Annotated in this window: 63 protein-coding genes and 1 other annotated feature (2 of these 64 running past the window's edge); of the genes, 20 read left to right on the top strand and 43 right to left on the bottom strand. The window is 33.0% G+C overall.

Going from position 1 to position 57671, the window contains the following annotated elements; genetic code table 11:
• A protein-coding gene (gene metG / locus CAR_RS00905) for a methionine--tRNA ligase (RefSeq protein WP_013709867.1) crosses the window boundary here: on the bottom strand, positions 1-384 show its 5' end (the start). 1641 nt of this gene lie to the left of the window's left edge; the window shows 384 of its 2025 coding nt (coding positions 1-384); its start codon is at positions 382-384; the stop codon falls past the left edge of the window.
• 231 nt (positions 385-615) lie between these two features.
• The gene (locus CAR_RS00900) at positions 616-1455 is read right to left on the bottom strand and encodes a Cof-type HAD-IIB family hydrolase (protein ID WP_013709866.1); all 840 of its coding nucleotides are present in this window, start codon (positions 1453-1455) and stop codon (positions 616-618) included.
• Between the two features lie 235 nt (positions 1456-1690).
• Between CAR_RS00900 and CAR_RS00895 the strand changes: the two genes are divergently transcribed.
• Positions 1691-2545 carry a DUF72 domain-containing protein gene (locus CAR_RS00895; RefSeq protein WP_013709865.1) on the top strand — a complete coding sequence of 285 codons (855 nt, stop codon included), beginning with the start codon at positions 1691-1693 and terminating at the stop codon, positions 2543-2545.
• Between the two features lie 66 nt (positions 2546-2611).
• Here CAR_RS00895 and CAR_RS00890 read toward each other — a convergent pair whose 3' ends face one another.
• From CAR_RS00890 to CAR_RS00820, 14 genes are all read right to left on the bottom strand, one after another.
• Positions 2612-3271 (bottom strand): amino acid ABC transporter permease, encoded by a 660-nt coding sequence (locus CAR_RS00890; RefSeq protein ID WP_013709864.1) that lies wholly within the window; start codon positions 3269-3271, stop codon positions 2612-2614.
• Entirely contained in the window at positions 3268-3978 is a 711-nt protein-coding gene (locus tag CAR_RS00885) for an amino acid ABC transporter permease (protein ID WP_013709863.1), read from the bottom strand. Before CAR_RS00885 ends, CAR_RS00890 begins: the two co-directional genes overlap by 4 nt.
• Positions 3978-4802, bottom strand: a complete 825-nt coding sequence (locus CAR_RS00880; protein ID WP_013709862.1) for a transporter substrate-binding domain-containing protein — start codon at positions 4800-4802, stop codon at positions 3978-3980. Before CAR_RS00880 ends, CAR_RS00885 begins: the two co-directional genes overlap by 1 nt.
• Positions 4803-4834: 32 nt before the next feature.
• The gene (locus tag CAR_RS00875; RefSeq protein ID WP_041556052.1) at positions 4835-5557 is read right to left on the bottom strand and encodes an amino acid ABC transporter ATP-binding protein; all 723 of its coding nucleotides are present in this window, start codon (positions 5555-5557) and stop codon (positions 4835-4837) included.
• Between the two features lie 294 nt (positions 5558-5851).
• On the bottom strand, positions 5852-6850 hold the full coding sequence (locus CAR_RS00870) for an LLM class flavin-dependent oxidoreductase (protein ID WP_013709860.1): 999 nt from the start codon (positions 6848-6850) through the stop codon (positions 5852-5854).
• A gap of 272 nt (positions 6851-7122) precedes the next feature.
• Entirely contained in the window at positions 7123-7557 is a 435-nt protein-coding gene (locus CAR_RS00865) for a hypothetical protein (RefSeq protein WP_013709859.1), read from the bottom strand.
• Between the two features lie 94 nt (positions 7558-7651).
• Entirely contained in the window at positions 7652-8650 is a 999-nt protein-coding gene (locus CAR_RS00860) for a CdaR family transcriptional regulator (protein ID WP_013709858.1), read from the bottom strand.
• A 134-nt stretch (positions 8651-8784) separates the two neighbouring features.
• On the bottom strand, positions 8785-9936 hold the full coding sequence (locus CAR_RS00855) for a glycerate kinase family protein (protein ID WP_013709857.1): 1152 nt from the start codon (positions 9934-9936) through the stop codon (positions 8785-8787).
• A gap of 23 nt (positions 9937-9959) precedes the next feature.
• Positions 9960-11252, bottom strand: coding sequence for a GntP family permease (locus tag CAR_RS00850; protein ID WP_013709856.1), 1293 nt, complete (start codon positions 11250-11252; stop codon positions 9960-9962).
• A gap of 707 nt (positions 11253-11959) precedes the next feature.
• Positions 11960-12439, bottom strand: coding sequence for a GNAT family N-acetyltransferase (locus tag CAR_RS00840; RefSeq protein ID WP_013709854.1), 480 nt, complete (start codon positions 12437-12439; stop codon positions 11960-11962).
• 81 nt (positions 12440-12520) lie between these two features.
• Positions 12521-12715: a hypothetical protein gene (locus tag CAR_RS00835; RefSeq protein ID WP_013709853.1), complete on the bottom strand. Its 195-nt coding sequence runs from the start codon at positions 12713-12715 to the stop codon at positions 12521-12523.
• Between the two features lie 28 nt (positions 12716-12743).
• Positions 12744-13256 (bottom strand): hypothetical protein, encoded by a 513-nt coding sequence (locus CAR_RS00830; RefSeq protein ID WP_013709852.1) that lies wholly within the window; start codon positions 13254-13256, stop codon positions 12744-12746.
• An 18-nt stretch (positions 13257-13274) separates the two neighbouring features.
• Complete coding sequence (locus CAR_RS00825) at positions 13275-13475, bottom strand: hypothetical protein (RefSeq protein ID WP_013709851.1); 201 nt, start codon at positions 13473-13475, stop codon at positions 13275-13277.
• A 106-nt stretch (positions 13476-13581) separates the two neighbouring features.
• Positions 13582-14046, bottom strand: coding sequence for a hypothetical protein (locus CAR_RS00820; protein WP_148229376.1), 465 nt, complete (start codon positions 14044-14046; stop codon positions 13582-13584).
• A 442-nt stretch (positions 14047-14488) separates the two neighbouring features.
• Here CAR_RS00820 and CAR_RS00815 point away from each other — a divergent pair, with 442 nt between their 5' ends.
• Positions 14489-15574, top strand: coding sequence for an AI-2E family transporter (locus CAR_RS00815; protein WP_041556051.1), 1086 nt, complete (start codon positions 14489-14491; stop codon positions 15572-15574).
• Between the two features lie 270 nt (positions 15575-15844).
• Here CAR_RS00815 and fghA read toward each other — a convergent pair whose 3' ends face one another.
• The 4 genes from fghA to CAR_RS00795 form a co-directional block, all read right to left on the bottom strand.
• Positions 15845-16678: an S-formylglutathione hydrolase gene (gene fghA, locus CAR_RS00810; protein WP_013709848.1), complete on the bottom strand. Its 834-nt coding sequence runs from the start codon at positions 16676-16678 to the stop codon at positions 15845-15847.
• Between the two features lie 4 nt (positions 16679-16682).
• Positions 16683-17798 (bottom strand): S-(hydroxymethyl)glutathione dehydrogenase/class III alcohol dehydrogenase, encoded by a 1116-nt coding sequence (locus CAR_RS00805; RefSeq protein ID WP_013709847.1) that lies wholly within the window; start codon positions 17796-17798, stop codon positions 16683-16685.
• A 267-nt stretch (positions 17799-18065) separates the two neighbouring features.
• Positions 18066-18344 (bottom strand): DUF1905 domain-containing protein, encoded by a 279-nt coding sequence (locus tag CAR_RS00800; protein ID WP_041556050.1) that lies wholly within the window; start codon positions 18342-18344, stop codon positions 18066-18068.
• A gap of 89 nt (positions 18345-18433) precedes the next feature.
• Complete coding sequence (locus CAR_RS00795) at positions 18434-18793, bottom strand: winged helix-turn-helix transcriptional regulator (RefSeq protein WP_013709845.1); 360 nt, start codon at positions 18791-18793, stop codon at positions 18434-18436.
• A 240-nt stretch (positions 18794-19033) separates the two neighbouring features.
• Here CAR_RS00795 and CAR_RS00790 point away from each other — a divergent pair, with 240 nt between their 5' ends.
• Complete coding sequence (locus CAR_RS00790; protein WP_013709844.1) at positions 19034-19756, top strand: NADPH-dependent F420 reductase; 723 nt, start codon at positions 19034-19036, stop codon at positions 19754-19756.
• A 353-nt stretch (positions 19757-20109) separates the two neighbouring features.
• Here CAR_RS00790 and CAR_RS00785 read toward each other — a convergent pair whose 3' ends face one another.
• Positions 20110-20469: a DUF1801 domain-containing protein gene (locus tag CAR_RS00785; RefSeq protein WP_013709843.1), complete on the bottom strand. Its 360-nt coding sequence runs from the start codon at positions 20467-20469 to the stop codon at positions 20110-20112.
• A 197-nt stretch (positions 20470-20666) separates the two neighbouring features.
• Complete coding sequence (locus tag CAR_RS00780) at positions 20667-21209, bottom strand: putative immunity protein (RefSeq protein ID WP_148229434.1); 543 nt, start codon at positions 21207-21209, stop codon at positions 20667-20669.
• Between the two features lie 326 nt (positions 21210-21535).
• Here CAR_RS00780 and CAR_RS00775 point away from each other — a divergent pair, with 326 nt between their 5' ends.
• Entirely contained in the window at positions 21536-23143 is a 1608-nt protein-coding gene (locus CAR_RS00775; RefSeq protein ID WP_013709841.1) for a Mur ligase family protein, read from the top strand.
• A 56-nt stretch (positions 23144-23199) separates the two neighbouring features.
• Here the strand turns inward: CAR_RS00775 and CAR_RS00770 are convergent, their stop codons facing one another.
• Together CAR_RS00770 and CAR_RS00765 are read right to left on the bottom strand one after the other, a co-directional pair.
• On the bottom strand, positions 23200-23433 hold the full coding sequence (locus CAR_RS00770) for a hypothetical protein (protein ID WP_041556049.1): 234 nt from the start codon (positions 23431-23433) through the stop codon (positions 23200-23202).
• Between the two features lie 222 nt (positions 23434-23655).
• Positions 23656-23868 carry a hypothetical protein gene (locus CAR_RS00765; protein WP_013709840.1) on the bottom strand — a complete coding sequence of 71 codons (213 nt, stop codon included), beginning with the start codon at positions 23866-23868 and terminating at the stop codon, positions 23656-23658.
• A 217-nt stretch (positions 23869-24085) separates the two neighbouring features.
• On the opposite strand from CAR_RS00765, the gene CAR_RS00760 reads away from it, so the two are divergent.
• Positions 24086-24412 (top strand): hypothetical protein, encoded by a 327-nt coding sequence (locus CAR_RS00760; protein WP_041556048.1) that lies wholly within the window; start codon positions 24086-24088, stop codon positions 24410-24412.
• A gap of 125 nt (positions 24413-24537) precedes the next feature.
• On the opposite strand, the gene CAR_RS00755 is transcribed toward CAR_RS00760, so the two are convergent.
• Entirely contained in the window at positions 24538-25971 is a 1434-nt protein-coding gene (locus CAR_RS00755; RefSeq protein ID WP_013709838.1) for a SulP family inorganic anion transporter, read from the bottom strand.
• Between the two features lie 193 nt (positions 25972-26164).
• Here CAR_RS00755 and CAR_RS00750 point away from each other — a divergent pair, with 193 nt between their 5' ends.
• The 6 genes from CAR_RS00750 (at position 26165) to CAR_RS00725 (ending at position 30504) form a co-directional block, all read left to right on the top strand.
• Positions 26165-26455 (top strand): helix-turn-helix domain-containing protein, encoded by a 291-nt coding sequence (locus tag CAR_RS00750; RefSeq protein ID WP_013709837.1) that lies wholly within the window; start codon positions 26165-26167, stop codon positions 26453-26455.
• Between the two features lie 303 nt (positions 26456-26758).
• A complete protein-coding gene (locus CAR_RS00745; protein ID WP_013709836.1) occupies positions 26759-27181 on the top strand; it encodes a hypothetical protein in 423 nt (140 codons plus the stop codon).
• A gap of 27 nt (positions 27182-27208) precedes the next feature.
• Positions 27209-28150, top strand: a complete 942-nt coding sequence (locus CAR_RS00740) for a peptide ABC transporter permease (protein ID WP_148229375.1) — start codon at positions 27209-27211, stop codon at positions 28148-28150.
• 88 nt (positions 28151-28238) lie between these two features.
• The gene (locus tag CAR_RS00735) at positions 28239-28997 is read left to right on the top strand and encodes an ABC transporter permease subunit (protein ID WP_013709834.1); all 759 of its coding nucleotides are present in this window, start codon (positions 28239-28241) and stop codon (positions 28995-28997) included.
• A 153-nt stretch (positions 28998-29150) separates the two neighbouring features.
• The gene (locus CAR_RS00730; RefSeq protein ID WP_013709833.1) at positions 29151-29840 is read left to right on the top strand and encodes a M23 family metallopeptidase; all 690 of its coding nucleotides are present in this window, start codon (positions 29151-29153) and stop codon (positions 29838-29840) included.
• Positions 29841-29922: 82 nt separating this feature from the next.
• Complete coding sequence (locus tag CAR_RS00725; RefSeq protein WP_041556046.1) at positions 29923-30504, top strand: DUF2441 domain-containing protein; 582 nt, start codon at positions 29923-29925, stop codon at positions 30502-30504.
• Between the two features lie 782 nt (positions 30505-31286).
• On the opposite strand, the gene CAR_RS00710 is transcribed toward CAR_RS00725, so the two are convergent.
• A complete protein-coding gene (locus CAR_RS00710; RefSeq protein WP_013709831.1) occupies positions 31287-31751 on the bottom strand; it encodes a hypothetical protein in 465 nt (154 codons plus the stop codon).
• Positions 31752-31909: 158 nt separating this feature from the next.
• Here CAR_RS00710 and CAR_RS13120 point away from each other — a divergent pair, with 158 nt between their 5' ends.
• Entirely contained in the window at positions 31910-32083 is a 174-nt protein-coding gene (locus CAR_RS13120; RefSeq protein WP_013709830.1) for a DUF6366 family protein, read from the top strand.
• Between the two features lie 173 nt (positions 32084-32256).
• On the opposite strand, the gene CAR_RS00705 is transcribed toward CAR_RS13120, so the two are convergent.
• The 4 genes from CAR_RS00705 to CAR_RS00690 form a co-directional block, all read right to left on the bottom strand.
• The gene (locus tag CAR_RS00705; RefSeq protein ID WP_013709829.1) at positions 32257-32895 is read right to left on the bottom strand and encodes a nitroreductase family protein; all 639 of its coding nucleotides are present in this window, start codon (positions 32893-32895) and stop codon (positions 32257-32259) included.
• A 15-nt stretch (positions 32896-32910) separates the two neighbouring features.
• The gene (locus CAR_RS00700) at positions 32911-33318 is read right to left on the bottom strand and encodes a MarR family winged helix-turn-helix transcriptional regulator (RefSeq protein ID WP_041556044.1); all 408 of its coding nucleotides are present in this window, start codon (positions 33316-33318) and stop codon (positions 32911-32913) included.
• Positions 33319-33510: 192 nt separating this feature from the next.
• Complete coding sequence (locus tag CAR_RS00695) at positions 33511-34818, bottom strand: glycosyltransferase (RefSeq protein ID WP_013709827.1); 1308 nt, start codon at positions 34816-34818, stop codon at positions 33511-33513.
• A gap of 1 nt (position 34819) precedes the next feature.
• Positions 34820-35323 (bottom strand): hypothetical protein, encoded by a 504-nt coding sequence (locus CAR_RS00690; RefSeq protein WP_013709826.1) that lies wholly within the window; start codon positions 35321-35323, stop codon positions 34820-34822.
• 489 nt (positions 35324-35812) lie between these two features.
• Here CAR_RS00690 and CAR_RS00685 point away from each other — a divergent pair, with 489 nt between their 5' ends.
• Entirely contained in the window at positions 35813-36070 is a 258-nt protein-coding gene (locus CAR_RS00685) for a hypothetical protein (protein ID WP_013709825.1), read from the top strand.
• Positions 36071-36327: 257 nt separating this feature from the next.
• Here CAR_RS00685 and CAR_RS00680 read toward each other — a convergent pair whose 3' ends face one another.
• Together CAR_RS00680 and CAR_RS00675 are read right to left on the bottom strand one after the other, a co-directional pair.
• Positions 36328-37737, bottom strand: coding sequence for a glycoside hydrolase family 1 protein (locus tag CAR_RS00680; protein ID WP_013709824.1), 1410 nt, complete (start codon positions 37735-37737; stop codon positions 36328-36330).
• Between the two features lie 15 nt (positions 37738-37752).
• Entirely contained in the window at positions 37753-39618 is a 1866-nt protein-coding gene (locus CAR_RS00675) for a beta-glucoside-specific PTS transporter subunit IIABC (protein WP_041556043.1), read from the bottom strand.
• Between the two features lie 412 nt (positions 39619-40030).
• Between CAR_RS00675 and map the strand changes: the two genes are divergently transcribed.
• Both map and CAR_RS00665 read left to right on the top strand, forming a co-directional pair.
• On the top strand, positions 40031-40786 hold the full coding sequence (gene map / locus CAR_RS00670; RefSeq protein WP_013709822.1) for a type I methionyl aminopeptidase: 756 nt from the start codon (positions 40031-40033) through the stop codon (positions 40784-40786).
• Positions 40787-41004: 218 nt separating this feature from the next.
• Complete coding sequence (locus tag CAR_RS00665) at positions 41005-41379, top strand: hypothetical protein (protein ID WP_013709821.1); 375 nt, start codon at positions 41005-41007, stop codon at positions 41377-41379.
• Between the two features lie 157 nt (positions 41380-41536).
• On the opposite strand, the gene CAR_RS00660 is transcribed toward CAR_RS00665, so the two are convergent.
• Positions 41537-41749 carry a hypothetical protein gene (locus CAR_RS00660; protein WP_013709820.1) on the bottom strand — a complete coding sequence of 71 codons (213 nt, stop codon included), beginning with the start codon at positions 41747-41749 and terminating at the stop codon, positions 41537-41539.
• A 172-nt stretch (positions 41750-41921) separates the two neighbouring features.
• Here CAR_RS00660 and CAR_RS00655 point away from each other — a divergent pair, with 172 nt between their 5' ends.
• Positions 41922-42455: a nucleotidyltransferase family protein gene (locus CAR_RS00655; RefSeq protein WP_013709819.1), complete on the top strand. Its 534-nt coding sequence runs from the start codon at positions 41922-41924 to the stop codon at positions 42453-42455.
• Between the two features lie 123 nt (positions 42456-42578).
• On the opposite strand, the gene CAR_RS00650 is transcribed toward CAR_RS00655, so the two are convergent.
• Genes CAR_RS00650 through CAR_RS00640 form a run of 3 tightly spaced genes read right to left on the bottom strand, consistent with a single transcriptional unit; the run spans position 42579 to position 44928 of the window.
• Positions 42579-43046, bottom strand: a complete 468-nt coding sequence (locus CAR_RS00650; RefSeq protein WP_041556042.1) for a GNAT family N-acetyltransferase — start codon at positions 43044-43046, stop codon at positions 42579-42581.
• Between the two features lie 47 nt (positions 43047-43093).
• Positions 43094-44344, bottom strand: a complete 1251-nt coding sequence (locus CAR_RS00645; protein WP_013709817.1) for an MFS transporter — start codon at positions 44342-44344, stop codon at positions 43094-43096.
• Between the two features lie 26 nt (positions 44345-44370).
• A complete protein-coding gene (locus tag CAR_RS00640; protein WP_041556041.1) occupies positions 44371-44928 on the bottom strand; it encodes an ArsR family transcriptional regulator in 558 nt (185 codons plus the stop codon).
• 228 nt (positions 44929-45156) lie between these two features.
• Positions 45157-45372: a binding site (T-box leader), on the top strand.
• Between the two features lie 68 nt (positions 45373-45440).
• Here CAR_RS00640 and tyrS point away from each other — a divergent pair.
• Positions 45441-46706, top strand: a complete 1266-nt coding sequence (gene tyrS, locus CAR_RS00635) for a tyrosine--tRNA ligase (RefSeq protein WP_013709815.1) — start codon at positions 45441-45443, stop codon at positions 46704-46706.
• Between the two features lie 147 nt (positions 46707-46853).
• Entirely contained in the window at positions 46854-48002 is a 1149-nt protein-coding gene (locus CAR_RS00630; RefSeq protein WP_013709814.1) for a zinc-dependent alcohol dehydrogenase, read from the top strand.
• Positions 48003-48366: 364 nt separating this feature from the next.
• Here the strand turns inward: CAR_RS00630 and CAR_RS00625 are convergent, their stop codons facing one another.
• The 4 genes from CAR_RS00625 to CAR_RS00610 form a co-directional block, all read right to left on the bottom strand.
• Positions 48367-49014: an SDR family oxidoreductase gene (locus CAR_RS00625; RefSeq protein WP_013709813.1), complete on the bottom strand. Its 648-nt coding sequence runs from the start codon at positions 49012-49014 to the stop codon at positions 48367-48369.
• Positions 49015-49129: 115 nt separating this feature from the next.
• On the bottom strand, positions 49130-50104 hold the full coding sequence (gene guaC / locus CAR_RS00620) for a GMP reductase (RefSeq protein WP_013709812.1): 975 nt from the start codon (positions 50102-50104) through the stop codon (positions 49130-49132).
• A 265-nt stretch (positions 50105-50369) separates the two neighbouring features.
• Entirely contained in the window at positions 50370-50627 is a 258-nt protein-coding gene (gene yidD, locus CAR_RS00615) for a membrane protein insertion efficiency factor YidD (protein WP_013709811.1), read from the bottom strand.
• A gap of 65 nt (positions 50628-50692) precedes the next feature.
• On the bottom strand, positions 50693-53041 hold the full coding sequence (locus tag CAR_RS00610) for a helix-turn-helix domain-containing protein (protein ID WP_013709810.1): 2349 nt from the start codon (positions 53039-53041) through the stop codon (positions 50693-50695).
• Between the two features lie 477 nt (positions 53042-53518).
• Here CAR_RS00610 and abc-f point away from each other — a divergent pair, with 477 nt between their 5' ends.
• A complete protein-coding gene (gene abc-f, locus CAR_RS00605; RefSeq protein ID WP_041556040.1) occupies positions 53519-55138 on the top strand; it encodes a ribosomal protection-like ABC-F family protein in 1620 nt (539 codons plus the stop codon).
• A gap of 163 nt (positions 55139-55301) precedes the next feature.
• On the opposite strand, the gene CAR_RS00600 is transcribed toward abc-f, so the two are convergent.
• Genes CAR_RS00600 through CAR_RS00590 form a run of 3 tightly spaced genes read right to left on the bottom strand, consistent with a single transcriptional unit; the run spans position 55302 to position 57270 of the window.
• On the bottom strand, positions 55302-55484 hold the full coding sequence (locus CAR_RS00600) for a hypothetical protein (RefSeq protein WP_013709808.1): 183 nt from the start codon (positions 55482-55484) through the stop codon (positions 55302-55304).
• Positions 55485-55509: 25 nt separating this feature from the next.
• Positions 55510-56202, bottom strand: a complete 693-nt coding sequence (locus CAR_RS00595) for an NAD(P)H-dependent oxidoreductase (protein WP_013709807.1) — start codon at positions 56200-56202, stop codon at positions 55510-55512.
• Positions 56203-56232: 30 nt separating this feature from the next.
• Positions 56233-57270 (bottom strand): DUF7309 domain-containing protein, encoded by a 1038-nt coding sequence (locus tag CAR_RS00590; RefSeq protein WP_013709806.1) that lies wholly within the window; start codon positions 57268-57270, stop codon positions 56233-56235.
• Positions 57271-57521: 251 nt separating this feature from the next.
• Here CAR_RS00590 and dhaK point away from each other — a divergent pair, with 251 nt between their 5' ends.
• A protein-coding gene (gene dhaK / locus CAR_RS00585) for a dihydroxyacetone kinase subunit DhaK (RefSeq protein WP_013709805.1) crosses the window boundary here: on the top strand, positions 57522-57671 show its beginning. Its footprint extends 840 nt past the window's final position; only the first 150 of its 990 coding nucleotides appear in the window; it begins with the start codon at positions 57522-57524; its stop codon lies beyond the right edge, outside the window.

Genomic DNA, 57671 nt, shown 5'->3' with positions numbered 1-57671 from the left:
GTACCAACCTTCATATTCATCAAGATAAATATCTCCTTGCGCTAAAAAGCGTTCAAAAATATCTGCGACAACTTTTTCATGTGCAGGATCAGTTGTGCGGATAAATTTATCATTGCTGATTTCTAATAATTCCCATAATTTTTGCATGCCTTCAGCCATTTGATCAACATATTTTTGAGGCGTAATATTTAATTCTTGTGCTTTATTTTCAATTTTTTGGCCATGCTCATCGCTACCGGTCAAATAGAAAACATCAAAGTCTTGCATTCTTTTGTACCGTGCCATAACATCACACGCAATTGTTGAATAGGCATTTCCAATATGCAATTTTCCACTTGGATAGTAAATAGGTGTTGTAATGTAAAATGTTTTTTTCTCAGTCACTTTAGGTGCCTCCTTAGTAGGTTTAACTACTCCATTCTAACCATCTATCAAATACTCTTTTAGAAAAGAAGGTACGTTTAGATAACAAATGAGTAGGGTGCTTTTTTATTTAACTTGTTTTTTCTCAAAAGCTTTCTGAAATAGTATACCACAGAAAACTACTGAAAATAGGAAATTACGAATGATTTCTTTATATCTTAACTAAAGTTTCCCATGATATTTCAAGACTTTTTACGGCACTAAATTCAATTTTTGCAAACCTTTCAAAATGCCATGATTTTCTGGAGATGATGTAATATCATCTGCAATTTCTTTTAATTCCGTTCGTCCATTTTCCATGGCTATTCCCATACCAACCGCTTGCAACATTTCAATATCATTCAATCCATCTCCAAATGCGACTGTCTCACTTATATCGATACCTATATGCTCGATCAATTTTCGAATGCCCACTGCTTTAGACATTCCTTTCGAGATCACATCTACTGAATAGGGATTCCAACGTGTAAAATGACAATCCGGAAAAGCTTCTTGGTAAAAGGTATCGTATTCTTCTGTTGTATGAATAATGCATTGATAAATAATACGGTCTTCATAGTAATGTGGTAAAACCGGCTTCACTCTTTTAGAAGAGCCAATATAACGCATGAGCAGTTGCATCACTTTTTTAGGTGGCGCTATCGGAACCTGCTGAATCATTTTTTTCAACAGTCCTTTTTGTCCAAAAGTAACCATGGAAGTCCCTAGTATTTCATCGCTCCCACAAAACGCTATACGTTGCTTATTTGTTTCCGCAGCCAGCGCAAGTCGTTTAACAGAATCCACCGACAATGGATTTTGATGAATGACCTCTCCCTCATGCACAACGTATTGTCCGTTCAATGTAATGTGTGTCTGAATATCTAATGACGCTAAAATTTCATCAATTCTAAACGGTGCTCTTCCAGTAGCAATAACCGGTATAATACCCTTGCTTTTAAGATTTTGAATGGCTTTTCTAGCAGAATCTGGAATTCTTTTTTTATCTGTCAATAACGTTCCGTCAATATCAAAAAATATAAGCTTATACATCTTAAGTGCTCCTCTGATTATTTATATTTAAGTACTGTCATTTTTATTTTGTAGTAATAGTAGTGAAACAAATTGTTTCGCGTGAAACATTCGTATAGTTATTTAATTTATTTCTCTTAAACTTCTTCCTATCCGTTAAGTGACAAATTTTATAAAAAGTTTTTACTTTCCTTAATAATAACGGTTGCGGTACAATAAGGCTAATGATTTATTACTCAAGAAAGAAGGAACCACAATGATTTCTATCGGTTTAACGGGTTGGTCCGATCATGACTTACTGACCATCCGCAAATCTAAACGTTTGGAAGATTATAGTTCGCATTTCCCTTTTGTAGAATTGGATACTAGCTTTTATGCTATTCCTCCTGCTAAAAACATTTTCTCATGGATAGAAAAAACACCAGCTACTTTTCAATTTATCCCCAAAGCTTTTCAAGCGATGACTTTACACAAAGATTGGCTAAAATTTTTCCCGACTGAACAGCAAATGTTTGAGCATTACATTGCGATTTTTGAACCTATGATCACAGCGAATCGAATTAAAACTTTTCTATTTCAGTTTCCACCTTATTTTGATTGTACAAAAGAACACGTTCAGTATTTAAGAAAAGTCCGCCAATACATGGGTGAACTGCCAATAGCGATTGAATTTCGTCATTCTAGTTGGTACAGTGACACCAATAAAGAAAATACATTAGCTTTTCTAATTGAAGAAAATTTCATTCATACTGTTGTCGATCAACCTCAGACCCCTGGAAATAGTGTTCCTTTAGTTGTCAAAGGGACCAACGACGAACTCACCCTATTTCGTTTACATGGACAAAACTATGAAGGTTGGTTAGATGCCAGTGGACCCAATTGGCGAAAAAAGCGGACGCTTTACGATTATAGTTCTTCTGAATTAGATGAGTTTGTAACCATTATTCGCCAATTAGAAACAGAATCAAAAGAAGTTGCCGTTATTTTTAACAATAACTCTGGTGGGCACTCCGCGAAAAATGCAAAACAATTGCAAAAAAAATTACAGCTCACTTTTGACCATCTTGCTCCGCAGCAAACTGAATTGAATTTATTTGAGGAAGATTTTTAATATTTTCCTAACAAAAAAACGGACTCTTAAAGAGTCCGTTTTTTTCTATTTTCTAAAATATATTAACTATATATTTTCAGAATTTTTTTTATGCCAATTCCTTACTAAAACCGACAGTGCGAAGCAAATAATAAAATAAACGACCGCCAGGAAACCGTAAATCAAAAATACTTCGGAAGTTTTCGTTACTTTCCCTAAAATAACTTGACCGCTTCGTGTAAATTCCATTATTCCTAGCCCAGCAAGAAATGACGTATCTTTAATGGTTGTAATTACTTGTGACAATAAAGAAGGAATAATTTTTTTAAAGGTTTGCGGCAAAATAATATACACTAGTGTTTGAAAGAATGAGAACCCTTGAGAATGAGCAGCTTCAAATTGTCCTTTCGGTATCGAGTTTAATCCGCCACGCACAATTTCTGCTACTACTGCAGCTGTATAAAGAAACAGTGCTATGGAGGCTTTCACTAATATCGTACTGCCTGGGATCAGAAAAGCACAACCTAGCATCCAGAGTAGCAATGGTGTATTACGGAATAACTCGATATAAAATCCAGCTATTTTACCAAAAAATTTCTTCTCATAGTTTCTGATCAACCCTAAGAGTGTTCCAAAAACGATGGAAAGGATCACCACGCACAAAGAGATTAACAAAGTAGTCTTTAATCCATCTAATAAGAACAACACGTTAGGCCGTGTAAAAACGGTTTGTATGGAGTTTATCATTCCATCACCTCCGGAATATCCACAACTAAGGAATCATTCTTTTTTAATTTCTCTTCATATTTCCTTGAGAATGTAGCCAGTGGGAAACAGAGGATGAAGTAAAGCAATCCAGCAACCACATAAGATGGTCCATAATTCAAGCTAAATGAAGCATAAGAGTCCGCTGCATACATTAAGTCTGCTCCCGCGATAATAGCCAATACAGAAGTGTTTTTTATCAAATTGACAGCTTGATTGGTCAATGGAGGCAAAATACCTTTAACCATTTGTGGCAATATGATGTAGCGCATGGTTTGTGTATAACTAAATCCTTGTGCATACGCAGCTTCTTGTTGACCTTTAGTAACAGATAAAATACCCGCACGTACCACTTCACCAATGTAAGCTCCATGATACAATCCAACTCCTACTACCCCAATCGTAAACTCGCTTAAGACCAATCCTGCCATTGCTAATCCGTTGTACATAAAGAAGATTTGAATGACAAGAGGGATATTTTGAAAAATTTCGACATATACTCGTGCGATCGAACGCAGAATCAAATTGTGGGCAGTTGATAAAATTCCAATAATGATTCCGATTACCAACGACAAAACTAATGCTAAGATGGCCACTTGGAGTGTTCTTAAAAATCCAGAACTAAAATTATCAAAATTTTGAAAAAGATCCTCCCATCTCCAAAGAGCGAATGGATTTGTACTTTTCATTATTCACTCAATCCCCACTCCGAAACCAATCCATTAAGAGTATCATCTTCTCCCCAAGTAGTGATCAACCCATTTACATGCTCTGCTAACTCCGTATTTGTTTTCTTTGTGGCGATTCCATAATCTTGCGTTGCGAAACGGTCTGGCAAAATTTCAGTTGAATCATCTAAATAGCCAGCCAAAATGGATCTGTCTACACTAAATGCATCTACACGACCTGAATCCAATGCTGCTTTAATTTCTGGATAAGTAGCATATTCTGAAAATTCGACTGCAATATCATATTGTTCAGCTTCTGATGCAATGGCTTCTGATGTTGTAGAACTTTGTGCTACACCTACGTTGGCTCCATCCATATCTTTTAGTCCTTCATAGTTTTTGTCTTTTTTCACTAATAAACCAACTGCATCTTCATAATACGCATCTGAGAAATTATACGTTTCTTTGCGTTCTTCAGTAACTGTAAAAGTAGCAATAACCATATCAACTTCGCCATTATCCAGTAATGGTCCCCGTGTTTTGGCTGTAACAGGTGTTAATTCAATAGCATCCGGATCGCCTAAAATATCTTCAGCAATTTTTTTAGCGATATCAATTTCAAATCCTTCTATTTCTCCTGTATCTGTATTCTTCAACCCAAAGTTTGGAACATCTTCTTTTACCCCTACTTTTAAAACGCCGGCTTCTTTGATTGATTCAATTGTTAATTGATCCGATCCTTTTGGTGTGTCTGCTTCTGTTGTTGAACTATCATCTGACGAACAAGCACCTAAAAATAATACACTAGACAAAATGACTGTTGCTAATAAGTTTCTTTTTTTCATTTGTTTTTCCTCCTAAGTATATCTTTATTTTTTTATCTTAAAATTTTGCTTAAAAATTCTTTTGTTCTTTCATGAGTAGGATTTTCAAAGAAATGTTCTGGTGGCCCTACTTCTAAAATGGTTCCATTATCCATAAAAATAACACGATCAGCTACTTGTTTAGCAAAACCCATTTCGTGAGTCACAACGACCATTGTAATATTCATGCTTGATAATTTGATCATCACATCCAATACTTCTTGAACCGTCTCTGGATCTAAAGCAGATGTAGGTTCATCAAATAGAATGATTTTCTTTTCAGAACAGAGAGATCTAGCAATAGCAACTCTTTGCTGTTGACCTCCTGAAAGTGTTGAAGGGTATGCTGTCGCTTTTTCTCGCAACCCTACGATATCTAGATACCGATAAGCCAGTTCTTCTGCTTCTTTTTTTGATTTATTCTGTAATTTTATAGGTCCAATTGTCAGATTTCCTAACACCGTCATATGCGGATAAAGGTTGAACTGTTGAAAGACCATTGCAGAAGAATTTCGTACCATCTCTAATTTGTTTTTTTCTGTTATTTGATTGCCCTCTATATAGACTTCTCCTGTCGTAGGTTCCTCAAGAAAATTCATACATCTAACTGTGGTACTTTTTCCAGAACCAGAAGGCCCTATGATAACGACTTTTTCCCCTTCAGCCACCTCTAAATTAATATCTTTTAGTACATGGTGGTCGCCGAAATATTTATTTACATTCTGTAGCTTAATCAACTCTGTCTCATCTCCTTTACAAAAACATTGATGGTAATCAGTAACTTTTAAGCAGGCGAAGTCTTTCTTGCTGCTTAAATCAATAGTATAAATACACATTTATGAGAAATCAATTAACACATACCTTTTCAATGTAATGTTTCCTCACATGGATTTAATATAAAAAGACCAAAAAGCCTTTACTTACTCAATTTAACCAACATTAAAAATTTATCATCTTTCTCATTGTTTTATTAAAAAAACAAAAAAACTTCCAACCAAGGAATCTTCATTGGTTGGAAGTGGAGTGCTTTATTATTTATTTAGTAATTCTTTGGCTAATAAACGATACACATTTAATCGTTTTTCTTGTGAATGAGGAATACTACAGATCATCGCTTCATCAAAACCATATTTCGCTTGATCTTCTAATAATTTTGCAGCGATTTCTTTTGGCGTACCTACCAAATGCAAAGCACGTCCTTGTTTTATCGTTAATTGATCAATTTCAGTTAAGGGATAATGTTGCGCTTCTTCAGGTGTCAGCAATTGACCCATCTGGCCTCTCCCCATTAATAGACGTGCAATATCTTGTGGCTTAGCTTCATATTCTGCTTCTTCTCTAGTTTCAGCTGTCGTAACAAGGTACGCTACATTGATGTACGGTTTTTCCATAAATGCAGAAGGTTGAAAATTAACTTTGTATTCATCCAAGATATCCTTTGTCATTCCACCCATAAAGAATTGAGCAAAAGAATACCCCACTCCCATTTGGGCAGCTTTTCGAGCACTGCTGCCACTTGAACCCAGTAGCCAAGCTTCAGGCAGCTGAATGTGTGAAGGAGTAGCAATCGTTCGAGTATATACTCGTTCTTCAGGCACTTCATCATTGATTAATTTCAATGCGGTATCAAATTTTTCATACATATTGTCCAACATTGGCTGACGCCCTTCTGACAAAGCATAAATAGAGTTGTTGTCGCCACCCGGAGCACGTCCTACTCCAAAATCAATTCGCCCTGGCGAAAAAGCACTTAACGTCTTAAAGACTTCCGCTAATTTCAAAGGTGAATAGTGCATCATCATGACTCCACCCGTACCAATCCGAATATTTTTTGTTTTTGCCGCTAAATGAGCTGCAGTGATTTCAGGTGCTGAACTTGCAAAACCATTTGTTCCATGGTGCTCTGCCATCCACATACGTGTGTACCCTAATTCATCCGCTAAAATAGCTAGTTCTTCAGCTTTTATTAATGCATCTGCAGCTGTATTTCCACTTGTAATAGGTGCTTGATCTAAGACACTTAATCTCACTATTTCTCCACTCCTTCATTATCCCAACACTTTTGTTATTGCTTTTAACTAGTATCTGTCTAATCTTTTATTAGACAGAGTAAAAATTAGTTTTGTTCTCATGTTCATCATTATAAAGAAACACTGATATGATTTCTATACACACGGGTTAACTACTATAGAAATCAGTTTGTTAAACAACGAATCAAAAGATAAGAATACCATATAAGATTAGTAACAACCTCAATCTTATATGGTATTCTTATATGCTCCTTATCAGGAAAACTTAGTTTTTATTCAAAATCTTCGCTTAATATTTCTACACGATCTTCAAAAGATACTTCTTGATGAATTTCGTGCAGCATCCACACATAACCAAAGCTATCTAAAAACATTGCATTTGAAATACCCATTTCTTCCATTTTGGTAATCGGTTGAATGATTGTTGCACCTGCAGCAACTGCTTTATCAAATACTACTTGAATACTAGGTACCACTACATTAAACCAAAATGATTGATTACTATCTTCTTTTGGTGCGAACAATTGGTATTCAGGATTTTCATCGAGCATATGGAAACGAGTACCGTAAATTGTGAAAACTGCTTCGTTGTTTCCTACTTTAAAATCTGTCGCCTCAACTATTACAACCTCAAAAATAGAGCTGTATTGCTCCAAAGCAACTTTACTATCTTTTACAACAAAATCTATTTCAACACCTGTGATCATTTATGCACCCTCCTAGTACTATTTTTTACTCACTTATAGTATACCATCTATGCAACTTAGTAGAGTTATACAAGGACTACTACAACTCTATTTTTTACTTGTTTGTAGAGTAATAAGCAAAATGATAAAACAACTCCCATAATTCATACCAAACACGAGGGTTTTTTCCAGTTAGTTCTTCAATTTTTTGAATTCTATAATTCAATGTGTTTCTATGGATATGAAGTTCTAGCGAAGTGTCATTGATACTTTTATTATTCCGCGCAAAACTGATTAATGTTTCTGCGTATTCTGGTGCCACTTCCTTTATCTTCTTTAAAGGTTCCTGATTAGGAGGAAGAGAAAATGAGAATAAATTAGCTAAATAGCAGCTATCTGTTTTATTTATTCCTTCTTTCTTTGTATTTAAAAAAGATAGCAATGCATATGTCTGTTTGATGTCTTGAAGAATTTGACCAATGTTTTTTTCACTAGAGCTGACGATAATAAATTCATTAGTAGCTGTTTCTAGTGAATCAACAGTCTCCATAAAAATAATAGAACCTTCAGACCATTCAAATAGTTCTTTCTTAGACGCAATTGCTCTCAGTATTTCCTTCCTTTCAGCAAAAACACCATAATAAGACTGCCCCAGTTCTAAATCGTATTTTTCATTTGCTTCTTTTTTTAACGATTCTGTATATATACCCTCTGACTGGATAATTTGTTTCAAGAGGTTATTCTTTGCCACTCTATTCTTTTCTTTTTGTTTATAAATATTTAATTCTTCAATAAGGAGTAGCGAGACCGTTTTAACAATTTTTGTGAACGGACGAACCTCATTAGGATCACCTGTAATTCCAACTACTCCAATAATAGTGTCTTCATATATTATTGGCTCGTTTGTCCCTTTTTTCTCTAAATGCGTATCTTGATAAACCTCTATGATCTTCTTTTCTTTGATTGCTCGTTCAGCTGCTCTATGAGAAGTTCCAATACGATTACTGTCGCCACTTGCAATAATAATACCTAAATCATTCATAATATTGATATTGTAAGGAATATCTTCCATAAGTTTACTGACGATTAGACTAGCCTGACTATTCGTTAACACGTTACTTCTGCCACCTTTTCTATACAAAAAACAGTTTAGAATTATAATCCTAAACTGTTTTTTCTTATCTTCTAAGTTAAAGTATCTTCTTATAAACTTAAAATATCAAGTTTATCGCCTAAAATAGATGCGGCTTATTTCTGTTCACTGGTTAAAGATAAGATTCGAGCAATATTTTCACATGTTCGTTCTAGATTTGATTCGCCATTTTTCAAAGCTTCATCAATCGATTCGGCCTTTGAGAGAATCCCAAAAATAGCCGTCATCCCCTCATCATATAGCACATCAACATCTTTCCCAATATAACCAGCACAAGCAAAGACGGGTTTTTGATAGTGTTTGGCAACTTTTGCGACCCCATATGGTGCTTTTCCAAATTTAGTTTGAAAATCCATTCCACCTTCGCCTGTAAAGATAAAATCAGCTTTAGCAATTTGTTCTTCTAATTGATTGATCTCAATGACAATATCAATTCCAGGTCTTAGTGTTGCATTTGTAAAGGCTAATAAACCAGCGCCTAGCCCACCTGCTGCTCCAGCCCCGGGTAGATGTTCAATATTCATTTGAACATCTTTTTGAATGATGTGCGCGTAGTGTTTTAAATTAGAGTCTAATTGTTCCACCATTTCTGGTGTAGCTCCCTTTTGAGGACCAAATACATTAGCCGCCCCATGCTCTCCAGTCAATGGATTTGTAACATCGCTGGCAACTTCAATTTCGATTTCTTTTATTCGAGGATCTAATTCATCAGTATCGATTGATACTAATTGATTTAAAGCACCTCCTCCTTGAGGAATCGATTGTCCGTTTCCGTCTAAAAACTTCACACCCAATGCTTCGGCCATCCCAGCCCCGCCATCATTCGTTACGCTACCGCCAATTCCTATAATGATTTTTTCTACACCGTGATCCAGAGCCGCTTTGATCAATTCTCCAGTACCATATGTAGATGTAATCAATGGATTTCGACGCTCTTTTGACAATAATTCAATCCCGTTTGCTTTTGCCATTTCAATCACTGCTGTTTTATTGTCACCTAAAATCCCAAAATATGCCGTTACTTTTTCTTCAGGAATCGGACCAGATACTTCAACATTGATTCGTCTTCCTTTTGTTGCATCCACTAATGAATCGACAGTTCCCTCGCCTCCATCAGCCATTGGAACAAGACTGATTTCTGCATCCTTAAACACTTTTTTTATCCCTCTGGCCATTGCTTCACAGGCTTCTTTTGCGCTCATACTTTCCTTAAACGAATCTGGTGCAACAACAAATCTTTTCACCATTATATTTGCCTCTTTTCCCTTAATTAGTTAAGAATAAATCCATACAAAATAGTTGCAACTACAGTCATTGCCCCACCTACACACATCTCGTAAGGGATAACCTTCAATCTTTCTTTTATCGTCATGTTCATACTATTTGCACTAATATGGAAATAATTCCCTTGAGGAACACTATCAATAACGGTTGATCCTGTGTGAACCATTACAGATGCTGCTAAAGAAGAAGTTCCTGTATCTAGAATGGCTTGTCCAAATGATCCAGTAGCCAATATAACAGCAGTAGACGTTGATCCTACAGCTAATCCCATCAAGATACCTGAGATTGGAGCTAAGAATGTTCCAGAAATACCTATTGTATCAATTAATTTTACAACTTGAACAGATAAATCAGAAGCAGATATCAATCCTGCAATTGCACCGGCTCCAATCAAAATAAGTACCGTATCTGTTACCCGTTTAATTCCTGAAGAAGCGTATTCGCTAATTTTATTAGCATGTCCCATTGCGAGTGTTCCTACGATTGAAGCAAAAGGAAGAATATATAATGCATCAATTTTTAAATTTGTGAGGACTTCTATTTTTAATAGGGTCCCAATTGGGTTGATCAATAAAAGAATAATTGAAAGCATCGGCGCAATCAACGCTTTTCCCAATGGCATTAATTCCTTTACTTCTTTTTCAAGAATATCCCTCTCTCTTACCATTTCACCTTTATTTTTAATTAAATTCGCTACAATAACAGCGGTTGCAAGTCCGAATAAAGCAGGGATAAAACCAGCCAACATCACACTGCTCAAATTCAAACCAAAACCATCTGCTGCTGCAATCGTATTTGGATTAGGAGATATAATATTTCCTGCTTTTCCTCCACCTGATAAGGCTGTTAATAATGCAATTTTACTAATCCCAGTTTGTTTTCCAACGGATAATGCAATTGGAGCAACAATTAGGACTGCCACTGGAATAAATACCCCTACAGCCGTTATGATCATTGTCGAAAGAGCCAATGATAAAATGGCTTTCTTATCTCCAAGTTTCGTTACAATCGCATTCGCAATGGATTCTGCTGCTCCAGATTCCATCATTACACCTGCAAGCATTCCTGCAGCAAGAACGCGGATAGCGGTTCCAATAACGCTTTGTGTTCCACTGATTAAAATATCAATGGTATTCACCAAGGAAGCACCACCTACTAAACAACCAACAATGGCTCCAAAAAATAAAGAATACACCGGATTGAATTTTTTCAATATAAGTACAATTGCAACGATCAATCCAATAATTGCTGCAAACCACGGAATCGTAATATCTAACATCTTTAAACATCTCCTAACTTCATATGTGTGCGCTTACATTATATTTTTCATTACCAGAAAAAGCTATTGTCAGTTTAACAAACCTGATTGTGCAAACGCACAACACTTGTTGTCAAAATACCTTTAAGATAGGCCATACGCCTTATCTAGGAATAATAAAAAAGCTAGCTATCAGGCTAAAATATACCCATAACTTGCTTATCATTTCCTAGAAATGTTTTTTTAAATTTAATATTGTTACTAACACTTGCAAGCATACTTTAACAACCTTGTTTTTAAAGTATTACAATTAATACTAAAAATAAACAGTATCTGATAGTCATTAACTAGTTCTTTCGGTATGATTAGAGAGCAGCTATTGTTGAGTATGTATACTATCAAAGGAGTGATTTCAAATAATCTATTTACTCATTATTGTAGTGCTAATTTTATTACTATTAAACTATATTCAAGCAAAAGAAATCAGGAAATTGAAGGCTCTATTCACATATGATCAAGATAAAATGGTAGAAGATTCAAAAGAGTATTTAATGACTATGAATGAAATACAAACGATTAAAAAAATCAGAACTCAGTACTATCCTATCGACTTAGTTCAAGCAAAAAAAATAGTCGACAAAGCGAATTCAATTATTAAATCATGATTCCAGAGAAAATGTGAAGTTTTATTACATGTTAAAAGAATACTACAAATAACTACAAAAGAATCAAACAATAATCTTTTTGAAAACTGAAATATCCATCCCTTCTTTTATCGCTTTATGCTCAGGCATTAATTGATATCCTTGATTTAAGTAGAAACCAATCAGCTTCTTTTCTTGAGTAATTGTATCAAGATGCCATTCTTTTACTTTAGAAAATTTATTTTCGATAGTAGTCATAGCAATTTTTCCATATCCGTTATTTTCGTACTCAGGAAGAATCGCTATTGGAGAAATTCGTGCTTGGTTGTTCTTTTCATTAAAAAGTATTCTTATAAATCCAATTTTCTTATTTTCATCCATGATAAAAAAGTAGTAGCTGCTTCTCATATTAAATCTAAAAAGAATAGTTTCTATAGTTTCGTTGTATGGAGAGGTATCCAAATCATGATATTTCATAAATAATTTTTTAAAGGCAGATTTTTGAATTTTTAGTATTTCGTCAAGTTCATTTGTACTAGCTAGTTCAAGTGTTATTTTATTCATAGTTCTAACCTCCACATCTCACTATATAACGAATAATTTATAGTTTAATAGTACAACATTAATTCATATCAGAAATTAATTTTATTTGCGATTATTTTTCAAGGCTATCGTTAACGCACGAATTGAAAATAGGACCGCCACTACACCATATAAAGGGTTTTTTAATGTGACAGATAGGGTACTAAATAAGCAACTTGATGTCATAAATAGAATCCAATTGCTACTTTCCACTTTTTTTATTTTATTATCTCGTGTTGTAATTTTTCTTATTTTCATTAGTATTCACCTCATAATATTAAGGACCTTAATTCACTATTACAGGTGTAAATGCAAGGCTATATAAAGAGGATGGATAAATATAGTAGAGAAACTTTTTGCCACCATCAGTTTCTGACTGTATATATACGGCGATCTTTGTAACTTGCCTACCTTCTGTTACTTTTAGTCTAAAGTGATCTGTTTTATTTGGAGCGTTTACAAAAATGCTACCCAATGGATCAATACTACCAAATAGATGTTGTGCACTTCTTTTAGTGACCTGAGCTCCATTTTCTTCACTCCAACGGAAACCGTCTCCTATTGAGAATTTAGTTCCTTGACTTGGTTGATTACTTGCATAACCTGAAGTATATATCACTGTTTTGCTAACTTTTACATATTCATATATTGGATGTTGCGGAACAGTTATTACCTTTACTTGATCATTAAAAGGGCTAGTCACACTAGTCTCTTCAGTATAAATTAGATCAATCATCGTAAAAGCCAAAATAAATCCCATTAAAATAAAAAGGAACCAATAAAAAAGCTTTTTTTTCATAGACCTTATCTCCTTAGTTTATTCATTCATGTTTAAAAGTTGAGAAACAACTTCAGCACTACCGGGTAAAAACATAAAGAGTGAAACTAAAACAAATAAACTACCAAAAACAAAAAATATCATTACAAGTTTAACTTCACGTGAAACACCTTTCTTTAACCCACCTGCTATAAGCAAAGCAATACCTATAAATAGTAATAGAAAATACCAAAAACCCATTCTATCTCCTTCTTCCTTTAATCATTAACCATCGTTAAACCCACTTAAAAGGCTTTATTTTTAATATGATCATATTTATTAAATCTATAGTAATCAGCTAATTTCTTTATTCATCAAGAAGCTTAATAGAAAAATTGCTGCATTCAATTATCATGATTGTTTGTGAAAAAAAGATAATTTCATGTCTTAATCGATCATTAGTTATTAAAGTTAATTCATCAAGGGACCATTCATCTAACCCTCGATTGAACAATATTTTTTGGGTTTCAGCTACTTTACTTCTAGAAACATCAAAGTCAAAAGAATATACTGTAACATCATTCCATGATAACTCATATAACGTATTATCCCAGTATTCTATTCTAGCCGAAACGGTTACAATACTTTCTTGGGAATCATTAGATACTTCAGGATTATAATTATTTGATACTATCATTTCACGGATTAAACTATCATGAAATGATGTGTTTAATAAAAAGTTATAAGTAATAGTATCGAGTACTTTATCTAAAAATTTTAAATTATTTCTGTAGCCTTCAATATCGTGTTTTTCTTCAGTAAAGTATTCCATCAAAGTTTCTCCCCTCATAAATGAATAATAAATTGCTCTCATTTATTATCTCTAATTTTTATTGGAAAGTAACGCACCCTTTGGTTTACATTTAGCAACCAGTTGTTTACATATAGTAAAAATCAAACTTAACAATTTCCAACCCATCTAAAGTGAATACAATTATTTTATTTTTTAATCCTAAAAAAACAGATAGTTTGAAATTGTTTTCTAGTTTTTAAATTAGGAAGCTAATTATAGGTTTGGCTTTCATCAACTTACATTAATAGATATGTTATTATGAGACTAGCAGTTATTGCATTCAAATGAAATTTCAAAGTATTTACATTATTACTGATCGGTAACGTTTCTTCCTTGGTTATTTCCAACTCCTTGTAAGATTCAATCTTATCTAAAAACATAAATAGATTATACAGACCTACAAGAAGGAGACTATTTTTTTATGAAGTATTTTAAACATTCAAAATTGTTATTATGGACACTGTGGGTATTAGCAATGGTGTTAATTATTTACTATGCAACTAAGATCAGCTTTGTTTTCCAACCACTATTTGTCCTATTTTCGACACTTTTTATTCCTGTTTTAAGCGCTGGATTCTTATTTTACTTGTTGAATCCTTTAATTAAGGTAATGCAAAAATTAAAAATCAAACGCAGCTATGCTATTATTTTAGTTATGTTTCTATTTCTTGGCGGAGCTACTATTTTTATTATTAAAACTTTCCCCATCTTGATGCACCAGCTATCCGATTTAGTTGCTAATAGTCCTGCTATTCTCTCAGATATTGAGATTCAAACTAAAGACATAGCATTACTCTCTCCATTTAATAATGTTGATTTAGACGAAACTTTAAATCAGCTAAATCTTTCACTTGATGCTTTTTCCAAAACTATCTTATCTAGTTTCACTACCAGTATTAGTTCTATAGTTGGAGCTATCGCTAATTTAACAATTGTATTAATCACGGTACCAATTGTTCTTTTTTATATGTTCCATGATGGTGAAAAATTACAATTGGCTGTGACTCATTTATTTCCCATCAGATATCAAAAACATGTCTTTGAATTACTCCATCAGACTAACCTTGTGATTACTGCTTACATCAGTGGAAAAGGCTTAGCGAGTATCGTTGTTGCTGTTTTAATGTATTTTGGCTTTTTAATAATTGGATTACCTTACACCTTATTATTGGCAATTGTTAATGGATTTACTAACCTTATACCTTATATTGGCCCTTTCATTGGCGCTGTACCAGCAATTATAGTCGCCTTAACGATTTCTCCAACAACTGCTTTATTAGTCGCCTTAATCGTACTAGTCGTTCAACAACTTGATGCTAACTTTCTGACACCGAAATTTGTTGGGAAATCATTAGCTATTCATCCCCTAACAATTATTATCATTTTATTAGTAGCCGGGAAAATGCTTGGAATTATAGGAATTATTTTTGGAGTTCCCGCTTTTGCTGTGATTAAAACAATAGTTGTTTATATTAAAAATACTCGAATTGCTGAAGAAAAACACTAATAATAGAATTCCTCTTAGTATAAAGATTGTAGTTCTTACTTCATTAAATGTAGATATATCACTAGTAATTCTACTAGAACCAATAAAAAATTTATTATTGCACATTTTTTTATATTCAAAAACACCTTGTAGCTGGCATACTCTAATATGCCAGCTACAAGGTGTTTTGTATTTCCCTCTTACATTGAGTTAGTCTGCTAATGTTTAAAGAATTGACTATAGTAACTAAATTCAACAAAATTACCTATTTTATACTCATTAGCCAGTTCTTTATTTTTTTAATTCACTCACATGAAATTGAATATGTTCTTCTATAAAAGTCGCTATTGTAAAGTAACTATGATCGTATCCTTTTTCTGACTGATAAAAAACAGGTTTATCTCCTGCTGCTTTCAAAAATTCACTTTCTTGCAATTGCACACCATAAAAATTATCAGATGTACCTTGTGTGATTAAGATAGGAGGAACTTTTTCAGTTTGTTCAATCAAACTTGTAGAATCCCATTCTTGCCATGAAGATTCATCTGAACCTAAATAAGCTGTGAATGCTTTTTTACCCCAAGGTACTTGTGTGGGATTTAAAATTGGTGCAAAGGCTGAAATGGAAGCAAAGCGTCCCGGTTCTTTTAATCCCATCATGATTGCTCCATGTCCGCCCATTGAATGCCCCATAATACTTTCTTTGCCTGAAAAATTCGGGATCAAACTATACACTATTTGAGGCAGTTCTTCAGTTAAATATGTGTGCATTTGATAATTCTCGACCCACGGGTTTTCTGTGGCATTTAGATAAAAACTTGCACCTTTACCCAAGTCCCATCCTTCATCGTCTGGTACTTTTTCTCCCCTTGGAGACGTATCAGGAATGATCACGGCGACTGCCTGATCTGCAGCAGTTTTTTGAAAGCCACTTTTTTGACTAAAATTATCATCTGTACATGTTAATCCTGATAACCACCAAATTAGCGATAATTCCTTTTCTTCAAACAACGGTGGCAAATAAAGGCTAAACACCATTTCACAATTTAATACGTTAGAAAAATGACGGTATTTACGTTGCTCTCCTTCAAAAGAGAGATGCATTTCAAGTTGTTCGACAACCATTTAATCACTCCTCATATGTTAAAATAGTGCGAATTGATTCACCTTTGTGCAATAAATCAAATGCTTCGTTAATATCTTTGAATGCTAAGTGATGTGTAATAAATGAATCCAGATCAATTTCACCATCCATGTAATCTTGAACCATTCCTGGTAATTCCGTGCGTCCTTTTACTCCGCCAAATGCTGATCCGCGCCATACACGACCCGTTACTAATTGGAACGGACGTGTGTGAATTTCTTTCCCAGCACCAGCGACACCAATAATAATACTTTCTCCCCATCCTTTGTGACAGGCTTCAAGTGCTGATTTCATTACTTCTACGTTACCAATACATTCAAAACTATAATCTACACCACCATTTGTCATTTCCACTATGACTTCTTGGATTGGTTGATCATAATCAGCTGGATTAACAAAATCAGTCGCTCCCATTTGTTTAGCTAATTCCCATTTATCAGGATTTAAATCTACAGCAATAATACGTTTCGCATTTGCTTTCTTTAACCCTTGAATAACTGCTAAACCAATTGCTCCTAAACCAAATACTGCTGTTGTAGCACCTTCTTCGACTTTTGCAGTATGTTTAACAGCTCCCAGGCCAGTAGTGACCCCACAACCAAACAAACAAACTTTGTCTAAAGGAGCATCTTCATCAACTTTTACTAAGTTGATTTCATTGACTACTGTGTATTCACTGAATGTACTTGTTCCCATATAGTGATAGATAGGTTCTCCTTTATATGAGAATCTTGTCGTTCCGTCAGGCATTAAACCTTTTCCTTGAGTCTCACGAACCGCACTACATAAATTAGTTTTACCAGAAAGACAGAACTCACATTTCCCACATTCTGGTGTATATAAAGGAATGACATGATCTCCTGATTTTACAGAGGTTACTCCTTTACCCACAGATACAACTACTCCGGCTCCCTCGTGTCCTAAAACAGCTGGGAAAATTCCCTCTGGATCTTCTCCTGATAACGTAAATGCATCTGTATGACAAACAGATGTGTATAATATTTTCACTAATACTTCTTTTTCTTTTGGCTCTTCTACATCAATCTCAACGATTTTAAGTGGCTCATTTGGTCCAAATGCTACTGCTGCTCTACTTTTCATGTTTTTGCCTTCCTTCTTTTAAACTATTTCTTCTTGTATCCTATTTGTATTGTATAATGAAAACAAAATTAATACTGCTATTTTGGTCATTATGAATTTTATACCAAGTATTGAAAAGAAGATGAAATTATCCTTTGACTTCCAATTTTTTTTAGCACACTCCTATCATAAAAAAAAGTTTTAAAATTGGCAATCAAACAATTAGTTGAAAATGATCTATCCTAAAATGAAAAGGTATAAAAAATAAAATTAACTTCACTGAGTAAGCTAATCATGCAAGTATAGAGTTACCATTACCATATCTCCACCGCTTTTTCCTATTGCATCTCTAATTTCCTTATTGATTGAGATAATTTTATCTTCATTCTTCCTTGGAGCTAAATAAATGTTTTTCACTTCAAAATCGTCAATTGTACCAGATACTTTTAAATGTCCCCATCTTCCTTTAATATCGACTGTTCCTGGAAGTCTAAGGTGATAGGTCCAGGTTCCGAATCCCTCTTTGTAATGCAACTCGAGTTTCTGATTGTCAATTATTTTGATCATTCTAACTAATCCCATTTCTCACTTATTTTACGTATAGTTATGATACATGAAATATGTAATTCCATGTATCATACCAGCTGCTTTTTACTTCATTGAGATTTCTCACCGTATTTTTTACCAAAGTTTTCCATTATATCAATAACTGGAATAAATTCACGCCCCTTAGTGGTTAATGAATATTCGACACGCGGAGGTACTTCTGGGAAAACTTCTCGGTTAATTAATCCATCTGTCTCTAATTCTCGCAATTGTTTTGTAAGGGATCCTTGTGATATGTCCCATAAAAAAGCTTTAATTTCACTGTAACGTCGTTCTTTATTTTTTAAAAACCAAAGAATAATATATTTCCAACGTCCAGAAAGGATGTTTTGAGTATACGCAATACCATAAACATCTCTATGCTCATTAATAAACTCTTTTTCAAACCCGTCCTTACATATTCTAGCCATACTAACATCCCTTTCTTTCTCAATAGTACATAAAATCGTACTACCCCTTTTTTTATTGCCTACTTCAATTTTTAGAGTAATGTGTTTAGTATAGTAGTTAGGATCAAAACACGCAACTTACTTATTCACAACGTGGACACGTAAAAAAGTATGTAGCTAAATTTATGTTTGGGTAATTAAACTATCTAATAGCTGTTACTACATCATATTCAAAGAAAATTTATTTTAGGAGGAACACTAATGAAAATTGGAATAATCGGTGCGGGACCAATAGGGACAAATATTGCTAAAAAATTGGTGAATAATGGGCATGATGTCAAAATCGCAGACACCCGTGGGTTAGATAATATGGCAGGGAAAGAAATCTCAGGAACACATGTGACTGTAGAAGATGTCATAAAAAATATTGATATTCTTATTATTTCTCTCCCTTCTCATGTAATGCCAAACATTCGCACCATTATCGATCAAGTTGATAAAGACGTAATTGTTGTAGATACGTCAAATTACTATCCATTCAGAGACAGTAAAATTGAAGATATCGAGAACGGAATGGTTGAAAGTCTTTGGGTTTCAAAACAATTAGGTAGACCTGTCATTAAAGCTATCAGCAATCAATTAGCTCACACTTTGGAAAATAAAGGAACCACAGAAGGTACTAGTGGACGTATCGCAATGACGGTTTCAGGTGATGACCAATTACAAAAACAACTAGTCATGGGCTTAGTAAATGATTTAGGTTTCGATTCAGTAGATAGTGGACCTTTAAGTGAGTCATGGAGACAACAACCCGGCACCCCTGCTTACTGCACAGAATTAACAAAAGACGAGTTAATAGACGCTTTAAAAAAAGCAAATAAAGAAAAAGCACCCTTGTTAAGAGATAAAGTAATGGAGAACTTTTCACCTGATTTTACTCACTCAGACATCGTAAACTTAAATAGAGAAATCTATAACTCATAAGCTATTTGTATGATTATTTTCTTATCTACTTTAAATTTTTTTCTTTTAGAAGACAATAAAAGAAGCAGCAAACCTGATTTAGGTTTGCTGCTTTTTCCAATACATAGTTCTATCTAATTTTATGTATTAAATAAAACTACACATGAGACTGGGACATAAGTGCTCCAGTCTTTCCTTTGACTAAATTCCAGTACGTTTCTTCTCCGTCTCTGGGTATCTATCTCCTATTATTTGGATTTGTTCCTACACTTCATTAATAGTATTTTTCTCATCCTTGCTAAAGTAATTTGAGCAATAGTCGCATCTTTTCCCTCAGCCATTTTATGCATAAAATCGAGTGATATTCATTCACCTCAAAAAAGTAAGGTTTGTTTAACAAAAAAATCTACTTTTTTATCAGAAATTTCGGATACTGATTTTAATTTTAAATGACGTCTTTTATTACCAGTACCTTGTAATAAATTCTCTGGATCATTTAGTTTAAATCCTTCTGAAAATTCAAAAGAGATATGATTCTTGTATACATAAATACCACCCCAATCCTTTTCAGCAGAGAACATGATCCCCCCATACATAATTCTTTCTTTCGTTTTTTCATTATTTGTATATACAACGTTTCTTATGGATTCTAATATAATGAACTTCTTATTGTCAGTTTTCATCATTTCTTCTAAAAATTTTTGAACCTGTTTATCCTTTGATAATCGTTCCATACACTTACTCCTCCTAGTTTACTGAATGATTTTCTAAATTAAATGGAGAAATTTTGAATATCAACTAATTTTGATAGAGTAAAAAAAACCAATATTTAAATTTAAGGTAGTCTCTCTTTACGTACTTGAATACACAATACCACAAGTATCTTTGTAGCATACGAACGTTAGTAGAAATTTTTTATCCATATATGAATCTATTTGATTTCATATGACTTTTCATTTAAATTGTCAAAGATCTCTAATTGCCTTCTTCTTTCCTTTGTTGAAGCTTCTGGCGAATTACTCGTTAAATGGTTTACTACTTTTATTGCATAATCACTGCTAACCATAGCATGACCTCGCATGTGTCCAGTTGCAATTGCTTGTGCAAATGAACGTGCGGCATACTTACTAATTTCAGTTTTTGATTCTTTAGCTAATTCGTTTACAATGAATCCAATTTTGCGTAATTCATACGCATTTATACTTCCATTTATTCGCTTTTCTAAAGCTTCTACCCCTAACTCTACCCGTACATCGTTTTTCAAATGGCTATCAAGGTACTCCAAAATTGGGGTCGCTACTTTTAAAGCCCATTTAGCAACTGATTTTTGTGGTAAATTTTCGAGATTATCTTCAATTTTATTCCTTAATTCTACATTATCTATTATTTTAATTTTTGATTCACTGTATCTAAACTCGTTCTGTTCTCTCAGTTCTTGTTCATGTTTATTCCATGCATAATCTTCAATATCCAATATATATACTCCTTTCATTTTTTGAAAATATCAAAAAAAGTAGCAAGTACATCACCACTATAAAATAAATTATGGTCAATAAAAATAACAATTTATTTCTATTATAGACAAGATTGATTTTCGTTACTATATTTGCATTCTTCATAGAAGAATAAGTAATAAATGTATTTCATAGCAGGACTAAATTGGGATTTATTCTAAGTGAGCAAATAATATGACATAAAACAAATAAAATAGTACACTAAATAGTACTAATAGACGTAATCTGACCAAAAAATATGACTTATCAGATTATGTACACCATCACTTGAGGAGTCACGATCATTATGAAACTAACTGACTTATTGAAATCGGTAAAGATCGACTCTAGCTGCCATAATCAGCTTAAAATAGAATTAGATAAAATCGATATTAAAAAAATTGCTTATCACTCAAAAGAAGTAGGTGCAGATACTTTATTTGTCTGTATTAAAGGTCACCAAACAGATGGACATAACTACGCAAAACATGCTGCAAGTCAAGGTGCAACAGTTATCATTGTCGAAGATTTTATTGAAGATATTCATGTTATTCAACTTAAAGTCTCCGATAGTCGTGAAGCTTTGGCTATTTTATCGAGCAATTTTTTTGATCATCCTTCTAAATCAATGAATATATTCGGAGTAACTGCTACTAATGGGAAGACTACGATTACATACATGATAGAAGAAATTTTCAAGGCCTCTCAATTGAAATCCGGTTTAATAGGAACTATTCTAGTTAAGATTGACAAAGAGATTGAAATGAGTAGATTAACTACTCCAGAATCTTATGATTTGCAGCAACATTTTGCAAGGATGAGAGATCGTGAAATCACACATGTCTCCATGGAAGTTTCTTCTTCAGCGCTAGAACTTAAGCGCGTTTATAATACTGACTTTGACGTTGTAGCCTTTATGAATATCAGTCCAGAACATATCAAACTGCATGAATCATTTGATGCTTACTTTGATGCTAAAGCATCATTAATAAGAAATGCTTCTAAAGCAAGTACAGCTATTTTAAACCTTGATGAACCATTGCTTATCCCTTTAGAAAAAGAGACTGAAGCACAAGTCATTACTTTTGGAATCGAAAATAAATCTGGTACAATCACCGTTTCAGATATACGTTTTTCGTCGGGAATACCATCATTTACAGTGAATATTCGAAAACCATTTAACACCTTAAGTGGAAAAACAATTGAGATAACAAGTTTTGATTTAGAGATGTCAGTTCTAGGCTATCATTCTATCTACAATGCACTCACAGCACTTGTTACGGGATTAGTCAATGATCTACCGATTGAAGATATCCAGCGAGGCATTAAAAATTTCCAAGGTGTAGAGCGTCGATTCCAGGTACTATACGATAAGGAATTTAAAGTGATAGACGACTTGTTATTGAATCAAAACAACATTGATTCATGCATGGAGACCATCAGTCATTTAGATTACAATGAGCTTCACCTTGTGCATGCAATCAGAGGTAGTAACGGCCCTGCGCATAGTACAGAAATTGCGGAGTCATTAACAAAATGGTTCCATAAAATGAAAATTGCTAAAATCATTCTGACGACGGCACCATCACATGTAAACAAAATTGATGAAGTCACAGAAGAAGAATTAGACGCTTTCTTGAAAGTAATGCATCAAAATAAAATCGAAGTTACGTTTTTTAAAGAACTCGATGATACCTTGCTATTTGGCGTTGAGCAGTTGAATGTAGCAGATATTCTATTGATTTCAGGAGCGCATTCGATGGATCAGGGTGCAAGAAAGACACTAGAATTATTAAAAGAAATTTACCCTCAAGTAGATCATGAAAAGATTGATCAAGTGTTAAAGAATAAAATCATTGGAATGGATCCTTTTAAAGTAGCTGAAAAATTATTAAATTTGAATTCTGGAACTTAAAAAGCAATCAAAAATAATACTCCTAACACAGTTTGAACTAGTGTTAGGAGTATTATTTAATGTATTTCAACTTGGTAAATGTCTTTAGTTATTTTTTCTATTTCTACCTGACCGTTTTCTTTAAGTTTGTCGTATCGATTGATTTCATTATTAAAAAGAACGACATCAGGGTCAAATGCATTTTCATCATTTGTTATCGGTTCATTTTTTTCTACCTCAAATACGTCAGCGTAGAAATCTATGACCTCATAAACATTTAAATTTAAACTCATAACTGATTCTGTAGACATTTATCTCACTCCCTTAGCGGTCTGTTTATTAGTATTCTTCGTATCATAAGTCTAATTCTTAATCATTATCAACATTTGGAAGGAAATATACCAAATAATACTTTCCCCATAAAAAGCCCCCTCTTTTTTTACTTTTCTTAGACCGCTTTCATTTATAGTATACACATATATTAGCTGTAATAAAAAGAAGAACCAGTGTATATATAAGTAAAAAATTTCTTTCTATTTCTTAAACACAATTTTTATACCTAAAACAAAAGAGAAGATTGAAAGAAGATTATACCTTACTATATTTAAAACCACTTCTAGGATATAAAGGTCAATATCCATTCCATCCTCATCAGGAATTGGATAAGCCATATTGGGTAAACGAACTAATATTAAGATAGCTACTAACATTAAACTATAGCCTAGAATCTTTTTGTAATTTTTCATGAATAATTTCCTTTCAACTTTTTGTACCTCAAAAATTAAATAAGCATCTTATCTCTAAATAAGTTCCTATCTTTATTCTCTCAGTTTTTACTCCAAAAGTAACGCATCCATTAGTTTACAATTAGCAACCAATGGTTTACATCCAATAAAAAACAAGGCATTATATTATGGATAAGCTATACTATAAATAATATAATAGTTTTAAAAGGAGATTATGATGCTGAATTTATTTGATTACGGTTGGCTTACTTTAGGTAGTCTAATTTTTGGTTTAATTGCTTGGTTTATCCCGATCTTTAATATTATACGTCGTAAAAAAAGAGGAAATAGCCATTCAACTATGATTGTATTGAGTATGGGATCTTGTGCAACTGCCTTATGGTTTCAAATTTCTTACACTAATTATTTAGTTACTATTCAAGATATTTCTGCACTCATGGATACAACGTCTACTTCAAACTGGATATCAGCGGTACTCCTTATTATAACAATTACGCTTAATGTCACTAGCATTATTTTACATAAAGATAGAACATCAGAATAGCAAAAGATATTTTACAAATTTCAAGATTAAAATATACTTAAAAAAGAAAGATATAGCCACTGCATACATGATCATGTACGCAGTGGCTATATCTAATATTAAATAAAAATTACGTCTTTTCTCTATTATTTCATCTTGTGTATTGAGTTCTTCTTAAACAACTCTTTGCTTTGTTTATTCGCATTAATAAAAGTTAAACCAGATTCTTTATTTTTACTGATCAATTTATCAATAGCTTCAACAGCCGTAGAATCCCATAAAGTCATAGCACTGACGTCGATAACTAACTCACCTTCATGATCAAAATCATGTACAAAAAAGTCTAAAAACTTTTCAGCTGATGCGAAGTAAAGATGTCCATGCGCCTTATAATGATACTCATCATGATCTGTTCCTTTTTCTACTTGGAAATGGGTCATGCTAAAGGCTGCAAAAATTGCACTTACTAGAGTCCCGGCAACAACACCATAGGCTAGATTATGTGTAACTAATACAATTCCCACAGTTAAGAGCATAACAAAGCTTTCATTTTTAGGCATGATATTTAATCGTTTAACCGATCTCCAGTCAATGGTTTCATAGGCTACAACAACCATTACTGCTGCCAGAGCAACGATAGGAATTTGAATAACCACTTTATTAAATAATACTACCGACATTAACATGAAGAAACCAGACAAGAACGTTGCTAAACGACCAATTCCACCATAATTAAGATTAATAATAGTTTGTCCAATCATACCACAACCAGCAATTCCGCCAAAGAAACCAGATAATACATTTCCGAGTCCTTGACTCATTGATTCACGATTTTTATCACTTGGTTCATTTGTCAGATCATCTACTAATTGTGCTGTCAATAGTGATTCTACTAACCCAACGATAGCCACAGAAAGCGCAGTAGGTAAAATAATTTTCAATGTTTCTACATTCATAGGCACACTTGGAATACCAAATTTAGGTAGATCACTTGAAATAGTCCCTAAATCACCTAACAGTTGTGCATTTAAATCTAATCCTAAAACGAGAGCGGTAACGACTACAATTGAAATAATCGGTGCAGGAATTTTTTTTGTTAACTTAGGAGCTAAAAATATAATGGCAATTCCAACAATCCCAAGTACGAGTAAAATCGAGTTCCCCTTGAAATGATCCAATTGAGATAAGAACATCATAATCCCTAAACCATTTACAAATCCCAACATAACAGGTTTTGGTATGTAACGCATTAATTTTCCTACTTTAAATAAACCTAGTATAACTTGTATAATTCCGGCTAAAACTGTTGCAGCAAAAAGATATTCTACCCCATATTCAGCAACTAAATGAGCAAGTACTAATGCAACTGAGCCTGCAGCTGCTGAAATTAATCCAGTCCGACCTCCAAAAAAAGCGGCCGTTGCTGTGATAAAAAATGTTGCATAGACACCCACGATGGGTTCCACACCAGCAACTAACATAAAACCAATTACTTCAGGAAATAAAGCTAAGCAAACAACAATTCCAGCTAAAACATCTCCTTTTATGTTACCAAACCATTCATTTTTATATTTTCGCATAAATACCTTCCTTCTCAAACTTAAACAAAACAGCTCACAATAAAATATATTAACACATGAGTAAACAAAAACCAATAAAAATTTAGTTCAGAATTCATTAAATAACCTAAAAGCAATTTTAACATTATAAAGATAAATAAAATATGTTAAGATAATTAAGCAGAAGCGAAAATTTATATTTAAGGATGATAGGATGGAAATCGGCAACAGAATTCAGGAGCTAAGAAAATTAAATAATATGACAGCAAAGGAATTATCAGAACGTATTAACGTTTCTCCTCCTTTTATTTCAGCAATCGAAAACAATTCAACAAAACTGTCCCTAAAAACACTCGCACATATTTGTGATGTTTTAGGCGTAACTATTTCTGAATTTTTTAATTCAGAAATAAGTCCTGTGGAACAAAAACTTATTTCTCAAATCAAGCAATTGCCGGAAGAAAAACAATATGAATTATTGGCTTTTTTAACTGGTCTGATTTAAAAAATTTAAAATACAGTTTTCTACTTTCAAAACGAGTAGAAATATTAATACATAAAAGCAGCAAATCTAAATATTGATTTGCTGCTTTTTGCATTCGAGAAACATACTTTCATCTAGCATCTTGTTACTTAACAAAGAATAATCTTAAAGATCATACTACAAATAACTTGTTTTGTTATATTGACACTTTATAAATAAAATAGTTGATCAAATAAAAAACTTTACTATTTTTTCCTGCACTATATAATGAGAAAAAGATTAAAAATAAAAGTTGTTATCTATTGAACAATTAGGAGGATTGTTATGAAGAAAAACCTGTTTTATTTAGCATTTATCATTGTGCCAGCTTTGTTTATTTATTTTTACAATGTTTATCTAGTGTCAATTGAGAACCTTTTCTTAGAAGATCCACTTGCTATAACTAGTTCTATTCGCATAGTACATATACTTTTCCCTCTAGTTCTTGCGATTATTTTGATTTTCCTATCTTCATATTCCTTGCATTTTCCAAAATTTAAGAGCTTTTATAATATACTTACCGTCTGCTTTATAGTCTATTTGGCTCTTTCTATTTTGCCTTTATTTTCAAATATGTTACCTCTACCTACTACAGTAGCACCGATATATATAATGAACGATCTTCCTTGGTATGCAGGCTACTATGGAGGTACTCTACTATTCGCTATTATTTATAATAAAAAAAGCAAAACGTCATTAATAAACTAAAAAATAAAAATGGAGGCCATTTTTTTAATGAGAACATTAAAAATTAAGAATATGACGTTGTGGATATTGTGTTCAATCGTGTTATTTTTTTTACTGCTTAGTTGTTTATATGAGCCCTTATTATCAAATCTCTTAACTATTCGAGTAGAAAAAATTATGGTAAATGGAGAAGTAAACTATCCACCTTTCACCCCTCTTGAAGTTCTGCCATTTGGTACAGATATCATAGGATTTACTATCTTTGCTAAAATCATTCAAGGATTTAAATACACTTTTTTTATTGGTTTATTATTAAGTATCGCTCAAATATTAAGTAGTTTAGTTATAAATATGCTGACTCTTCATAAATTAGGATCAAAATTTTTGCTGCCTATCTTTTCTTATTTTGACAAGCTTTTCACATTAATTCCTAAGCCTTTTTTATTACTACTATTAATAGGACCTTACTCTAACGCATTACTCTTTAATACCGATAATGTTCAACCATCGGCTAATTTGAAATTCGTGATAATCCAATTGTTTGTTTTATTTCTTGTAGGGCTGCCTAATTTAGTGAAACTTTATCATTCTGAATTAAGCGTGCTTTTCAAGCAAGATTTTGCCCTTGCTAGCCAGACATTAGGGAGTACTAAGTTTAGAATGTTTAGGTATTCTTTTAAACCACAATTAACAGAACTCACATTAAATTTATTTTTCAAAATCCTAACGCAAAATTTATCTCTCTTTATTTACTTAGCATATTTCCAATTATATCTAGGAGGCTCACTAGTAACCCAGTTAGATGCCAGTACCAGATATACCGTAACCATATCTAACGAATGGAGTGGGTTGATTGGGCAAAATATTAATCGACTAGCCAGCACTCCATGGACGGTGCTCGTTCCGTTAGCTTTTTACGGCGGCTTTATTCTCTTGCTCAATGGAATCAAGCGATCTTTAACGGGAGGGATGCAAAATCAATCCATTTAAACAAATTATAAAGCAATCCATTTCGCTTATTACCCTGCCGGCTGGTATCATTCTACTTGTTTGTTTAAGTTATTCATTACCTTTAAGCATGAGAAATCCAGACTTATTATTGGAAATGGTTAAAGAATCCATTGTACAAATTTTTACATATCGTTACTTATCTGAATTATTCGTTATTTATCAACAAACTAACGGTGATTATACATTAAAATTAATCAGTGCTAGTTTAGCTATAACATTATTTTCACTACTTGTGTACAGTTACTATTTCCCAAAACTGAAGAACAAAACAGTAACGAGATTGATAAGGTATTTAGAAGATATCGAGAGTTTACCTGTGCTTGGCATTGTATTCTTTGTCCATTGGTTTAGTGTCGTTATTTATAAAGAAACTTCCATCTATCTGTTTAAAACAGTTGGTACGCCCAGAGAACCAGCGATAACTGTTCCATTAGTTATATTGAGTATTTTTCCAATTATTTTTCTGATTAAATTCATGACTCCGTATATCAAAGATGTTTATCAATCCAATTATTTTGTCTTCGCAAAATCATTAGGGTATCCTAAACATAAACTATTCTTTTCCTATGTTATTCCAAATTTACTAACCTTTTTAGAAAACATTATGAAGTTTATTTATCTAGAAATGATCACAGTGATGCTTTTTATTGAAATTCAATTCAATACAGGAGGACTATTAACTGGCTTAAGAAATACGCAAATTATGCCTCCTAATAGTAATAGCCCACAAGTAATGGTTATCAGTTATTTATTTTTATTATTGAGTCCGTATTTACTTATGAGTATTTTGTTTAAAATAATCAATATTTTCAATTCAAACAAATAACTTTCATCTCAATTCCAGAGGTCATCTTTCCATAATATCAAACATTTGGACTTACTCTAGTAATAGGTTTATAAAGAATTAAAAACACATAATTTCATGTGTTCTTATCAAGATATTAATTTAAAAACATTAGTTTAGAAAGAAGGAGAAATAATGGACACAGAAAAACCTATTATTGAATTTCCTTTACGTGGAGAGTGGTTTACTGAAGTGAGTCCAGTAGACCACGTTCCTAGTCATGGAACGAATCGTTTTGGTTTGCGCTATGCTTTTGATTTTCTACAAGTAGACTCAGAAAAGCCCACTCACCCTACACATGACAAAAAAAATGCAGACTATTTTTTTAAAGGAATTCCTTTAGAAAGCTATTATTGCTTTGGAAAACCTATCTATGCAACTTTTTCAGGAGAAGTTGTAGCTGTTGAGCATAATATTTTAGAAAGAGAAAAAGCTTCTTGGTTTCATGACCAGACTTTAGCCATTCGCAATTCCCTCTTCTTCAATCCTGAGCGAGATGGTTTTGAATCAGTTGGAGGAAATTATGTCATTTTAAAAAAAGAAGAAACCATCTATGCAGTGTTCTGCCATCTTCAAAAAGATTCTATAACAGTCAAGGTTGGAGAAAACATTCAAAAAGGACAGTTAATAGGAAAAATCGGACATTCAGGAAATTCCACAGAACCTCACCTGCACTTTCATTTAATGGATTCTGCTAATATTGAAATTGCGAAGGGTATTCCCTTCATATTTGAACAATATGAAAAATATAATGGTTCAATCTGGGAAACGAGAACCAATGAAATTCCGGCTGCAAAAGATCTTGTACGTTTCATGAAAGAATAATTATTTAAAATCATGATTTAGAAACTATCATAAGTAGAAGTTTTGATTTTAATTAGTTTTAAAAATAAGGAGGCATCAGAATTTGCAATACTACCATCTAGTCACAAGAAAACCAATGTATGTTAGTCAAAAAATTAGTTTTGATAAAACACATAAAAATAGATTATATTACTTCTTCTTAGACAATAATTTTAAAAGTAAATCAAATGAGTCTTTGGACCAGATAATACATCATTTAGATTCAACAATTGAGAATGAAGAACTATCATTTTTAAAAGATTCTTTATCTCATACTGCTAGAGCGATTAGAGAAGTAATTACAGAAATGACTAGATTAGAATACTTTCCCATGCTTCCCTCAAGATTCGAATGCTTATATGGGTCTGATAGTCTAGAGGGCATACTTGAATGGAAAGAATTGTTTGAATCCTATAACAGAAATATTATTCAAATTGTCAAACTCGAAACTACCGGACCAATTTTCAAAGGAAATGCTGCTTTACTTCCATCCTTAGAAAACTCTTCTTTTTTAGAAAAAATCGATCAAGCAAAAGAATATTGGAGTTCTCCTACTGAAAATCATCTTACTGAAGTACTGATTGGTGGAGAAATTTTAGTTGCAGAGATTATTGAAGATTTCCAGTCAACTGTCTTTATAAAATAGCCATAAATGGCAATCTACTAGTCACTGTAATTAAAAAGAAATTTAGAAAACAAAAGTTGTAGCCTCTTTTTAAGTACAGCTAATGTTTAATAAATTTATTTTTTATTGTCTTAATTTGGTTTAATACTAGAAAAATTAATGACGAAATAAAACCAACGAAACCAATATGTAGTAAATTTTTACCTAATGTATAATTCAATGCTAGCTCTTTTTGCGTTCTTAATAGTTCTTTGCTATCTATAAGATTAAAATCTTGAATAGGAATAAGTATTGCCCATAAAAAATAACCAATAATTATAGTTAATATAGATAGGATTAAGCATGAAACTATAATTTTATTTAAATTAAATTTCACTATTCTTTTAGTCCTTTCTTATTAACTTTTATCAACTTAACTATAAACTAAGTATAAAATTACAGGCGTAAACATAAGTATACCAACTATTATTAATAAGACTATCATAATTTTTTGATATTTTTTCATCTTAGCACCTCTATAAAACAAATAAGCCATTTACATTTTAACTGTCAGGAATTATATCCGAATACGAATGTTATAAGTAAAACATACAAGAACGTTATTGTAAGTGCGATTCCTATAATGACGCTAACTAAAGCTGTTATTCTGCTTTGTTTTCGTATTTTAATTCCACTAGTTATAAGAAGTATTCCTCCAATTAAAAAAATAATTTCAAATAACAATATAGGCCACTTAAATTCTATTGATCTTTGTATAAATTCCACTGGAAACCTCCCTCTCTATTAATAATTCTCCAGAAATTTTAGTTCTTAGCTTGAATTTTATTAATAGCTTTTTGTTTCCTGTTTTTATCTATTCTATTCCTTATGAAATAAGTGACTGAAATAGATAAAAATATAAGCCCTGAAAATAGTGGAATAACTCCACTACCTACTTTTCCATTTAAAATTATTTTTTCAGGAGATATCAAAAAAGTCTGAAAGTTTGTATATAAGCTAATTACTCCTATAATAAAAAATAACCAAGAATAACTCTTTTTGTCATCATGTTTATAAAAATAAGCATTTTTATAAACACATGCATTTATAAAAAATAATGCTATCATAATTATTATAATTATTATTTCTAGCTCTTTAGTTGTAGCCCAATGAAAATTAAAAAATAACCCAATAAGATAATTAAATACAATTAAGGCAATTAAACTATTAAAGGAGTAATAACCATATTTGTATCTCATAAACTTTTGATATTCATCATACTTTTTCATTACTCTTCCTCCTTAATGTATAACTTTTATTATCTCTTATTTTAATTGGAAAGTAACGCACCCTATGGTTTACATCTAGCAACCAATAGTTTACATTTATCAAAACAACTAATTTTTTACTATATTTAATAAAAATTTTTTTTAGAGGGGGACGGCATATGAATAGAAGAAAAAAGAAAGATAATTCTATCATTAATTTAGTTGAAGGAACAAGAAGACTTACACTTGGAATCCCTTCTGACAAAAATGATACAATAAGTTGGAAAAGTACTCTTTTATTAATAGTAGTATTAATTTCAGCCTTTTTTATCTATTCACTACTAGAAAAATAATGCTAGTTCTAATCATTTACTCTGGTCTAGTACCATTAAGTTGTGAGTGTTACATATCTTAATTATACAAAAAAACACAATCTAAAGTGATTGTGTTTTTATTTAGAAAACTAAAGATACCGTATCAGGCTACTAAAATAGTGGGGTCATCAACATTATTTAATAACCTCCCTTTACTTAAAAGTAGTCAGTTTTTCTGCATCTAAGCAAACAGATTCATACCCTGTCTCCATTGCTTTCCCAATAGATAAGATCATTACCGGAATATAACGATCTTTATCTAATCCAAATGCTTCTGCTAGTTGGTCAGCTTCAAATCCACCAATTGGATTTGTATCATATCCGTGACTGCGCGCCACAAGCATCAATTGCATAGCGGCTAAACTAGAGTCAATTTTCACAACATCATTCATTTCTGAATTGGAAAGATTCTTGTAGTAAGGAATAATTGCCTCTAATTGTTGATCTCTTACTTCAGGAGGCATTTTCCCTTCTTCAACTGCTTGATTATAAATTTCTTCTCCATATTTATAACATTCCTTATCGCCAAATATCAATATCATTGCTGACGATGTATCATTTTGACGAGTATTAAAACGAATTAGGGGTTTCAACTTTTCCTTTTCTTCTCTGCTTTCGACAATTACAAAACGCCAAGGTTGCATATTGACTGCAGAAGGTGCTGTTGTTGCTTCTTGAATCATTTCTAACATTTCTTCATGTGGAATTTTAACAGTTTCATCATATATGCGAATTGATCTTCTTCCAAAGGTTATATCTGAAAAATCATTATTCATTAATTTAGTGGTCATAATTTATACCTCTTTCTATCTAGTTAACTTATTCAATAAGTGTAATAATTGGTTAGCCTCTTCATCATTAAGTGTAATAGCCAAATTATTGTGCAGAGAATTATGTTCCTTTTCACAATTTTCTAAATCCTGTTTTGCTTTCTCAGTTAGCTGAACAAAAATTTCTCTATTATTTTCTTGGTTACGTTCCCTAATAACATAATCTTTTTCTTCCAATATTTTTAAATGCCTAGTAATAGCAGCACTATCTATTTTTAATTCTACATGAATCTGAATTTGAGAACATTTCCCTTTTTCTTTGAGAAACATCATTAACTCATACCTGGTTAGGCTAAAGCCGGTTTCTTTTTCAAAAAGTGAAGTAGTCTCTTGATTAGATACTTTGATTTGATAAAACAACTTACTTATTTCCCTTAAATTCATAGCTACTCTCCTTCCTCCAATAATTGACAAGTCAACGATTGACTTGTCAACATTAACAAGAAAAACAATATTTGTAAAGTAAACTATCTTAAATAAGTACTTTTTATTTGACTATAATATGGATGTACCAAATTATTCTAGTAGATTAATTCACCTTAAATTGCCTTCTATAATCAATATAATCTTATGAATTTATTCATTACCTCGTCGCTCTGGACTAGTCCAAGTGCCTTTTCCATATCCTAATATTGTTTTTACAGCCGGAATAAATGTAATTACGATAGCAGCTGCATTCATCATCCAAAATAGTAACATGTAAAAAGGAGAAAAGATAAAATATTTTAGTTTATTACCATTATCATCGATCAACATGCTAGTGCCTAATTGCATCAAACCAGCAATCATCTCAAAGCTGACAAAAATAAAATTCATTGTAAGCATGTGATAGACTCGTTCAGTGTTTCCCTCGATCAGAAAATTTATTAGCATGATAATAAATATGAATAAGAAGATCCAAAACACAAAGGCCCAAATAATACTTAGTGTTTGATCAATAAACATGACTGTCCGCCCAATGTGCTGAAAAGGATGCAATAAAACTTTTTTAAAGTTTGTTAACCAAACTTCTGTACCACCTTTAGCCCAACGTCTACGTTGGCGATAAAGCATTTTCAAATTTTCAGGAACTTCCATATAGAATATAATATCTGGAGCAAATACAGAAACCCATCCTTTAGATTGATGGTCCCAAGCAATACTAATATCTTCTGTCGCCCGATCTTGACGAAATAAATTAGCATCAATCAAAGCATCTTTTCGATACATTTTGTTTGCACCACTATAAGCGTATAAACTTCCTAAAACACCGGCTTGCGTTCTTTTAATAATTCCAACAATACTTGAAAATTCAACTGTTTGAGACTTAGCTAATATAGTTGTACGATTCTTAACATCCATATTAGCTGAAACTGCAGCTATATTAAAAGAGTCTGGTTGTATAAAGTAATTGACATATTTCCATAAAGCATCCGGCTCGGGCGCCGTGTCAGCATCATTACTTAAGATAAGCTTACCTTTTGTAAAAGCAATTCCTACATTGAAAGCATGAGCTTTGCCTTTATTTTCTTCAATTCGAATTACCCTTAACTTTTCATACTGTTCCATTAATTGGTTTAATATTTTTGGTGTACTATCAGTGGATCCATCATCGATTACTAATACTTCATAATTAGAGTAATTCATTTTGGTCATTAAATAGTTAACGGTATCACTAATACTAATTTCTTCATTGTGAGCAGGAATCATAATCGTAACCATAGGTTCTATTTCAGTTGGAATATCTATCCATTCATTTTGTTTATGTTTAAATCCATGCTGGTAGCATAGTACACCGATGAACCAAGAAAAACCCCCAATGACCGGATATGTCATCAATACTAACACTAGAAGTGTTAATAAAAAATCTAACCATGGTATCCCTGTATCAATTAAAGGAAACATATTATTCTCCTCCTTTAATATACAAATCAATAATTTCATTTTTTTCTATGTTTTTTTCACTTGGGACTGAGTAGAACCGAATGTTTTCTCTAAAACTTTTTTTTCCAAAACGTTCATCATAAAATAATTCTAGTGCCTCTTTATTTTTTTCAATGTTGTCCTCATCAAAAACTTTTCTTTTTTTCAATATATTTTTATATCTGTAATTGTTCCAAATAGTTAGAAGTATAAATAAAACAATTATAAAGAGAAAAACAATGGATAAAAATAGAACAAAAAAATTAAAGATTACTATTTCTTCTGAATAAACAAAAAAATTCATTTTTTTTGCTTTTTCAGGGTAAATAAAAGGGTATTGAAGCCATATAAAAGGAAAAATAACCCCTCCCCAACCTAGTAATGTTAAAATACTTTGACGTAATTTAAGAATTAAATTACCCCGACTAAAAAATTTATCAGAAACAAACTTATCATTTACTTCTTTTTTTGAAATCCTTTTTTGCATAATAAATATCTCCTTTCTATTTACTTGCGTCTGAATCAGGAATTTTATTGCGTCATCTCGACATTATACTCTCTAATGATAGTTTTCTTAAATTCTTTCTTCTTTCACATAAGAAAATCGACTTCAATTGCTTTAGGAGACATTTAATCAAGTATAGATACTACATGCTTCATTAAAATTAGATTACAATAAAATCAACCTAACTTTCAAGTAATGTTAATTAATAGGGTGCGTTTTTTATCAATTTATTAACATTCAACCACCCGTTCTTTTAGAAAGTATTAATACAAAAAATGAGCAAATTTATCATAAGTGGATTTTCTGTTTTTTTAATACAATTAATTGTCTAAGAGTGCAGTCATATCAACAAAAAAATATTGAATACTATATTGTATTTAATTTAAGTACACTCCCCAAAAGGCATAATACTTTAAAAAAAATGGATTAAGATGTAAACTCATAATATGAAATCAAAGGAGGTGAAAAAACATGGCTGATTACGAGGAAAAGAAAGATCACGTGTTGAATAAGTTGGTAACTGTAATTGAGGAATTAGACGAAAATATAGCAACCGTAGAAGATTTAAGTGAAGACCCTACTAAACAACATAGATTAAAAAAATGGTATTACGAAAAAAAGGCTATTCATGATATTAAAAAAATATTGCATGATGTAAATAAATATGAGAAATATGATGATAAAGAAATGAAAAAATTTGAAAAAGAAATAGAAAAATTTGACGACTAGACATATAATTGATTTAATCAATTAACATATTCATCATTTGGTAATTTCACAATGCCAATGTTTTATGATTTTCTAGCTCAGTAAGGATTTGGGACATTGTTAATTTCAAGAAAATAGCTCCGATTTATAGATAACTATTCTATAAATTGGAGCTTATTTATTGTAATTATTGTAGTCATTATCTGTCGAACTATTGAACGTTAAAACATTTTTTATAAATAAAGTCCAACATAAATAAAGCAAGCAATCATTTTTATTTACTTTTCTTCTGCCAAACCATTATTTCGAATGACCTCTTGATACCAATAGAAACTGTCTTTTTTGATTCGTCTCAAATCTTTCAGGTCATGATCTTCACGATTAACGTAAATAAAGCCATACCGTTTTTTGAATCCTTGATGAGAACTTAGCAAATCGATTGCTGACCAAGGACAGTACCCGAATAATTCAACACCGTCGCTAATGGCATCATGACAAGCAGCAATATGATCACGAATATAATCAATCCGATAGTCATCATGAACTTTTTGATCTTCTGTTAAGACGTCTGGTGTTCCCAAACCATTTTCGGTAATAATCAATGGTAACCGGTATTGACGGTAATAATCATTTAGAACCAAACGTAGCCCCATCGGATCAATCTGTGCTCCATATTGTGAGGCTTTCAAGTGCTGGTTGGGTTCAATTTTGAAGTATCCATATAAGTCAAAATCAATATCTTTTTCTTTTGTTCCAACTGGATGCATTTCATCAGCTGGTAGATAACTTGCCACCAATGTGCGGTAATAATTCACGGCAATAAAATCTGGCTTAGCACCTTTTAAGATTTCTGGATCTTCAGGTAATATCTCAGGGTAAATTTCAAGATCTCGCAAGTATTTTTCATAATAACCAGGATAGGCTCCAAAACAGTACATTTCTAAAGCATAGTTGGTCTTAAAATTATCATTCATTCTTGCTGCCCAAACATCTTCTGGTTTAGTTGAACTTGGGTAGGTCATAGTTGAAGATACAGAAGGACCGATTTTACCACCGTCCACCATTTTATGGCAGTCAGTAGTTGCTAGAGCGTGAGCAACAAACATATGGTAATCCATTTGTGCGCGTACTTTTTCTGCATTTTCTGGTTCTACATGATACATATTCATTCGCTCATTTACTCGGATCATTAAGTTTTGCTCATTATTTACTTGCCAGTCTTTAACGCGGTCCCCAAACGCTTGGTAACAAACTTGCGCGTACCGTTGGAAAGCAGTGACACAGTCTCTATTTTCCCATCCATTATACTTTTCGACCAAGGCAAAGGGTAAATCAAAATGATACAAGGTAATAAACGGTTTAATATCATGCTCCACTAAACAGTCGATCACACGGTTATAAAAATCAAGTCCCGCTTGGTTCACTTCTCCATCTCCATCAGGTATGATGCGTGACCATGATATGGAGAAACGGTAAACATTCAAGCCCAATTCTTTCATTAACTTGATATCTTCTTCAAAATGATGATAAAAGTCACTGGCTACTTTTGTGTCTGCTTGAATTGCTGACCTTTGGAAAGAATTGTAATCAGCAACAGACATGCCTTTACCATTTTTATCCCATGCACCTTCAATTTGAAATGCTGATGAGGAAGCTCCCCATAAAAAATTATCGTTAAATTTTTTCATTGATATACACTCCTCCTATAGCTTAATAAATAATAAATTATCTTCATTCGTGACTTGAGGTTGCTTGCTTGAATCTATTGTTTGATACTGTGGTGAATTCGTAATAACCAAAGAGGTTGTTAAATCATATCCTGCAGCTACAATAGCATCAATATCAAAGGAAACAATCTTGGTTCCTTTCTCAATATGGTCACCAACAGATACAAAACTTTCAAAATGCGTTCCTTTTAATTCTACCGTATTGATTCCGATGTGAATCAACATTTCAATACCATTATCTAATGCTAACCCAATAGCATGTAGCGTTGGGTATAAAGCCGACACTGTACAATCCATTGGTGCACGAACTTCTCCTATTTCTGGATAAATCGCAATCCCTTTACCTAATGCTCCCGAAGAAAAAACTTCGTCCTCTACTTCTGACAACGGAATGACTTGTCCTTTTATAGGAGATAAAATCTTCATGTCATCATCTGAGACTAATAATTCATCTGAATCTGGTTGTACAAGTTCTTGATCTTCACTTGGCAAATCTTTAAATCCTAAAATCATTGTCAGTGCACAGGCACCAAAAAAGGCTATGCTACAACCAACAAGATAGCTTAGAAAAGCTTTCGTACCCGCTTCAGCATAAACTGGAATCGTTAATACACCTTGATTAGCAAAAGCTATTCCGTAAGAACCACCCCACCCCATCAAGGCACCTCCTGCAGCACCACTGATAACAGCATAAATCATTGGTTTTTTCAAACGCAAATTCACTCCATAAATAGCAGGTTCAGTAATACCGAATAGAGCTGTCACAGTAGCAGATGCTGCAACTGTTTTTAAGCTTTTATTTTTAGTTTTCAAGAAAACGCCTAGAGCTGCACCAGCTTGAGAGAAGTTAGCTGCACCGGCAAAAGCTAGTAGATTTTGTTTTCCCGTTTGTGCCACATCGTTTATTCCGATTGGGATAATTGCACGATGAGCTCCAAAGATGACCAGTATACACCAAATACCGCCAATGAAGGCTCCTAATAAAATAGGGCTGAAGTTCATAATGTAGTAATAAATCCAATTAATAAATTGTCCGATATAGATTCCAATTGGACCAAATAACAGCAACGTCGTGGGAACCATAACCAGTAATGATAATGTGGGAACCATAATGATCTTCAAAACTTCTGGAATGACTCTTTCTAAGAAACGTTGTACATAAGATAGTATGAAAACAGCAATAATAATAGGGATAACGGATGAGACATAGTTAGCTTTCGTAATACCTATGCCAAACAAGGACACTGCTGTCTCCCCTGTCATTAAAGCAACAATTGTAGGGTAACAAAGTGTGGCTCCGATAATCATAGCTATATATTCATTGGCTTTAAATACTTTAGCTGCCGCATAACCTAAAATAATCGGCATGAAATAAAAAAGTGCATCTGAAGCAGCATTTAATATAACATAAGTATCATATTCTTTAATATCTGTTTGATAAAACGAAGTTGCCACAATTGAAGCAATTGCTAAAATACCTTTTAACATACCCGATGCAGCAATTGCTGGAATCGTTGGTGTAAAAATAGCTGTAATAGTATTTAATATTCTACTGCCTAGAGAAATATGATCCTCATCTTCTTGTGACTTTTGCATCTCACTTAACAAGGGTTCTAATTGATCATAGACTTTCTCTACCTTGTTACCTAATATAACTTGGTACTGACCGTTGCTTTCTACAACCGAAATGACGCCTTCTATTTTGAGTAGCTTATCTTTTTGAGGCAACTTAGAATTCTTCAATGTAAAACGCAATCGGGTAAAGCAGTGCGTTAACTCCGAAACATTTTCCTTTCCACCGACATAATTTAAAATTTGTTGAGCAGTTTTTTTATAATCCAATCTATTCACTCCCTTTTTCTTTTTCCATCAAACGATAGCACGAGGTAACACTAAAAAAACCAACAGCAGCAGCTTTTACTGGTACCTGCTGTTGGTTTTACTAACTCTTTTCAACTTTTTATTCTCTATTATTTTTTTACAGATACAAAATCAGCTTCTGAAATACTTACTAATTATAAACTGTTATCTCACTATTAATCAATGAGAACATCTTTTAAATTCATTATTAAAAAATACAACTCATTTAATTCCATTTACATTGTTTATATACTCCATTAAATATTGTCAGATAAAAACAGGTGTCTTACTAATTATTAAGAATATTATTAAAACCTATAAATTCTTTTATCTTTCAGTGAAAACACTTATACTATTAAGTATAGATTTAGATATAAAGAAAAGAGGAAATTAATTGATTACATTAAAGTCACAACGCGAAATCGATGCAATGGATGAATCTGGATCAATCTTAGCGAATATGCATATTGCTTTACGCGATTTTATTAAACCTGGTATAACGAGTTGGGATATTGAAGAATTCGCTCATAAATTTATCTTGGATAATGGTGCCATACCGGAACAAATTGGCTTTGAAGGATACAAATATGCAACATGTATCAGCATAAACGATGAAATTTGTCATGGTTTCCCAAGAAAAGAAGTTCTTAAAAATGGAGATTTGATCAAAGTTGATACGGTTATTAATTTGAAGGGTGCTTTATCAGATTCTTGCTGGAGTTATATAGTTGGAGAATCCACTCCTGAGAAAGATCGTTTAATGGAAATTACTCTAAAAGCTATGTATAAAGGTATTGAACAGGCACAAGTCGGAAACCGTATAGGAGATATCGGTCATGCTATTCAAACTTACGTTGAAAGTGAAAACTTATCAATTGTCCGAGAATTCTTAGGACATGGCGTTGGTCCAACCTTACATGAAGCTCCAGACGTTCCTTCTTACGGACAGTCAGGCAAAGGCCTACGCTTAAAAGAAGGCATGGTTATTACTGTGGAGCCCATGGTAAACACAGGATCATGGAAATCAAAAATGGACGATAATGGTTGGACTGCTCGAACAAAAGACGGGGGTCTCAGTTGCCAATTTGAACACACATTAGCGATTACAAAAGATGGCCCACGTCTTTTAACTTCTCAAAATGATCAATAAAGGAACATTTTTGATCTAAATAAAATAATTAGAGCAAATTGAAATAAGTCTTCTAACACCTTTTATTCTAGTGTCAGAAGACTTATTTTTTAGCACAATCTGATTGATTCAACAAGTAATATTATGTATTATTCCTTTTGAGCACACTACTATAACTATAATCGTTAACAAAACTACGTGTAAAAATGGAAAACCAACCTTAAAGGAGGTCATTTCAAATGAAAATTAATCTAAGCTCAACTTGCGGTAATTCTCCTAAAAATACATTCGTTCAAGACTATACAGTAAAATTGCTATCATTTGATTTTGATCAATTAGCATCTATGTCAACTGATGGTATTGAAATAGTCATTCCAGATAAAGGATCAATAAAAGGAAAACAACACCTTACTGATCTTAAAAATTATTTTATGGAGGACATTGCCGTGTTAACGATCGATTCCTCTATATCTCATGGAAAATATGGTGCAGCTCTTTGTGAAATAAGCAACTCTGAAGAAAGCTATAAGATTTCTTTTGATTACACTTTTAATAACTTGAAAGCTGAATTAATAAAAGACGTTATTATTTTGATAGTTAAAAAGAAAAAGTAACTCTTAACAAAAATATTGCTTGACCAAGTCCTCTATTTTATTTCCTTAAGAAATTAGCTACTTGGTAGGAGAAAGCAAAAAAATTAATATCGTTTGAATCGTAAGCTTTATAGCCATTTAAATGCCTCCAACTAATCAAGTTAAGTATTTTGATATACTAACCTGATATCCATGTAATCATGCCTATTAAAGCACCTAAAACAGGTAGTAGTTGAATGCATAACGAAAGTACTGCCAATCTTTTTACCCACATACCGTAATGGTTCTTTGTAGCATTCAACAATAGGTAGATTGAAAAGCCTATTCCTATAACTGGAACTATATAAGACAACAAGATAAAAATAATTAGTTTTACTGAATCTTCTTCCATATCATTCTCCTCTTTTTAGTAGTTTTTCTAGACAAAAGATAACGTTAACAATACTATAACTTAATCACAAGTATTTGGATATAAAAATAATACATAATCACTTTATAATGAATTCTAACTCATTATCGGTAGGAGAAATTTTTAAGAATCTGCTATAAGGTAGGAGAAAAAAGTGGCTACTTATAAAAAACAATTGATAGAAATGATTACACACGATAGTTACCTCTTATCCATTCTAAAAGCAGTTGAAAAACTGAATTTAACTGATGCTTGGGTATGTGCTGGACTTATACGGAATAAAGTTTGGGATAAGTTACATAACACTACAACTCCTATAAATGATATTGACGTTATTTATTTTGATACTTCAGACATATCGTTGGAAATAGAAAAGCAACTTGAAAAAAAATTAAGTTGTTTGCTTCCAAATCAGCCTTGGACCGTAAAAAATCAAGCTCGTATGCATTCGAAAAGTGGATTTGATCCTTTTACTTCATCCTATGATGGTGTTGCTCATTTTCCAGAAACTCCAACTGCAATAGCGGTAAGATTTTATAATAAAAAGATTGAAATCATTGCTCCCCATGGGCTAAACGATTTGTTTGGATTGACAGTAAAACCCACACCCTTTTATCAACAAGATAGCGAATTTCATTCCATATATGTTGATCGTATTCAAAACAAAAAATGGAAAATTTATCCATAGAACTTTAAAATTGAAACGAGGTTTCTTATGTTTGATCATCTTATTCTTGTATGTATTATTCTTTTTATCTTGATTCAATTAATTGCTATGTCTTATGTTTCACGTGTATGTAAGAGAAACTTTTTAAAGTATGTTCTCAAATAGAATCATATCTAGCGCCCTTATGCCATTTTCGATAATCAGTTCTGGGTAGTTTAAAAAGAAATTTTTTCTTATACTTACAATTCTAAATCCCGCTTTTTGATAAAAAGAAATGTTTCCAATACTAGAATTAGCTGTTCCTACAATTATTTTACGATACCCTTTTTCTTGAAATAAACAAACTGCTCTTTGGATAACTTCATTTCCGTAACCTTTACCACGACTAGATTCTATTAAAGCTAGATTTTTGATTTCAACTACGTCTTCAGTAGGAAAAGTAAACAGAATAATGCCTATTATTTCTTGCAAATCATTAATTGAATACATTTTACCGGTTTGAATATACTTTTCTACAATTCCCTCATTCTCATCCGCCATAAGTAAATAGTCTATAAATTTTTCTCTATCGTTAATTTCTATCTCATTAAGTGTTAGATTGTTATGATTCATAGTTGTCTCCTTTCATCTAATTGCTACCTTTAAATTTATTAGACACATTACAACTCTATGAATTCTTTAGGTATATTAAAATCTTTATAACTAATGGTTTCGCTATTAGGAAGATTTCGAAGTTTCTTATTGAATAACCATGTCAACCCTACTACTAGAAAACCTATAGCTGCTATGGAAAGAACTAAGTTACTCTCAAAATATCTTACGAGTAATCCTCCAATTAAGGAACCTATAGGCATTGCAATTGCACCAAAACTAGACATAACAGAATTTGTTCTTCCAATAATAGTCAATGGGAGAACAGACTGCATTACGGATCCTAAAATAATATTTGCGGATCCTATTGGTATCCAGCACAACGTAAATAATAAAAGAAAGAAATAAAAACTCATAAATGGAGCAATACCCCATAAAATAAACGCTACAATAAAGGATGAAGAAATGAATAGTCCAATGGGAACTTTATTTAACTTAGTGCTAATTAAGGACCCTAAAACGGTTCCAATTGAAATAGCAGTTAATATATATCCGTACTTCTCTTCTCCGCCAAGCGAATTTGCGTAAATAGGCAATATAGCGTACATGACGCCTAAGCAAAAATTAATAACTACATTTGCTATTAGAAAAACCCATATCATAGAATTGAAAACGACTTTCAAGCCAATTTTCATTTCTAAACCATAATTTTTTAAGTTTAACTTCTCTACTTTGACAGCTTCTAAAGGAGCTTTTTTTAATTTTATTAGAGAAAATAAAAGAGCTGCTAGAGTAAACATAATTGAATCTACTAAATACAAGGTGACTATTCCTAAAATAGCTAATAGTATTCCAGACAATGCATTCATAACTATATCTGCTGTTTGATTAGCTATTGCTAATAAAGAATTTCCTTGAAGAAGTTTATTTTTAGGTAGCATAGCAGGAAGAGCTTTTAGTTGGACAGGATAACCTAGTTCTGCGATTATTGCTGCTAAAAAAACGATAGGCAATAAGTTGTAAATGGTTAATAGGTTCATATAATAAAGAATAGGAATCAGAAGAATCAATACTGCTTGAATTAATTGGGTCATTATTAGCACAGGCTTGATATTCCAGCGATCTACTAAAGGACCCCATAAAAATTGTAATCCTTTAGGTATCAATATAACAGCACTCGTTAAGCCCACATAAAAAGGGTCATTTGTTATTTCCGCTGCTAACCAAGTGGTTGTTATGTAATAGATACTATCACCCGCATTAGTCGTTAAACGTCCCATGAAAAGAGACAGGAAATTTTTATCTGCTAACAACTTCATCTTTTACCCTCCCATCATTTAAAAATCTATTCAAAAACTTTGTTTTCGATTTCTATTGCAGTAGTATTGATATAAAAAATATGGTCATTATTAGCACTTTCCATTTGATCCAGTTCACTTATTAATTGGTTGTACTTTTCTTTCCATACATCAAATTGATTTTTTGAACAATGGATTTGTACCGTTTGAGACATACTCGTCTCTTCTGTTATTAAGTGTCTATTCTTAGAGACTACTTCTTTTGTATTTTCAAGTTGCTGCATAATTATTGAACTATAAACATCTTCTGCATATTCTTTTGACAGAGGCAACAAATTTTTATCTATTTTAAAGCCATTATGTGTAGCCCTATAATACTTATAGATATTCCCTTTTACTTCTTCTTTTCTAACAATAGCAATCATTTTTTGTTTTTCTAGTTCTTTAAGATGATAAAAAACCTTTGCTTTTTCTAACCCTATCTCTTTACTGATTTCAGTAACAGTCAATTCTTTTTCGATAAGCATAATAACTATTTTTACTCTTAAAGGATCAGAAATTGTTTTCAGTTGAGTATAGGTTTTTATTATATATCTTTCTATCATGATATCCCTCATTTCTTTACATGGTTAAATAATTTTAACCGTTTAAAAAACATTAACACTCATCTGGAATTTTGTCTATGTTTTTATAACTATTTATTAATTTAGTCACTTTACTGATTCATCAATCCAATCAAACTATTAGTTTGATTATTTTAGGAAAACAGATAAATTTAAAAACAAGATTGACAAATTGTCTTTACTTCATCTATACTGATAACAATCTCATAACAACTTACGATGAAAGAGCATAGTAGCATCTGGTCCCTGTTTAATAGAAAGCCTATGGATGATGAAAATAGGTACAAACCAATTTGTGAAGTACACTCCGGAGTAACTTGATTAACCTCAAGCGTATTACTACGTTACAGTAAATGAGTGGCAGCGTGTTTTGCGTTAAAAACAGACTGCAATTTGGGTGGTAACACGGAAAATTTCGTCCCGATAAAAAAGATATATATCTTTTTTATCGGGCTTTTTTTATGCACAAAATACATATATAAGGAGCTGGAAAAATGAACATTATTGATGAACTAGAATGGCGCGATGCCATTAACCAACAAACAGATGAAGCTGGTTTAAAAAAATTGATTGACCAAAAAAAGATAGGATTATACTGTGGGGTTGATCCAACTGGTGATAGCATGCATATTGGTCATTTGATTCCTTTTATGATCTTGAAAAGATTTCAATTAGCTGGTCACCGTCCAGTCATTGTTATTGGTGGTGCTACTGGTTCAATCGGCGATCCAAGTGGAAAATCAGAAGAACGTGTTTTACAAACTAGTGAACAAGTTCAAAATAATTCCGATAAATTATCTCGTCAAATGGAAAACCTATTTGATGCAGGTAAAAAGGAAGAATCTATTCGTATGGTAAACAATTTGGATTGGACAAAAGAAATCTCTTTACTCGATTTTTTACGCAATATTGGGAAAAGTTTTAACGTCAACACTATGTTGTCTAAAGACATCGTTGCTAGTCGTTTGGAAACCGGTATTTCATTTACTGAATTTACTTATCAAATTTTGCAATCAATCGATTTCTTACACTTATACCGACATGAAGATGTTCAATTACAAATTGGTGGCGCAGACCAATGGGGAAATATTACCGCTGGTTTAGAATACATTCGTAAACAAGAAGGTTCTGAGGCTGAAGCCTATGGGTTGACCATTCCATTAATGTTAAAAGCGGACGGAACTAAATTTGGAAAAACTGCTGGTGGTGCTATTTGGTTAGATCCAGAAAAAACCACTCCTTATGAATTTTACCAATTCTGGTTAAATCAAGATGACCGTGATGTCGTGAAATACTTGAAGTACTTTACGTTCTTAACAAAAGAAGAAATTGAAGCTTTAGGTGAAAAAATAGCAGCTGAGCCACATAAACGGGAAGCACAAAAAACGTTAGCCAGCGAAATGACTCTATTTGTCCATGGCGAGCAAGCTTTAAAAGATGCTGAAAAGATTACTGCAGCTCTTTTTTCCGGTGATGTAAAAAGTTTAACGGCTGACCAAATCGAAGAAGGATTTAAAAACATGCCTACTTTCGAATCTTCAAAAGAAGAACGGAATATTGTTGAATGGTTAGTCGATGTAGTCGGTATTGAACCTTCTAGACGCCAAGCTCGTGAAGATATCAATAATGGTGCTCTATCCATGAACGGCGAAAAAATTACAGACGTTGAGGCTATTGTGACACCTGAGAACTCTTTTGATGAACGTTTTATCCTTATTCGTAAAGGAAAGAAAAAATACTTCTTGATTAAATTAGTTTAAAAATAGTAAGAGCTTTGTTTGCTAGATCCTTAGTAGATAAAGCTTTTTTATATTCCTCCATTGCTGTGTTAAGCGGTATCATTTTACTATCCTTACTGTCAATGCTAAAATTCGAATTATAAAAATACATTTTAAAGGAGCGATTTTATGCGTGCAGTAACCTGGCAAGGAAATGAAAAAATGGAAGTTCGAAATGTTCCAGATCCAACAATTCAAGAACCTACCGATATGATTGTCCGCATTACAGCAACGGCTATTTGCGGATCTGATTTACATTTGTATCATAATGGAAAACCGGTAATGGAAGAAGATTATGTAGTGGGTCACGAACCAATGGGCATCGTTGAAGAAGTCGGTCCTGGTGTTAAAAAGGTAAAAAAAGGCGATCGAGTTGTTATTCCATTTAACATTGGGTGTGGCGAATGTCATTTCTGTACACACGAGATGGAAAGCCAATGTGACAATTCCAATCCAAATCCTTCTTTTGACAATGGTGGTCTTTTTGGTTTTGGTAAAATGCATGGTAACTATCCAGGAGGCCAAGCAGAGTTTTTACGCGTACCTTTTGCTGATTTCACTTCTTTTGTTGTTCCAGAAAACGAACTACCAGATGAAAAAGTACTTTTCTTATCCGATATTGTTCCTACTGCTTACTGGAGTGTAGAAAGTAGCGGTATTAAAGAAGGTGATACGGTTATAATTATTGGCTCTGGTCCAGTTGGTCTTTTTGCTCAAAAATTTGCTAAAATGAAAGGTGCTAAACGTGTTATCGCGGTTGATAACGTGAAGCATCGTTTAGATCACGCACATAAAACGAATAATGTTGAAACGGTTAATTTTAAAGACGTTACTGAAGTTGGAAAATTCCTTTATGACACTACTAACGGTGGCGCAGATGTCGTTATTGATTGTGTTGGGATGGATGGTGTAATGCCTGCCAAAGAAAAAGCTAAGACTCTTCTAAGCGCTCAAAGTGGAACCATCAGCCCACTTGTTACCGCATCAGAAAGTGTTAAGAAATTTGGTACGGTTCAAGTTACTGGAGTTTATATGACACCTTCTGCTAGTTTCCCAATGAATGACTTTTTCAATCGAAATGTTATTTTAAAAACTGGTCAAGCACCTGTTATTCACCTTATGCCAAAATTGTATGACATGATTGAGAAAAACGTTTTTGATCCGACAGACATCATTACACACACGATGCCGTTGGAACAAGCCGCACAAGCTTATGATATTTTTGATAAAAAAGCAGATCAAAATATAAAAGTAATCTTAAAACCTGGAATGGTATAGAAAAGTAAGATGTGGAAAGTAAAATAAGTGTTCTAGTTTATGCAAATGCTCATTTTATTCTGTTCCTGGAAGAGTGACAGCTTTTTTTGGTACAACTCATCCATGAAGGGCTGTTTCATGGATGAGTGAACAACTTTTTGGACTCAACTTATCCATGAAGAGTCGTTTAACGGAAGAGTGGGACTATTTTTCTGCTCCACTCTTCCGTGAAAGGTCATTTCATTGTTGGATTACTCGTAAAAGTAGAATTTTCCGAGTCTGTTTTGGACTTTATGCTCTAAAATAAACAAAATAATCTATAAAAAAAGCATCAAGGTCTCTTATATCAAGAGATCTTGATGCTTTTTTAATTAGTACTGTAGTTTTATAGATTTTTTAATGCTTCATCTATTGGCAAATCTCCATTTAAAAGATCAAAGGCTTTATTAAAAGTTGTTTCATTATCTAAACTTGCAACTACCACTTCTGCCACGTCTTCACGAGAGATGGCGCCACCTGGTAAGTTTTCGGCCACTTCAATTTTTCCTGTAGCTGGATCATTTTTCAATAAGCCAGGACGCAAAATTGTGTACGTTAATCCACTTTGTTTCAAGCAACGATCAGCATAATACTTAGCAATATTGTATGGTTTCATTTCTTCATTGTCCCAAGTTGCACGATCATCTGAGTTCATTGCGCTGACCATAATAAAACGGTCGACGCCAACTTCTTTTGCTGCATCCATAACTTTCACAGCTCCATCTAAATCAATGGACAACGTTTTGTCGTAGCCAGTTTTCCCACCTGAACCAGCAGAGAAAACAACGGCATCCATACCTTTAAGAGCATTTTGAATCGCTTCAATTGGTCCTTCTAAATCTGTTAAACACGCTTCAACATCTTTCATGTCTAATGCATTAGCTTGTTCTGGTTTCCGAACCATGGCCCGTACTGAATGCTTGTCGCTATCCTGTAATTTATCTACGATTATTTTACCAATTTGCCCATTTGCACCTACTACTAATACCTTCATGACTCATGACCCCTCTCATTTCAGTTTACTCGTTAAGTGTAACAAAGAAATCAGAGGATACAAATCATTTGCATTACAGCAAAAAAGATCCTTTAAAGGACCTTTTTTCTTTTATCTAACGATCTCCGTTAAATATTGAATTTTTAACAATTACATAATCAACTTTGCGGATCGACTCTACATCATTTCCACCAGCATACGAGATAGAAGATTGTAGATCTTGTTTCATTTCCAATAGTGTTTCAGCGATATCGCCTTTGTATTCTACAAGAATTTTCTTGCCTTCAACGTTCTTATGTTCACCTTTTTGGTATTCTGATGCACTACCAAAGTATTCTTTGTACATTTTACCATCTTTTTCAATCGTTTTTCCTGGAGATTGATCATGTCCTGAGAATAATGATCCCATCATAACCATAGACGCTCCAAAACGGATTGATTTAGCGATGTCGCCATGATCTCGTACTCCGCCATCAGCGATCAATGGCTTTCTTGCAGCTTTAGCACATAAACGCAACGCAGCTAATTGCCAGCCGCCAGTACCAAATCCTGTTTTCAATTTTGTAATACATACTTTTCCTGGTCCAATACCTACTTTAGTCGCATCAGCCCCAGCATTTTCTAATTCGCGAACAGCTTCTGGAGTCCCAACATTCCCTGCAATCAAAAATGTTCCAGGTAAGTACTTCTTGATATGGTGAATCATATTGATTACTAAGTCAGAGTGTCCATGAGCAATATCAATCGTAATGTATTCTGGTACTAAATTTTCTTTCGCTAAAGTTTCAATAAATGTGTATTCTGCTGCTTTAACACCTACACTAATCGAAGAATATAGCCCTTTTTCATTCATTCGTTGAATAAAAGGAATTCTGTCTTCCTCATCAAAACGGTGCATCACATAGAAAAAGTTATTTTCTGCTAACCAGATAGCTAATGTTTCATCAATAACCGTTTGCATGTTAGCTGGTACTACTGGTAAATTAAATTTTCTACCACCAAATTCAATTGTTGTATCACATTCAGATCTGCTGCTTACAATACTTTTATTAGGAATGAGTTGAACATCTTCATAGTCAAAAACTTTCATTTTTCCCTTAACCTCTTTCTGTTATGGCTCTAATTTTTAGGCTATTAATCATTATTTTTAAAGGGAGTCAAAAACACGAACATTATTTATCGTTGTTTTCTTAATATTTCGTCCCTAAGACAATTTACACTATATTAAAAGGTTTGTCAAAGTTATTCGTACCTTTTCATGAAAACCCTTAAAATAGTTTGTCTTTTCTATGTTTCTAAAAAAAAGTTTTGAACGCATGAAATAAGCTGACAAATTTAACATTTATCAGCTTATTCTAATTTTTTATTGTTTTTATTTCTCTATTTTTTCTTAAAGTAAATTTTTTTGGAACTGGATCATATCCACCTTTAATAAAAGGGTGACACCTTAAAATACGGGCTGTTCCCATTACTGTACCTTTGACTGCACCGTGTTTCTCAATCGCTTCGATTGCATACTGCGAGCAGGTTGGATAATAGCGGCAACTTGGCTGAAATAAAGGAGAAATGCCTTTTTGATAGCCTTTAATGCTAGCAATAATTACTTTTTTCATGGTCTACCTCCTACCAAATTACAGTATAGCCATTGAGTTGTACTTTGTAAAGAAATCTCATTCACCTATTCAATGGCCTTACGGAACTCAATAAAATGGATTGCATTAGTTGTCAATAAAGAATAAAAAGACCATTCTTCATTTAAATATTCATCTTTGATATCCAGTGCTGGACTAAGAGATTGAACAATATGATCCATCATTTCATGATCAATACCGTACTTACTATTCAGATTCCACCACTTAGAGTATAATCCTCCGTTATCTCGATCGAATTTGAACGTACGGATTTGATAATTACCTGGCTTAATCCCTTTGAGATGAATGTGTAATTCTTTGCTTCGATTTTTTACAAATAGTTCATCAATTGAGTATCGGGGACTAAATTGTCGCTCATTGAAAATAATCAGTTGATATCCGTCTTCATTTTCAGTCATTAGATAGTCTGATCCCCGTGCAATGACCATTCCTCTTAACCTTTCTTTAAAACGCATAGTATAAAAGGTCGGTCTTTTTTCATTAAAGAAATGAAACAAATCTAAACTATCGATTAGATTATTAGAACAATCTTGTAATCGCTCATGAATTTCACTATTGATCCAGAAACCGATTCCTTCTACGTCATTTTCTAATTCTAAAACCTTTTTTAAAATTAGCGCTCCTCTAAAGAAATTCCCATTGATATATCGAGTATTTCCAGATAACATGTTCCAGTTAGTCAAAAACATTGGTCGATCGATTTGCTTTTGCTGCATAAACGATTTAATTTTTTTCGTTTTATCGATAATGTAACGATGACTCTTAGAAAATTCTTCCACATTAATATCATGAAAATTAATAACGTCGTTTTGGTCTGCTTCATAACCGATAAATTCAATTTTACTTGCATGCTCGATTTGCCACTGTTGATTTTCTGGAAGCTCTTCTTTTTGTTCATCATATGGAAAAAATGCTCCCACTTTCATTTTGCTAGATTTATTTTTGATTACTTGCCAGACTTTTAAATAAACGCGCTCTAACTCTGTTGCTTCTATTGAAGAATCTTCTTTACTATAAAATAGAATTTGCCATTTTTCTACAAAATCACGCCCAAAACCTTGCAAAGCATGTTGAATGAATTGATCAATTTTTTTAAAGTAATAATCTTCGTTCTGACTAATTTGCTTGTACTCTAACTTTAAGAATAAATGGATTCCTTGTTCTTTTAAAAATTGCAGAACAATATCAGAATTCGCATATGCAGTAGAACTACCAGCCCCTTCAGATAGATCAGTTTCAGTTAAAGGTATCGTCTCTTCAAAGAGTTTTTGAATCCCTACAAAGTCTACACGCATTTGTTGCTTGGTTAAAATTAATTGTTTTTTAACATTTTCATTTAATAATTCTTTTAATTCACCAATAAATATGATGTGCTTTTCATGTTTTAACTCTTGCTCACCTTCACTATTTAGAACAATTCTACGTTCTTCAAGGTGTTCTTCATCTATCGTATAACTTTGATCTATTCCTTCATCTAAATAACTAGCCAGTCTATCTAAAATAGCAGGAGAATCAAGAACTGTGTGAGCTTCAACTTTGTTGATCAATGCTTCATGCTGTTCTAATTGTTCATGTTGGTGTTCTTTTCGATACTGAGCAGGTGTTTGGTTATAAATCGTTTTAAAAACGACCGTGTAGTTTTTTGCAGTCGAAAAACCATTTTTCATCGCTATTTGAAATAAATTATCTGAAGTATACAATAAGTCATCTAGGCTATGTTTTAAACGAACTTGATTTAGGTAATTTAAAAATCCCATACCTGTCATTTGCTTGAAATAGCGCGATAGATATGAAGAAGACAGGTTTTCATGTTCTGCTAACTCAGAAAGGGTCAGCGGTTCTGCATACCTCTGTTCAATTAACTGAATAATTCGTGCGATTCGTTCATCACTTGTATCCACACCTTTCCAATGTGGAGCTTCTCTTTTAAAAAAGCGAGTCATCAGTAACATAATTTGATACAAGTTGCTCCGAATCTCCAGCGTATTGCTCTCATCTTTCCTAGAATCTGCAATCATGATTTCAGATAGCCATCGTCTTAATTGAGCAATCATTCCTTCTCTGCCAGGATCTAATTCCTGTGAAAAACAGAAAAAATTGTAATGAAAGTATTCCTTATAATGAGTCACAAAAAACTGACTAGAAATGCTAAGTGAAATAATGCAATTATCTTCACTTCCCATTACGGAATAGTTATTGGTACGATTAACAATTAAAATATCATTTTCTTCCATTTCAAAATTACGTCCTCCAAATGAAATAGTTGCAGATCCTTTAATAACAAATAAGATTCTTGTTCCATAATACCGTTGAGGAGCAGAATAACGGACATTTTCCATTTTTATGTCATAGTCTGCTGTACTTTCTCTTTTCATTCTCTCTACTCCTCCTTTTTTTCCTATTATACCTGTTTTTTACAAACAATCGATACCAAAATTCACAAAGATTTACCCAATAACAGAAAATAGAATACTAGTATTCTATTGGTTTTATCATTCTTGAGTTAGTTTTCCCCCAATTTCTTTTACTAATGCCAGTTATATAGTATACTATAATGAATAAATGATTAGAATTTAAGGAGGTGAAAAGATGTTAATGACTGGTTGGAACGTTATAACAAATAAAGAAACAGCATTTTTATATGTTATCCGTGCCGAATTTTCCGCTGTTTAGTAGAAATTGGTGAAGTATGCCCTTTTTTAACTAAATTAAAATGGAAAAGCCAGAAAAAGCATCTTTTTACGACACGTTGTACTTCTTTAAGGAGTATTTTTATACGCCGTTGTTTCTAAAAAGAGAGGTCTTTTCCCCTCTCTTTTTTTGCTGTTTCCGGTAAACGGAGGAATTAAAAAATGAGTCTATTTAATATGAAAAATGTAACACAAACTTATGGAGCTGACACGATTTTTAGTAATTTAAGTCTGGATATTACTACCTCAAAAAAGATTGGTTTGATTGGACAAAATGGTGAAGGAAAAACAACCTTACTCAAACTCATTGCTGGTATTGAGCAGCCTAGTAATGGCAAGATCTCTTGGCAAAAAAACTTAACCGTTGGCATGCTTGCTCAACTTCCAAAACAAGATGATCATCTATTGGTATATAAAATTTTAGCAAAAAGCTTCGCTGACATTTTTCTTTTGGAGAATAAAATGGAGCAACTCAGTTTAAAAATGTCAGACCCTAACGCTCCTTTAGAAAAGCTTTTAGATCAATATGGACAATTGCAGCAAGATTTTGAAGAACTAGGCGGATACGAGGTTGATGCTTCCATTCGCCGCGTAACAAGTGGCTTGCACATTGACGCTCTACTGGAAAAAGAGTGGAAAACCTTGAGTGGCGGAGAACGGACAAAAGTTGGTTTAGCAAAAATTTTACTGGAACACCCTGATTTACTTTTGCTTGATGAACCCACAAATCATTTAGATATTCTAGCTATTGAATGGTTGACTCAGTTTGTGAAGAACTATGATGGAGCAATCATCATAGTTTCACATGATCGCTACTTTTTAGATGATGTTGTACAGGAGATTGTTGAGATTGAACAAGGAGAACTGCATTATTATTTTGGAAATTACTCTGATTATGTTAAGGAACGAGAAAAACGAATACTAAACGAATTTCAAGATTATCAAGATCAGCAGAAAAAAATAAAAAAAATGAAAGAAGCCATCAAACGCTTAAAAGAATGGGCAAACCGTTCTAATCCACCAAGCGATGCAATGCACCGCCGTGCAAAAAATATGGAAAAGGCTTTGGCTAGAATTGAGTTAGTCAAAAAACCACTTCTTGAGCAACATAAAATGGAGGTTCAATTAACGACTAAAAAGCGGTCTAGTAAAGATCTCTTTCAGTTAAATGGAGTCAGTAAACACTATGGAGAGAAGTTATTATTTGAAAATCTTGAACTTCACGTTCACTATCAAGATCGTATCGCCATTGTTGGGGCCAACGGAACTGGAAAAAGCACTTTACTAAATCTATTACTCGGAAAAATCAAACCGGATACTGGAAGCGTTGAAGTAGGCTCTTCTCTGTCCATCGGCTATCTCTCCCAACATGCCTTTGAAATGTCTACTCAATTTACAGTGATCGAAGAGTTTCGCGATAAAATTTCCGTTTCAGAAGGTGCAGCAAGGCATATTTTAGCAAAATTTTTATTTTACGGACAAGATGTCTTTAAAAAAATGAATCAACTATCTGGTGGGGAAAGAATGCGTTTAAGGTGGGCACAGCTCGTTCATTTAAATCATAACGTTCTTATTTTGGATGAACCTACTAACCATTTGGATATTGACTCCAAAGAAATGATTGAAGAAGCCTTAAGCCAGTTTAAAGGAACGATTATTGCTGTTTCACATGATCGCTATTTTTTAGATAAATTTTTTGATACAACTTATCTTTTGCAAAATGAACACCTTGTAAAATATCTAGGAAACTATTCTTATGTCCGATCAAAACTGAAAGAATAGAATGGTTCCTTTATTTATTATCGTTTCTCATAACCGCTTCTTTCTAGATTCTCTTCGTACAAAAAATTGAGAATTAGACCAACAGTAAAAATCAGTTCTTGCTATAAAAAACAGGCAGCCATGTTTATGGTTGCCTGTTTTTTATAGCTTTTTTTGTCTTATCTTACTCATTCCAATTGCGCGGACTCCATAAGGTTCCATCCAATTCGCCTTCCATTTGTCTAATTCGTTCAACTTGCTCATCAATTAAAGCAATCACAGCTTTTAATAATGCTTTTTGCTTGTAATCACGACTTGTTTGAATTAGTCGTTCCAACTCTTGAATCAACCACTCTTTTTGTTCCATTTCATTTACCGACCTCCTTAACAAGCTAATTCATTTGATCTAAAACAATCTTCAATTCATCTATTGTATCTCTATTTTCTTCTATAAATTCTATTGCTTGATCCAGAACGAATTGATCTCCATTATTTAATTTAGTCACATCCGTCTCTGATAGTTCTTGGATAAACCATCTTTCTCGAGCTTCTAAACTATCATCTTTTTCACGAGTTAAATATTGCTGGTAGCGAATCAATAGACTCATTTTCTGATTTTCTGTTAAATAACTAAATTGAAAAATAGGCAATGTTTTAAGAAACATCATTCCAGTCTTCAGTGCCATCGCTTGAAAGGGTTTTGTTAATTCATCAATACTGAATCCTTCACGTCCTCCAGGTTGGTATTCTTCTTTTTTCACACCAATACTCAATACTAACCCAAATTCTTTTCCTATTAATGCTTTCCCTTTCTTACCATAGGCAAAACCATCTGCCAGTACATCATCTTGCCATTTTTTCAATAATGCAGGAGCTGTATACCAGTAAAAAGGAAATTGAAAAATGATTCGATCGTGTCTTTTTAACAGCTCTTGTTCTTTTTCTACGTCTATGTTGAAATCAGAATAAATAGATTCCAAATGATGAACGGTTATATTTTTATTTTCAGGAATTGAACTCAGCAAATACTGCTGACTTCCCGACTCCTTAATTTCAGGATGAGATAGGATTACTAGAGTTTTCATTATTGGCCTCCATTTTTGATTGCTTAAAAATTACTCTTTAAAATATTCTAACATGTCTTCTTTAACAACGGATAATAAAGGTAGTTTTTGAATTGGTACCAATTCGATATCTAATGTCGTTAACATTCTTTCTAAATACGTTGCAATTTTAACATACCGATCTGCATCTATGACAATCTTTGGTGGTCTACCATTTTGCACCACGATGAGTTGGAGAACAATACGTTGAATTTTTTCAATATTTTGTGGTTTGATAAATTCACTACAAATGAGTTCACCCTTTTGACTATCTGCTACCAATAGCAAACAAGGAAAAATTGGCCGCCCTCCACTTGGCGGAACAACAGGTACTCCAACAAAATCAATATCTAATTCCCAAATAGTATGTTCCATTTTTTGAGTATTCGCTCGCTTCATCTCAAATTCTGTCAGCTTAATAGTGGCATAGTTTATTTCATTATCAACTATCCCTTCTACAATCGCTTTTGGAACTACATAAAAACCATCTTTATATGAACCGTCTGTTTTATAGCTCCGCATTAAAACTTCGTAGATTTCTTGTTCCTTTTCATAAACCTGTAAAGATGCTCGGAAATCCCGTGCTGTTTCCATTAGCTTTTCAAAAACAGCTATCAAGAAAGGGACATCGTTTTCCTCTATTGTAAACGGGTAATACCCTGGTTTATAGTCTGTAAAGACCGGCCATGCTTTTTTCCCTCTAAAAGTTATGCCGCTAGCTTTTATTTTTTTATATTCTTCTTTGGGAATTTTTTGACGATCTTCAAAGTGTAAAGAAATACATTTTTGAGTTTGGAGCATCTCCATTACCGAACTAAATTCACGAAACTCAGCTCTCTTGCGTGTTTCAAAAAAATAAGACAGTTCTTCTAAATTACGATAAATTAAGAAACCGAAATTCTGTTCAGCTTTCCCTAAAACGGAAATAAAAACTGGTTCCTTATAACCAACCAATTGTATACCAATGATATCATTATCCCAATAATCTTCCCAGAAACCAGCTTGATAAAGTTTTTTCACAAGCGAATACAACTGCATTTGATTATCCATCGTAAGCTCTCCTCTCACCCTTTATTACCACGCACAATCCTTTTGATTCCTAATTAAGGTATCTATTACTAGTATACCAAAACAACTTGAAACCAGCCCTTTATTTTTCCATTCTGTTTATAATTGGAACGCCTTTTTTATAAATCGGCTGATTTGTCAACCTCACCAATCGTTTGCTTTGTTCTTTGCTTTAAAAACGATTACAATGATAATGAAGTCAATCAAAAAATACTCTAGGGGGTCTGGAACAAATGAAAAAAATCATCAATGATCCATCAAATATTTTAGATGAAATGCTCAGTGGATTAGTCTTTGCCTATGAAGATTTAGTTGAACGCTTACCTGAAACATCTGTCATTCATCGTAAAGTTGAACATACAGGAAAAGTTGGTTTAGTAAGT

The sequence above is a fragment of the Carnobacterium sp. 17-4 genome (assembly GCF_000195575.1).
In the GTDB taxonomy this organism is placed as follows: domain Bacteria; phylum Bacillota; class Bacilli; order Lactobacillales; family Carnobacteriaceae; genus Carnobacterium_B.
This window is presented reverse-complemented; position numbering and strand designations above follow the sequence as displayed.

What these genes read in the sequence shown, in the direction of transcription:
- CAR_RS13120 (WP_013709830.1), top strand. Translation starts at nt 31,910, where the DNA reads ATGAATAGAAGAAAAAAGAAAGATAATTCTATCATTAATTTAGTTGAA.
- CAR_RS00790 (WP_013709844.1), top strand. Translation starts at nt 19,034, where the DNA reads ATGAAAATTGGAATAATCGGTGCGGGACCAATAGGGACAAATATTGCT.
- abc-f (WP_041556040.1), top strand. Translation starts at nt 53,519, where the DNA reads ATGAGTCTATTTAATATGAAAAATGTAACACAAACTTATGGAGCTGAC.
- CAR_RS00785 (WP_013709843.1), bottom strand. Translation starts at nt 20,469, where the DNA reads ATGGAACGATTATCAAAGGATAAACAGGTTCAAAAATTTTTAGAAGAA.
- CAR_RS00745 (WP_013709836.1), top strand. Translation starts at nt 26,759, where the DNA reads ATGAAGAAAAACCTGTTTTATTTAGCATTTATCATTGTGCCAGCTTTG.
- CAR_RS00835 (WP_013709853.1), bottom strand. Translation starts at nt 12,715, where the DNA reads ATGAAAATAAGAAAAATTACAACACGAGATAATAAAATAAAAAAAGTG.
- CAR_RS00650 (WP_041556042.1), bottom strand. Translation starts at nt 43,046, where the DNA reads ATGAATCATAACAATCTAACACTTAATGAGATAGAAATTAACGATAGA.
- yidD (WP_013709811.1), bottom strand. Translation starts at nt 50,627, where the DNA reads ATGAAAAAAGTAATTATTGCTAGCATTAAAGGCTATCAAAAAGGCATT.
- CAR_RS00775 (WP_013709841.1), top strand. Translation starts at nt 21,536, where the DNA reads ATGAAACTAACTGACTTATTGAAATCGGTAAAGATCGACTCTAGCTGC.
- CAR_RS00665 (WP_013709821.1), top strand. Translation starts at nt 41,005, where the DNA reads ATGAAAATTAATCTAAGCTCAACTTGCGGTAATTCTCCTAAAAATACA.
- CAR_RS00660 (WP_013709820.1), bottom strand. Translation starts at nt 41,749, where the DNA reads ATGGAAGAAGATTCAGTAAAACTAATTATTTTTATCTTGTTGTCTTAT.
- CAR_RS00800 (WP_041556050.1), bottom strand. Translation starts at nt 18,344, where the DNA reads ATGATCAAAATAATTGACAATCAGAAACTCGAGTTGCATTACAAAGAG.
- CAR_RS00795 (WP_013709845.1), bottom strand. Translation starts at nt 18,793, where the DNA reads ATGGCTAGAATATGTAAGGACGGGTTTGAAAAAGAGTTTATTAATGAG.
- CAR_RS00710 (WP_013709831.1), bottom strand. Translation starts at nt 31,751, where the DNA reads ATGAAAAAGTATGATGAATATCAAAAGTTTATGAGATACAAATATGGT.
- CAR_RS00740 (WP_148229375.1), top strand. Translation starts at nt 27,209, where the DNA reads ATGAGAACATTAAAAATTAAGAATATGACGTTGTGGATATTGTGTTCA.
- CAR_RS00750 (WP_013709837.1), top strand. Translation starts at nt 26,165, where the DNA reads ATGGAAATCGGCAACAGAATTCAGGAGCTAAGAAAATTAAATAATATG.
- CAR_RS00815 (WP_041556051.1), top strand. Translation starts at nt 14,489, where the DNA reads ATGAAGTATTTTAAACATTCAAAATTGTTATTATGGACACTGTGGGTA.
- CAR_RS00825 (WP_013709851.1), bottom strand. Translation starts at nt 13,475, where the DNA reads ATGGGTTTTTGGTATTTTCTATTACTATTTATAGGTATTGCTTTGCTT.
- CAR_RS00805 (WP_013709847.1), bottom strand. Translation starts at nt 17,798, where the DNA reads ATGAAAAGTAGAGCAGCAGTAGCATTTGGACCAAATGAGCCACTTAAA.
- CAR_RS00630 (WP_013709814.1), top strand. Translation starts at nt 46,854, where the DNA reads ATGCGTGCAGTAACCTGGCAAGGAAATGAAAAAATGGAAGTTCGAAAT.
- CAR_RS00700 (WP_041556044.1), bottom strand. Translation starts at nt 33,318, where the DNA reads ATGAATTTAAGGGAAATAAGTAAGTTGTTTTATCAAATCAAAGTATCT.
- CAR_RS00625 (WP_013709813.1), bottom strand. Translation starts at nt 49,014, where the DNA reads ATGAAGGTATTAGTAGTAGGTGCAAATGGGCAAATTGGTAAAATAATC.
- CAR_RS00590 (WP_013709806.1), bottom strand. Translation starts at nt 57,270, where the DNA reads ATGGATAATCAAATGCAGTTGTATTCGCTTGTGAAAAAACTTTATCAA.
- CAR_RS00680 (WP_013709824.1), bottom strand. Translation starts at nt 37,737, where the DNA reads ATGAAAAAATTTAACGATAATTTTTTATGGGGAGCTTCCTCATCAGCA.
- CAR_RS00730 (WP_013709833.1), top strand. Translation starts at nt 29,151, where the DNA reads ATGGACACAGAAAAACCTATTATTGAATTTCCTTTACGTGGAGAGTGG.
- CAR_RS00755 (WP_013709838.1), bottom strand. Translation starts at nt 25,971, where the DNA reads ATGCGAAAATATAAAAATGAATGGTTTGGTAACATAAAAGGAGATGTT.
- CAR_RS00610 (WP_013709810.1), bottom strand. Translation starts at nt 53,041, where the DNA reads ATGAAAAGAGAAAGTACAGCAGACTATGACATAAAAATGGAAAATGTC.
- guaC (WP_013709812.1), bottom strand. Translation starts at nt 50,104, where the DNA reads ATGAAAGTTTTTGACTATGAAGATGTTCAACTCATTCCTAATAAAAGT.
- CAR_RS00695 (WP_013709827.1), bottom strand. Translation starts at nt 34,818, where the DNA reads ATGTTTCCTTTAATTGATACAGGGATACCATGGTTAGATTTTTTATTA.
- CAR_RS00640 (WP_041556041.1), bottom strand. Translation starts at nt 44,928, where the DNA reads ATGATAGAAAGATATATAATAAAAACCTATACTCAACTGAAAACAATT.
- CAR_RS00890 (WP_013709864.1), bottom strand. Translation starts at nt 3,271, where the DNA reads ATGATAAACTCCATACAAACCGTTTTTACACGGCCTAACGTGTTGTTC.
- CAR_RS00880 (WP_013709862.1), bottom strand. Translation starts at nt 4,802, where the DNA reads ATGAAAAAAAGAAACTTATTAGCAACAGTCATTTTGTCTAGTGTATTA.
- CAR_RS00690 (WP_013709826.1), bottom strand. Translation starts at nt 35,323, where the DNA reads ATGCAAAAAAGGATTTCAAAAAAAGAAGTAAATGATAAGTTTGTTTCT.
- CAR_RS00885 (WP_013709863.1), bottom strand. Translation starts at nt 3,978, where the DNA reads ATGAAAAGTACAAATCCATTCGCTCTTTGGAGATGGGAGGATCTTTTT.
- fghA (WP_013709848.1), bottom strand. Translation starts at nt 16,678, where the DNA reads ATGGTTGTCGAACAACTTGAAATGCATCTCTCTTTTGAAGGAGAGCAA.
- tyrS (WP_013709815.1), top strand. Translation starts at nt 45,441, where the DNA reads ATGAACATTATTGATGAACTAGAATGGCGCGATGCCATTAACCAACAA.
- CAR_RS00820 (WP_148229376.1), bottom strand. Translation starts at nt 14,046, where the DNA reads ATGGAATACTTTACTGAAGAAAAACACGATATTGAAGGCTACAGAAAT.
- CAR_RS00600 (WP_013709808.1), bottom strand. Translation starts at nt 55,484, where the DNA reads ATGGAACAAAAAGAGTGGTTGATTCAAGAGTTGGAACGACTAATTCAA.
- CAR_RS00645 (WP_013709817.1), bottom strand. Translation starts at nt 44,344, where the DNA reads ATGAAGTTGTTAGCAGATAAAAATTTCCTGTCTCTTTTCATGGGACGT.
- CAR_RS00895 (WP_013709865.1), top strand. Translation starts at nt 1,691, where the DNA reads ATGATTTCTATCGGTTTAACGGGTTGGTCCGATCATGACTTACTGACC.
- CAR_RS00855 (WP_013709857.1), bottom strand. Translation starts at nt 9,936, where the DNA reads ATGGTGAAAAGATTTGTTGTTGCACCAGATTCGTTTAAGGAAAGTATG.
- CAR_RS00735 (WP_013709834.1), top strand. Translation starts at nt 28,239, where the DNA reads ATGAGAAATCCAGACTTATTATTGGAAATGGTTAAAGAATCCATTGTA.
- CAR_RS00770 (WP_041556049.1), bottom strand. Translation starts at nt 23,433, where the DNA reads ATGTCTACAGAATCAGTTATGAGTTTAAATTTAAATGTTTATGAGGTC.
- CAR_RS00900 (WP_013709866.1), bottom strand. Translation starts at nt 1,455, where the DNA reads ATGTATAAGCTTATATTTTTTGATATTGACGGAACGTTATTGACAGAT.
- CAR_RS00685 (WP_013709825.1), top strand. Translation starts at nt 35,813, where the DNA reads ATGGCTGATTACGAGGAAAAGAAAGATCACGTGTTGAATAAGTTGGTA.
- CAR_RS00705 (WP_013709829.1), bottom strand. Translation starts at nt 32,895, where the DNA reads ATGACCACTAAATTAATGAATAATGATTTTTCAGATATAACCTTTGGA.
- CAR_RS00765 (WP_013709840.1), bottom strand. Translation starts at nt 23,868, where the DNA reads ATGAAAAATTACAAAAAGATTCTAGGCTATAGTTTAATGTTAGTAGCT.
- CAR_RS00595 (WP_013709807.1), bottom strand. Translation starts at nt 56,202, where the DNA reads ATGAAAACTCTAGTAATCCTATCTCATCCTGAAATTAAGGAGTCGGGA.
- CAR_RS00840 (WP_013709854.1), bottom strand. Translation starts at nt 12,439, where the DNA reads ATGAATAAAATAACACTTGAACTAGCTAGTACAAATGAACTTGACGAA.
- CAR_RS00850 (WP_013709856.1), bottom strand. Translation starts at nt 11,252, where the DNA reads ATGTTAGATATTACGATTCCGTGGTTTGCAGCAATTATTGGATTGATC.
- CAR_RS00830 (WP_013709852.1), bottom strand. Translation starts at nt 13,256, where the DNA reads ATGAAAAAAAAGCTTTTTTATTGGTTCCTTTTTATTTTAATGGGATTT.
- CAR_RS00760 (WP_041556048.1), top strand. Translation starts at nt 24,086, where the DNA reads ATGCTGAATTTATTTGATTACGGTTGGCTTACTTTAGGTAGTCTAATT.
- CAR_RS00865 (WP_013709859.1), bottom strand. Translation starts at nt 7,557, where the DNA reads ATGATCACAGGTGTTGAAATAGATTTTGTTGTAAAAGATAGTAAAGTT.